This is a genomic window from Spirillospora sp. CA-142024, from assembly GCF_050942325.1.
GTDB lineage: Bacteria > Actinomycetota > Actinomycetes > Streptosporangiales > Streptosporangiaceae > Spirillospora.
The window spans coordinates 8,844,220-8,899,515 of sequence record NZ_CP192077.1 but is presented as its reverse complement, the minus strand read 5'-3'; the positions used below and the strand labels follow the sequence as shown (position 1 = coordinate 8,899,515).

Below are 55,296 nucleotides of genomic sequence, written 5' to 3'. Positions count from 1 at the left end.
GGCCCGCCCCGCACGGGGACGGGCCGTCCTGCACGTCATTTGTCGAGGTTGGCCAGGTAGGACTCGTTGCCCTGGGCGCCCGCGGCCGCGTCCCGCGGGACGATGTCCTCCAGCCGCCTGAAGACCGAGGCGTCCAGCGTGAGGTCGCCCGCGGCGGCGTTGGCGCGGGCGTTGGCCGCCTTGCGGGTCCCCGGGATCGGCAGGGCACCGCGGTCGATCACCCAGGCCAGCACCAGCTGCGCCGTCGTGACGCCCTGCTCGGCGGCGAGCGTGGCCACCCGGTCCGCCAGGGAGACGTTGCGTTCCAGATTGCCGCCCTGGAAGCGGGGGTTGCCGCGCCGCCAGTCGCCTTCCTCAAGGTCGGCTGCGGTGCGGACCGTACCGCCGAGGAGCCCGCGGCCGAGCGGGCTGTAGGCGACGAACGTGACGCCCAGCTCCGCGCACGCCGGGATCAGCTCCTCCTCCGGGGCCCGCTGGAACGGCGAGTACTCGGTCTGCAACGCGGTCACGGGGTGGACGGCATGGGCCCGCCGGAGCGTGCTCGGGGATACCTCCGACAGCCCGTACCCGCCGATCTTCCCGGCCTCGACCAGCTCGCCGAGCACCCCGGCCGTCTCCTCGATCGGGGTCGTGGGGTCGAGCCGGTGCAGGTAGTACAGGTCCACGTGGTCGGCCCGGAGCCGGGACAGGCTGGCGTCCAGGGCGCGCCGGACGTAGTCCGGGCGGCCCATCCCCGGAATGAGGATCCCGTGCGAGTCCTGGTTCCCTCCGAACTTGGTCGCAAGGACGAACTCGTCGCGGCGCTTCTCCAGCATCCGGCCGATCAGGTCCTCACTGGACCCGCGGCCGTAGATGTCGGCGGTGTCGACGAACGTGAAGCCGGCGTCCAATGCGGCCAGGAGAGTGTCGGCGGCCTCGCTTTCCTCGACGCGGCCGTAGACCGGCGCCAGGTTCATCGCGCCGAATCCCACCACCGATACCTGCGGCCCGCCCGTTCCAAGAGTGCGATGACGCACTGAGAGTCACCTCTTGTCGCTTGTCGATGTGCCTCCACATTGCCGGGGCCTCGGCGTGCCGACCAGTGGCCGCCCATGGCTAGGAACCGCAGGGCTAGGCATGGGAGGGCAAACTTGAGCCATGGCGACACGCGAGATGGCGGATTTCCTGCGCTCCCGGCGCGACCGCATCAAGCCCTCGTCCGTGGGCCTGCCCGACAGCGGGCGCCGGCGCGCGCCCGGCCTGCGGCGCGCGGAGGTGGCGCAGCTCGCCGGGATCAGCCCCGACTACTACATGCGGCTGGAACAGGGCCGCGGCATCCGCCCCTCGCCGTCCGTCCTCGACGGACTGGCCAAGGCCCTCGTCCTGGACGACGACGAGCGCGACCACCTGTACCGGCTGGCGCTGTCCATGCCCTCGCCGCCGCACGCTCCGGCTTCCGTCCCGCCCGACGGCCCGGTGCACCCCGGCGTGCGGCGGCTGCTGGACGAGATCGACCCCGTCCCCGCATACGTGATCAACGGACGGCTGGACGTGCTGGCCTGGAACCGGACGGCGGCGGCCCTCATGTGCGACCTGGCCGAGCTGCCCTGGCCGCGCCGCAACATGCTCAGGTACGCGCTCATCGATCCCCGCGCCCGCTCGTTCTACGTGGAGTGGGAGGAGATCGTCCGGCACGGCCTGGCGCAGCTGCGCACCGCCACCGGCCGCGACCCGGGCGATCCCGCGACCGAGGCGCTCATCGGCGAGCTGTCCGGGAGCCCGTGGTTCCGCACCTGGTGGGACAGGCAGGACGTCAAGGGACCGGGGATGGGCAGCAAGGAGTACTGCCACCCGGTGGTCGGCCGGATCACCCTCGACTACATCGGCATGATCCTTCCAGGGACCCCCGACCACCAGTTCGTCACCCTGACGGCCCCCGCGGAGGGCCCCTCCCGCGCGGCCCTCGACAAGCTGGCGGCCCTGGCCCCGCCGGCCGCGGATTGGCACCGGCCCTGACAAGGGTGTTCCGAACTTTCGGGAGCGGGCACGCGTTGGACTGTAAAGGCTAGGCCGAGGAGGAAGAACGTGGCTTCTCTCATCGACCGGATCAAACGGTTCGCCCAGGGCCCGCAGGGGCAGAAGGCGAGGGCGCGGGCGGAACAGATCGCCCGGGACCCGCGCAACCAGGCCAGGATCCGCCGGCTGCTGGCGCGCGTGCGCGGCGGCGGCCGCCGGCACTGATCACCGAACACCCGGACCCGTCCCCGGCCCGGGGGCGGGTCCTCGTCATGTCGCATGCCGGGCGCGCCCTAGTCTGCTCCCCATGACCGGCGAGTATCTGTACTGGGAGAACGTCGCCACGCGGTGGAAGGACAACGACGTCTACGGGCACGTCAACAATGTCGTCCACTACTCGCTGATGGACACCGTCATCAACGGGTGGATGATCCGGACCGCCGGTTTCGACCCCGCGACCTCCGCGGCCATCGGGCTCTGCGTCGAGTCGCACTGCGAGTACAAGGCCGAGGTGTCGTTCCCCGACGCGATCCGGGTCGGGCTCGGTGTGGGGAGGCTGGGCCGCTCCAGCGTCCGCTGGGAGATCGGCATGTTCCGGGCGTCCGACGACGCGCTCATCGCCGAGGGCCACTTCGTCCACGTCTTCGTCGACCGCCGCACCCGGCGCCCGGTCGAGATCACCGACCCCGCCCGCACCGCGATGGCGAGGCTTCTCAGGTGAGGACGTGGGTGGAGAGGAGCCGCTCGAAGTCGGTTTCGAAGGCCTCGTAGCGGGTGCGGAGGTCGGGGCCCGGCCAGTCCGGCGGGAGCAGGGACGAGGGGAGCAGCGGGTCGTTCAGGAGGTGGCGCAGCACGGCGGCGGCGTAGGTGAAGCGCTCGGCGATCGTGGTCGCGTCGGCGAGGGCCGTGCGGAGGGCGCCGGCCTTGGCCGTCCAGGCGTCCAGGTCCCAGAGGGCGGCGGCCAGCGTCTTCGGGGCCTCTTCGGGGCGGCCCACCAGGAAGGTGCACTGGCGGACGACCGGGCCGGGCCGCGGGCGGGTCAGGTTGGCCGGGCGGAGCCAGGTGCCCTCGCGGAGTTCGGCGAGCCGGAGCGTCGACATGGCCTGGCGGAGCGCGGCGCGGTCGGCGGCGGGACGGCGTTCGGCGGTGATGACGGCGATCTCCCAGGTGCCGTCCCAGGGCCGGGTCGGGGGGAGGCGGGCCTCGTCCTGGCGGGCTTGGCGTTCCAGGAGCCGCTCGGTGAGGGCGTACGTGCCGCCGGACTGGACGAGGTCGCCGGCGCCGACCATCCGGGAGAGCGCGACCCGGATCGTCCCCTCCGCGATGCCGAACAGGTCGCCGACGCGGACGAGGTACCGGGCCGGGAGCCGGGGCGGGTGGACGCCGAGCAGCGTGCTCAGGACGACGGACCGGGCGGTGAGCGGGCGAATCTCCAGGCTGTCCATGTCTGCTGCCGAGCCTATCGGCGGCGCAGCCGCCTAGAGGTGGGTCACGGCGAACTTCCAGTGCCCCTCCGCACGGATGTGGAGGAGGGCCGGCCCGGCCACCTCGCCTTCGGCCGTGGACGGGTCGGTGCCCCGCAGCACTTCGCGGCCCTGCTCGAAGTCCGCAGTGAGCTCGGTGACGGTGTAGGCGCCTCGGTCCTTGTGCTCCATGAGGATCCGCGCCGGTCCGCCGACGTAGTGGCAGACGAACGAACCCCGTGACGCGATCTGCTCGTTGACGATGGGCACGGTGTCGCCCGGCTGCAACCACGCCGTCCACGTGCCGTCGCACCAGATGTCGAGCTGGAGGGTCGTGTCCGTGGCCGGGGGAAGCGGCGCCACAAGGCGGGCCGTCCCCTTGCTGCGGAGCGGCGTCGTCGCCCAGCCATCCTGGAAGACGTCGACCTGGCATTTCTTATAGGCACGGATCCGTACGACGAGCACGGACGGCGCGTCCCCTTTGAGCCGCTGCAACCTGACTCTCGCATTGCCTCGCCCCTGGGCGCGGTGCTTGCCGCTCGATCCCGGAGGGATCACCTTGAACGGCGGCGGCTCCTTCTGCGCGCCGTGGGGTGCCGGGTTCGGGCCGCCCGGCCTGGGCTTCTCAGGCCGGACGGGGCGAACCGGTGCCGATCGGCGGGACGGTGCGGGACGGCGGCCCGTCGCGATGGGCGGCATCCCCTCGGCGAGCCGCACCGCATCGGCGGCGCAGACGTCGATCATGCGGGTGGCGCCGCCCTCGGGGGCCCAGGCGACGTGCTCGGTGGACGGGCCGTGGCGGGAGTCGAAGAAGCACGGGGGCCGCAGGGGGCGGCCGGACAGCCGGGCGTCCACGCGGGCGAGGGCGTCGCGTCCCTCGCTGAGGGCGCGGGTGACGTCCGCGGCGTCCTCGCGGTCGCGGTCTCCGACGAAGTCCCGCTTGGCCTTCTCGTAGGCGTCGAGGGCGAGGGCGTAGTCGGCCAGCAGGTCCGGGTCGGAGTGCTCGTCCGGGTCGAAGGGCAGCCGGGCGAGTTCTTCGCCGAAGGCGGTGATGTCCGCCTCGATGGGCGCCAGTTCCTCGTCCCGCCGGCGCCTGAAGAGTCCGAACATGCGCCCCCTCCCCGGTCGGGTCGATCGTATCGGCCGGCGAAGAGATTACGACCTACCTTCAAGTGGTGAGGAACTGTAATGTCGGTGGCGTGAGCTCTTACCTGATCGAGTCGTTCGACCGGCTGCCGTTCGGGGACGCGGAGAAGGCGCGCCGGTACGCGACCGAGCGGTACCGGGGGGCCGCGGGCCGCAACTGGTACGACTGCGACCCCACGCTGCGGTTCCTGATGCGGCGGCATCTGGGGGACGGGTTCGGCTGGGCCGAGCCGCGGCTCAGGGAGCTGGGCGCGCTGATGGGCGGGCCGATCGCCGAGCGGGCCGAGGCGACGGACCGGAACCCGCCGCGCCTGGAGAAGTACGACCGGTGGGGACGGGACGTCAGCGAGGTCGTCATGCCGCCGTCGTTCGAGGCGGCGCGGCGGGACATCGTCGCCACGTCGTTCACGCGGCCCGATTTCGCCGCGGAGGCGAAGCGCAGCGGCGTGGATCCCGCGCCCATGGGCGTCGCCTGGAGCTATCTGCTGGACCAGGCCGACATCGGGATGGCGTGCGCGCTCGGAACCGGCGGCGACATGGTCGTGCGGTTGACGGAGATGTTCGCGCCGGACGACGTCAAGGCGCGGGTCCGGGAGTTGTTCGCGGCCGGGGAGATGTCCGGCGAGGCCGCTCAGATGCTCACGGAGCGGTCGGGCGGATCGGATCTCGGCGCGCTTGAGTCGACCGCGTCCAAGGACGGCGACGCGTGGCGCCTCAACGGGTTCAAATGGTTCGCGTCCAATGCCAACGGTTCGGCGTTCGTCGTGCTGGCCAAGCCGGAGGGGGCCGTGGACGGGGTCCGGGGGATCGCGCCCTTCCTCGTCCTCAAGGAAAGGCGGGACGGGTCGCGCAACGGCGTCCGGATCCGCCGGCTCAAGGACAAGCTCGGCACGCGGTCGGTCGCCTCCGCGGAGATCGAGTTCACGGACGCGGAGGCGTTCCTGCTGGCCCCGGCGTCGAGCGCCGGCGAGGGCGGGGACGGCAAGGGCCTCGCCCGCATGATGGAGCTGACGAACGGCGCCCGCCTCGGCATCTCCATGATGGGTCTCGGCTGCGCGCGGCGGGCCCTCGTCGAGTCGCTCTGCTTCGCGCGGGCCCGGGAGGCGTTCGGGACCTCGCTCATCGAGCAGCCCCTCATGCGGCGGAAGCTCGCCGAGCTGATCGTCGAGACCGAGGCCGTCCAGGCGCTCGTGTTCGACGGATATCTGGGGCGCCCCCGGCTGCGGATCGGGGCGGCGCTCATCAAGCTGAGGGCCGCGCGGCTGGGCGTGACGGCCGCCAGTGACGCCATCGAGATCCACGGCGGGAACGGCTACATCGAGCAGTGGCCGGTCGCGCGGATTCTCCGGGACGCGCAGGTCAACCCGATCTGGGAGGGCGGCGACAACATCCTGTGCCTGGACGTCCGCCGCGCCGTCGAACGGCAGGGCGCGCACGAGCCGTTCCTCGAAAGGCTCGCCCAGGCCGTCGAAGCCGCGCCGGAAGGCGACGACGCCACGGCCGCGCTGGTCGGCGCGCGCATCGAGCATCTCCGCCAGGCCATAGAGAAGTGGCTCGGCCTCGACAGGACCGTCGCCGAGGCGCGGCTGTTCCCGCTCGCCCAGTACATGGCGGACGTGTACGCTGCGGCCCTGCTGCTGGAACAGGCCGGGTGGGAGCGCACCGATTCCGGTGCGGACCGCAAGGCTCTGGTCGCGCGGCTGTACGCTCGGAGCCGGCTCGCCGACGCCGGTCCGCTGCGCGCGATCGACGCTCCGGCGGAGGACCTCGAACGGTTCAAGGACCTCGCGGACGGCGCGTTCATCGGCGACTAGAAGGCCGTGTGGCGCATCCGGCTGTGCCGGTCGTTGACCGAATGAGATTCGGGATCATAGGTTCCTTGAGGGCGGCCCGCCATGATCGAGGAGCAGAGCAATGACGCTGACCGTGGAGGAGGCGGGCCTCGCGCTCGCCGACCCGAAGGCATACGCGGACGAGCGGCGGCTCCATGAGTCGCTCGCGCTGCTCCGCCGCGCGTCCCCGGTGCACCGGGTCGTCCCGCCCGAGTACAACCCGTTCTGGGCGATCACCAGGCACGAGGACGTCCTGGAGATCGAGCGCAACCACCAGGTCTTCCGCAACGCGCCGCGCCCGGTGCTCGGCACCGCCGAGTTCGACGAGCTGAACCGGCAGCGCATCGAGGAGGGCGTCGCGCTGCGCACGCTGATCCACATGGACGACCCCGACCACCGGGTCATCCGGGCGATCGGCGCGGACTGGTTCCGGCCGCGCGCGATGCGGGCGCTGGAGCCGCGCGTCCGCGAGCTGGCGAAACGGTACGTCGACCGGATGGCGGACTTCGGCGGCGAGTGCGACTTCGCGCAGGAGGTCGCCGTCCATTTCCCGCTGTACGTGATCCTGTCGCTGCTCGGCCTCCCCGAAAGCGACTTCGACCGCATGCTGAAGCTCACGCAGGAGCTTTTCGGCGGCGACGACGAGGAGTTCCAGCGCGGGACGACCAACGAGGAGAAACTCCAGGTCCTGCTCGACTTCTTCGCCTATTTCCAGGGGCTGACGGAGGCGCGCCGCAAGAACCCGACCGACGACCTCGCCTCCGCCATCGCCAACGCGCGGATCGACGGCGAGCCGCTGAACGACTTCGACACCGCGTCCTACTACGTCATCGTCGCGACGGCCGGGCACGACACGACCAGCGCGACGATCGCCGGCGGCCTGCACGCGCTGATCGAGCACCCCGACCAGCTCGAAAGGCTGCGCGAGAAGCCGGAGCTGATGCCGCTCGCGGTGGATGAGATGATCCGCTGGGTCACGCCCGTCAAGGAGTTCATGCGCACCGCCGCCGAGGACTACGAACTGCGCGGCGTCACGATCCGCGAGGGCGACGCGGTGCTGCTGTCGTACCCGTCCGCGAACCGGGACGAGGACGTTTTCAACGACCCGTTCAGCTTCGACGTGGGACGCGACCCGAACAAGCACCTGGCGTTCGGATTCGGCGTCCACTACTGCCTGGGCGCCGCGCTGGCCCGCATCGAGGTGCGGGCCTTCTTCGAGGAACTCCTGCCGCGCCTGGACACGATCGAGCTCGCCGGGTCCCCGGAGAGCATCGCCACCACGTTCGTCGGCGGTCTCAAGCGCCTTCCCGTCCGCTACTCCCTGGCCTGAGGAATCCCTGTGCAGACCAAGGCCGCGGTGCTGCGCGCCGCAGACGCCCCGTACACGATCGAGTCGCTCGACCTGGCGGACCCGGGCCCCGGCGAGGTCCTCGTCAAGATCGCCGGTGCCGGGATGTGCCACACCGACCTGCTGGGGCGCGTTCCCGGGGACCTGGTCGCGAAGCCGGTCGTCCTCGGGCACGAGGGCTCCGGCGTGGTCGAGGCGACCGGCCCCGGCGTCACCGGCCTCACCCCCGGCGACCATGTGGTCATGTCCTTCGACTCGTGCGGGTCGTGCGACGACTGCCGCGCCGCGCAGCCCGGCGCGTGCCCGCAGATGACCGCGCTCAACATGCTCGCCATGCCGCTGGACGGCACGCCCCGCGCGACCGGGCCCGGCGGTGAGGCCGTCCACACCCGCTGGTTCGGGCAGTCGTCCTTCGCTGGCCACGCGCTCGGCACCGTCCGCAACGTCGTGCCGGTGAACGGGGACGTCCCGCTGGACGTGCTCGGTCCGCTCGGCTGCGGCGTGCAGACCGGGGCCGCGTCCGTGCTGATCTCGCTCGGCGTCCGGGCCGGCGACGGCATCGCGGTCTTCGGCACGGGCGCGGTCGGGCTGGCCGCGGTGATGGCGGCCCGGGTCGCGGGCGCGACCACGATCGTCGCCGTCGACCTGCACGAGTCGCGGCTCGACCTGGCCCGCGAGCTGGGCGCCACCCACGTCGTCAACGGGGCGGACGATGACATCGCCGGGCAGATCCGGGCCCTCTCCGGCGGCGAGGGAGTGCAGTACTCGCTCGACACCACGGCCGTCCCCGAGGTCGTCTCGACGGCGGTCGCGTCGCTGCGCACCACCGGCGTCTGCGGCCTGGTCGGCGTCGGCGCCGCCGAATACCGGCTCGACGCGAACCTCCTGCTCATGGGACGTACCGTCAAGGGCATCATCGAGGGCGACGCCGTCCCGCACACGTTCATCCCGAAGATGATCGAGCTCTGGGGGCAGGGACGGTTCCCGTTCGACCGGCTGATCACGACCTACCCGCTGGACCAGATCAACCAGGCGGAGGCGGACACGACGTCCGGCAAGGTCGTCAAGCCCGTGCTGATCCCTTAGACGACGCGGTGGAGGAGGCCGTCGCCGCGGGCGAGGCGGCGGCAGTTCTCCGCCGCGACCCTGAAGTACCGGGCCCAGGTCTCGGTGGTCAGCCAGGCGACGTGAGGCATGACGACGACGCTGTCCAGGGCGAGGAGCGGGTTGCCGGCGTCGACCGGCTCCTTCTCGAAGACGTCCAGGCCGGCGCCGCCCAGCCGGCCCGACCGCAGCGCCGCGACCAGCGCCGTCTCGTCGATCACCGCGCCGCGCGCCGTGTTCACCACGATCGCGCCCGGCGGCAGCAGCGCGAGCCGGTCGGCGTTCAGCAGGTGGTGGGTCTCGTCCGTCAGCGGGATGTGCACGGACACGATGTCGCTGGCCCGCAGCAGGGCGTCCAGCCCCCGCCAGGCCGGATCATCGGGTCGGGGCCGCCTCGACGTGTAGAGGACGGTCGCGCCGATCGCCTCCAGCATGCCCCGCAGCAGGGACGCGATCTCGCCGCCGCCGAGGAGCCCGACCGTCCGTCCGGCCAGCTCCCCGCCGACCAGGGACCGGTCGGCGGGCCAGCCGTCGCCGCGCCGCGTCCGCGCGTCGAACGCCACGACCCGGCGCAGCGCCGCCAGCATCAGCAGCAGGGACGTCTCCGCGACGGCCTGCGCGTTGCGTCCCGGCATGTTCGCGACCGCGATCCCGCGTTCCCGGGCGGCGTCGAGGTCGATGGTGTTCACGCCGGTGCCGAGCTTCTGGATCAGCCTCAGCTTCGGCGCCCGGTCCATGTCGGCGGCCGTCAGCGGACGCAGCACATGCCAGATCACCTCGGCGTCCGGCAGCAGCTCGGCGAACCGCGCGTCGTCCTGCTCTGAGCAGCTCACGATGTCGAGCCCGGGCTCCTCGTGATCCATGTCGTAGTGCAGCAGCACCCGCATCCCGACCCCTTCCGTCCGTCGCTGGAACCCCGGCGCAGGTCTCCGGTGTTCCCGGGGATTATCGTGCGGATCATGTGGAACGGGCTTCCGATCGTGCAGGCGCCGATGGCGGGCGGGCCGTCGACCCCGGAGCTGGCCGCGGCCGTGTCGAACGCGGGCGGCCTCGGATTCCTCGCCGCCGGCTACAAGACGCCCGGCGCCATGCGCGCCGACATCGCCGCGACGCGGAGGCTGACATCGCGCCCGTTCGGGATGAACCTCTTCATGCCGTCCCTGGACGAGGTCGATCCGGCCGAGGTGGCGGCCTACCGCGACCGCCTCGCCGCCGAGGCCGCCCGCCTCGGCGTCGTGCCCGGCACGCCGTCCGCCCGCGACGACGCCTACGACGCCAAGGTCGCCGACCTGCTGTCCGACCCGCCCGCCTTCGTGAGCTTCACCTTCGGCTGCCCGTCCCCGGACGTCATCCGGGCGTTCCAGGATCGCGGCGTCATCGTCATCGTCACCGTGACCTCGGTGGACGAGGCCCGGCAGGCGTCCGCCGCCGACGCGCTCTGCCTCCAGGGGGCCGAGGCCGGAGGCCACCGGGGCTCGTTCGCCAACACCTTCGACGATCCGGTGCCGCTGCGGGTGCTGCTGCCGTCCGTCCGCGAGGTCACCGCCCAGCCGCTCATCGCCGCCGGCGGGCTCGCGACCTCCACGGACGTCGCCGACATCCTGTCCCTCGGCGCCGTCGCCGCCCAGATCGGGACGGCGTTCGTCCGCTGCCCGGAGAGTGGGGCGAGCGCCGTCCACAAGGCGGCCCTGGCCGATCCCCGCTTCACCTCGACCGCCATGACCAGGGCTTTCAGCGGACGGCCCGCGCGGGGCCTGGTCAACCGGTTCCTCACCGAGCACTCGGCGCACGCGCCGGCCGCTTACCCGGACGTCCACTACGTCACGTCGCCGCTGCGCAAGGCGTCCGCCGCCCACGGCGACCCGGACGGCGTCAACCTCTGGGCCGGCGAGGCGTTCCGCAAGGCGACCGAGACCCCCGCCGGCGCTCTCACCACCGCCCTCACCCCGAGGTGAACTGGTGCGGCGATGAGTTTTCCCGTCGGTCGTGGTCAATCCTTCGACACCACCTCGATCCGAACGAGAGGGAGCGAATCGGATGGCCGCCGATGTGCAGAGAGATCAGCAGTCCCAGCGGGTTGCGGTCGCCTTGGGCGAGGACGAGGTCGCGGACGCCGTGAAAGCCGAGCGGCGGCGCCTTTCCGACTATCTGGAGAACCTCGATGACGAGGCCTGGACAGTGCAGTCGCTCTGCGATGTCTGGACCGTGCGGGAGGTGGTCGCGCACCTGACGATCAGTACGCGGGCCACGATCGGGTCCGTCATCGGGCCCGCGATCAGGGCGCGCGGCGACTTCGACCGGATGACCGCGCGGATGGCCCGCGACCGGGCGGCGCGGTTCACGCCCGCCGAGCTGATCCGGCAACTGCGTGAGAGCGCCGAATCGACCCGGCGGATGCCCGGCAGCGGCCCCATGGACCCGCTGATGGATCTGCTCGTCCACGGTCAGGACATCGCCCGCCCCCTCAAGCGACGCCACGAGATGCCCGTCGAACTCGCCGTGCCGGCACTTGAGTACGTCGCGGGGAGCCGGTTCCACGGCGGGCCCAAGCGCCTCGCCGGGCTGGAACTCATCGCGACGGACGCCGACTGGTCGTGGGGGCGAGGGCTCCGGGTGCGGGGAAGCGCCGAGGACCTGCTCCTCGCCGCCGCCGGGCGTCCGGTCGCGCTCGCACACCTGACGGGGCCCGGCACCGACCTTCTGGCCGAGAGCCTCAGCGCCCGGTGAGGTCCTGCCCGCCGGGCGGCTCGCGGGAGTGAGCGGCGGCGGGGTCTTCCCGGTCCGGGGCGGCGCGGTTACTCTGCAGATGGCGTCCATGCCGGTCGTTTGCGCCTTGCGCCTGGGAGGGTCCCGTCCACGGGATCCGTTCGGCTCTTGCACCGGCTCCTCTGTCCCCGTTCTGGAGGAGTCGTCCCCGTGAGAATCACGCACAAGCGATGGTCCGCGGCCGTCGCCGCGCCGGCGTCGGCCATGGCGGCGCTGGTCCTGTCCCTGGGCGGGCTGGTCGTGCTGTCAGCGCCATCGTCCGCCCAGCCCACCACCGTCCTGGTCGCCTGCACCTATTCGGCCTGGGCCGAGGGCAGCAGCTACAAGGTCGGCGACAGGGTCACCTACAGCGGCCACGGATACGAGGCGATCGTCGCCCACACCGCATACGCGGGCGCCAACTGGAACCCCGCGTCCACCCCGACACTGTGGCGCGACCTCGGAACCTGCGACGGATCGACGCCGCCGGCCACGCCCCCCACCACGCCGCCCACGACTCCGCCGAGTGCCGACGAGACCTGCGCGGTGAAGTCCAAGCCCGCCGGCAAGGTGCTGCAGGGGTACTGGGAGAACTGGGACGGCGCGTCCAACGGCGTCCACCCGCCGTTCGGCTGGACCCCGATCGGCGACCCGGCGATAGGGCGGCACGGCTACAACGTGATCAACGCGGCGTTCCCCGTCATCCGCTCCGACGGCACCGTCCTGTGGGAGGACGGCATGGACTCGACGGTCAAGGTCGCCACCCCCGCCGAGATGTGCGCGGCGAAGGCCGCCGGCGCCACCATCCTGATGTCCATCGGCGGCGCGACCGCGGGCATCGACCTCGGCTCCGCCGGCGTCGCGGACCGGTTCGTCCAGACGATCGTGCCGATCCTGAAGAAGTACAACTTCGACGGGATCGACATCGACATCGAGACCGGCCTGACGGGCAGCGGGAACATCGGTCAGCTGTCCACGTCGCAGGCCAACCTGATCCGCATCATCGACGGCGTGCTCGCCCAGATGCCGGCCGGCTTCGGGCTCACGATGGCGCCGGAGACCGCGTACGTGACCGGCGGCAGCGTCACCTACGGCTCCATCTGGGGCGCCTACCTGCCGATCATCAAGAAGTACGCGGACAACGGCCGGCTGTGGTGGCTGAACATGCAGTACTACAACGGCAGCATGTACGGCTGCTCCGGCGACTCCTACTCCGCCGGGACGGTCGAGGGCTTCCTCAAGCAGACCGAATGCCTGGACAACGGCCTGACCGTCCAGGGCACGACGATCCGGGTGCCGTACGACAAACAGGCCCCGGGCCTTCCGGCACAGCCGGGCGCCGGCGGCGGATACATGTCCCCGAGCCTCGTCGGCCAGGCGTGGAACCACTTCGACGGCCGGCTGAAGGGCCTGATGACCTGGTCGATCAACTGGGACGGCTCGAAGGGCTGGACGTTCGGCGACAACGTCCGCGGCCTGCAGGGCCGCTGACGCCCGCCCCGGGACGGGCCCGGCCCGTCCCGGGGCTTGACCTTGACGCCGGTGTCAAGGGTTAGCTTCGTAGTCGGCCACGGAGGCGAGGAGGGCAATGCGAATCGGGGAACTGGCCGCGCGGGCCGGTGTCAGCACCCGCACGCTGCGCTACTACGAGCAGCAGGGGCTGCTGCCGGCGCGGCGCGCGGCCAACGGCTACCGGGAGTACGAGGAGTCGGACGTGCGGCTCGTCGCCGAGATCCGCTCGCTGCTGGCGGCCGGGTTCACGCTGGACGACACCCGCCCGTTCGTGGACTGCCTGCGGGCCGGGCACGCCGACGGTGCCGCATGCCCCGAGTCGGTCGCCGTCTACCAGCGCAAGCTCGCCGAGATCGACACCGAGATACGCACCCTGATCCGCCGCCGCGCCGACGTGGCCGGCCAGCTCGCCCGGGCCTGTCCGGGCTGCGCACTGTCTTCGGAGGGCACGAATGATCACGCTGACGACCGAGAACTTCGACGAGCAGGTGCTCCGCGCCGGCAGGCCGGTACTGGTCGAATTCTGGGCAGACTGGTGCCCGCCCTGCAAGATGATCGCGCCGATCCTCGAGCAGATCGAGGCGGAGCACGGCGACCGGCTGACCATCGCCAAGATCAACGGCGATGAGCACCCGGAGATCGTGGCCCGCTACGGCGTCATGGGCTTCCCCACGATGAACCTTTACCGCGACGGCGAGGTCGTCCGGCAGATCGTCGGCGCCAAGCCCAAACGCGCCCTGCTGGCCGACCTGGACGGCCACATCTGACCACCGGCCCACCCCGCGGCGCCTATCCTTGAAGCGGGTGGCGCTGCGGGGAGGGGAGCGTGTCGTGCGGACGCTGTTGAACGTCCTCTGGCTGGTGTTCGCGGGATTCTGGATGGCCCTCGGCTACGTGACCGCCGGGATCGTCTGCTGCATCCTGATCATCACGATCCCGTTCGGCATCGCCTCGTTCCGCATCGCGGTCTTCGCGCTCTGGCCGTTCGGCCGGACGGCCGTCCCGAAGCGGAACGCGGGCGTCGCCTCGATGCTGGGCAACATCATCTGGATCATCGTCGCGGGCTGGTGGCTGGCCCTCGGGCACCTGGTCACCGGCGTCCTGCTGTGCATCTCGATCATGGGCATCCCGTTCGGAATCGCCAGCTTCAAGCTGATCCCGATCTCCCTCATGCCGCTGGGCCACGAGATCGTCTCGTCCGACTCCTCCGCCTTCTGACCGGGCCTTCCGGCCGGGTCAGGAGGTCCAGGGGGTGCCGGTCAGGCGTTCGTAGACGTCGATGTAGCGGGCCCGGGTGGCTTCCACCACATCGTCGGGGATCGCGGGGCCGGGCGGGGTGCGGTCCCAGTCGAGGGTGCTGCTCCAGTCGCGGACGTACTGCTTGTCCAGAGAATGCTGGGGGCCGCCCGGCTGCCATTCGCCGGCCGGCCAGAAGCGGGACGAGTCCGAGGTCAGGACCTCGTCGCCGAGGACGAGCGTGCCATCGGCCGCGCGGCCGAATTCGAGCTTGGTGTCGGCGATGATGATGCCGCGCTCGGCGGCCAGGGCGGCGCCGCGCTCGTAGATCTCCAGGGTGACGTCCTTGAGGCGGGCGGCGGTGTCGTCGCCGATCTCCCGGACGACGTCGTCGTAGGTGATGAACTCGTCGTGGCCCTCGGTGGCCTTGGTCGTCGGGGTGAAGATCGGCTCGGGCAGCCTCGACGCCTCGACCAGGCCGTCCGGGAGCGGGACGCCGGAGACCGTGCCGGACTTCTCGTACTCCTTCAGGCCGAGGCCGGCGAGGTAGCCGCGGGCGATCCACTCGACGGGGAGCATGGTGAGGCGGCGGCAGCGGACGGCACGCCCGGCCCACTCGTCCGGCACGTCGGTCGCGGACACGATGTGGTTCGGGATGATGCCTGCGAGCTGCTCGAACCACCAGAGGGAGAGCCGAGTGAGGATCTTGCCCTTGTCGGGGATCTCGGTGGGCAGGACGACGTCATAGACGCTCACCCGGTCCGAAGCGACGAGGACCAGTTCGTCGCCGTCCGCGTAGACGTCCCTGACCTTGCCCGAGTGGACCAACTCCATGACGCTCCTCTACCTCGCAGTCCTGCCCGGTAGGAGTCTTCCACAGCGGATCTCCGCCACCCGAGGTGGCACCGCGGTCGTCAGTCCTCGACGAGCACGCGCACGCTGTCGAGGGACGCGTCCGACGCGTCCGGTACGACCATCCCGGCGGACACCCCGGAGCGCAGGTAGTCCAGGACCGGCGACGTGATCCGCTCGCCCGGCAGGACGGCCGGGATGCCGGGCGGGTACGGGGTCAGCATCTCCGCGCAGACCCGTCCGGCGGCATCGGGCGCCGCGACCTGCTCCGCCGGGCCGAAGAACGCGTCCCGGGGCAGGACGGCCAGGTCGAGGCGCAGGTCCCCGGGTGCCGGCACCTCGACGGCGGGCGTCCCGCGAAGGGAGCCGATGTGCGCGTGGAGGTCGCGCAGGGCGGCGAGCAGCCGCCCGGCGGTCTCCTTGTCGTCGGCGAAGGTGAGCTGCGCGCTGATCCGCCGGTGGTCGGCGAGATGCAGGTTGACGCGGTGGTGTTCGCGCAGCCAGTCGGCCGCCCGGTATCCGGTCACGCCGAGACCGGCGATGTCGACGACGACGGGCAGCGGATCGAGGGCGTAAGCGAGTCCGGGGCCGGTGAACTCGTCCGCGCCCCGCACGTCGAAGCCCGGGAGGGCGGAGATCTCCGCGCGGACGCCGGCGGCCAGGTCCAGCGCGTCCTGCAGCAGGCCATGCCCGTGTTCGACCATCTGCCGCCGCCACCCGTCCAGGCCCGCGTAGAGCAGGACGGACGGGCTGGTCGTCCCGAGCAGGTCCTCCCGCTGCTTGAGCACGGACGGGTCGACGAGATCGCCCTGCTGATGGAACACCGACCCCTGTTCCAGCCCGGCGCCCATCTTGTGAACGCTCGTCACGCAGACGTCGGCGCCGGCGTCCATGGCCCAGGCGGGCAGGTCGGGGTGGAACGGAAGGTGCGCCCCCCACGCCTCGTCCACGATCAGGGGCTTCCCGCGCTCGTGGCAGGCGGCGGCGACCGCGGCGAGGTCGGCGCACGTCCCGTAGGGCGTGGGACTGGTGACGAGGGCGCCGCGCGCGTCGGGGTGCTCGTCGAACCCGGCCGCGAACGCCGCGGCGGCCGGCGGGTGCGCCAGATGCCGGGACGCGTCCCACTGCGGCTCCACCCAGATCGGCCGGACACCAGAGAGGATCAATCCCGACACGACCGATTTGTGGGCGTCCCGTCCGACCAGGAGCTTCTCACCCGGGCCCGCCACCGACAGCATCGCGCTCTTGACCGACAGGGAACTGCCGCAGGTCGAGAAGAACGTCTGCTCGGCGTGGACGGCGTCCGCCATGAGCTCCTGGGCGCGCTCCAGCACCTTGCCGCGCGACTCGCGGTCGTCGAGGCCGGAGATCGCGAGCACGTCCGAGCGGAACACGGCGTCGCCGAGCACCTCCCGCACCCGCGGGTCGGCGCCGCGGCCCTGCTTGTGACCGGGCGGGGTGAACGGCAGCTGCCCCTCGCGGTGGTAGGCGGCGAGGGCGTCGAGGACGGGGGCCTCCGAGTGATCCATGGCCGTCCCGTTCCCCCGAGGGTCCCGCCATAACGCGAACGGCGCGCCGGCGCGGCTCAGGGGACTTCGGTCTGCGCGAGTAGGGTGAATTCATGCTTCACGGGCGGGACCGGGAACTGGCCGCGATCGACGGGCTCCTCGGGCGGGTCCGCGCCGGGCGCAGCGGAACCCTCGTCCTGCGGGGCGAGGCGGGGATCGGGAAGTCCGCCCTCCTCGACCACGCCACCGAGGCCGCGGGCGACATGCGCGTCCTGCGCGGGACGGGCGTCGAGTACGAGAGCGCGATGCCGTACGCGGGCCTTCATCTGCTCCTCGGCCGGCATCTCGACCGGGTCGGCGGGCTCCCGGACGCGCAGGCCCAGGCGTTGCGCGCCGCCCTCAACATGGGCGGACGGCTCGGCGAGGGCGACCGGTTCCTGGTGGGTCTCGCGGTGCTCACCCTGCTGTCCGACCTGGCCGAAGAGCGCCCTCTGCTGTGCCTGGTGGACGACGCCCACTGGGTGGACGGCCCGTCCGCCGAGGCCCTGCTGTTCGCCGCCCGCCGCCTGGACGCCGAGCCCGTCGCGATCGTCTTCGCGTCCCGCGACGCGGACGCGCCCGAGTTCGCCGCGCCGGGCCTGCCCGAGCTGCGCCTGCGCGGGCTCGACCGGGACGCCGCGGCCGGGCTGCTGGCCGAACGCGCCACGGGCCTCCCCCGGCACCGCCGGGAGGAGGTCCTGAGCGCGGCGATGGGCAACCCTCTCGCGCTGCTCGAACTGCCGGGCCGGGGCGGGCACGGGCCGGCGTACGAGCGGATCCGGCGGTCGTTCGCCGAGCGGATCGCCGCGCTGCCGGAGCCGGCGCGGCGCCTCGTCCTGCTGGTGGCGGCGGACGATCTCGGGGACGCCGGCGTGGTCGTCCGGGCGGCGCGGCGGTTCGGCGCGTCCATCGACGACCTGGAGCCCGCCGAGCGCGAGGGCGTGCTGCGGACCACCGCGGACGGGCGGCTTGAGGTGCGGCATCCGCTGATCCGCACGGCCGCCATCGGGGACGCGCCGCTCAACGTCCGCCTGGCCGCGCATGAGGCGCTGGCGGAGGCGTACCTGGAGCGCGGCGACGAATGCCATCACGCGTGGCATCTGGCCCGGTCGGTGACGGGCCCGGACGAGCATGTCGCGGCCGTCCTGGAGAAGACCGCCGAGACGGAGCGGAACGCGGGCGGCAACGCGTCCGTCGCCGCCATGTACGAGGGCGCCGCCGCGCTCAGCCCCGACCAGGCCGAGCGCGGCCGCCGGCTGGCGGCGGCCGCGCGCGCCTCCGCCGACGCGGGGCTGCCCGGGCGGGCGATCGAGCTGGCCGCCCGCGCGGAGGCCGACCTGCCCGATCCGATCGCGCGGGCGGAGCTGACGCTGATCCGCGCGACCCTCGCGGACGAGCAGGACCGGACGCGGGACGCCCACCGGCTGTTCGCGGAGACGGCGGCGTCGGTCGCCGCGCTCGATCCGCTGACGTCCGGCTACCTGTACTTCCAGGCCGCGTCCGCCGCCGCGAACGCGGCGGACTTCGCCGCGCTGGACGGCATCGTCGCCGAGGGGACGCGCCTCGGCGTGCCGAACGCGTCCCATCTGCGGGCGCTGAGGCGGGTGTTCGCCGGGCAGAACCCGCTGGCGGACGGTGGCGATCTCGCGGAGGGCATCGCGGGGCTGCGCGAGCTGATGGACGGGATGAGCCTCTGCTACGCGCCGCGCGACCGGGTCCGGGTGGGCATGTGGCACCTCATGATCGGGGACGTGCGGGGTGCCGCGGAGGCCGCCGCCGCGCTGGAGCGGCGGTTCCGCGACCAGGGCGCGATCGGGCTGCTCGCGTCCGCCCTGATGCTCCGGTCCCGGACGGACCTGCTCCTCGGCCGGCACCGGGAGGCGCTCACCGGCGCGACGGAGGGGGCGCGGATCGCCGCCGACACCGGGCAGCACCGCATCCGCGTCTACCTCGACACCGTGCTGGCGCAGCTCGCCGCGATCGAGGGCGACGAGGAACGCTGCACGGAGCTGACGGAGGAGGCGCTGGCGCGGGCCGTCCCGCCGAGCAACGTGCACGCCGCGGCGGCCCGCAGCCTGCTCGACCTCGGGCTCGGCCGATATGAGGCCGCCCTCGAACGCCTCGCGGACGTCGTCGCCGGACCGAACCGGCAGGGCGCCATCGCCGCTTTGCCGGACCTCGTCGAGGCGGCCCTCCGGGCCGGGGCTCCGGAGCGTGCGCGGGAGGCGGCCGACTGGTTCGGCGGGTGGGCCGCGCAGGTCGGTCAACCGTGGGTCCAGGCGATCGCCCTCCGCTGCGCCGCCCTCCTCGCCCCTGGCGACGCGCCGTTCTCGCGTGCTCTGGAGTTGCACCGGGAGGGCGGCAGCGCTTTCGAGCAGGCGCGCACCGAGCTGCTCTACGGGGAGTGGCTCCGCAGGTCACGGCGCCGGAACGACGCACGGGCCCGGCTGCGTCCGGCACTGGAGACGTTCGAGCGGCTCGGCGCCGTGCCCTGGGCGGAGCGTGTCCGGACGGAACTGCGCGCCGCCGGGGAAAGCCTCGCGGACGGGCAGGAGCGGGACGACCTGGCCGCCCGCCTCACCCCGCAGGAGCTCCAGGTGGTCCGGCTGGCGGCGGGAGGGCTGAGCAACCGGGAGATCGGCGCGCAGCTCTTCCTCAGCCCCCGGACGGTCGGCTACCACCTCTACAACGCCTACCCGAAGCTCGGTGTCGCCGCCCGCGCCGAACTCGCCCGCCTCGACCTCTCCTAGCCTCTGGCGCGCACGAACTCGATGAGGCCGGGGACGTCCTCGCCCTCCAGGACGATCCCGAAATCCTCGGCCAGCGTCTCGGGCAGTTCCTCGGGAGCCAGCGTGCGGCTTTCGGTGGCGCCGTCCGGTCGGGTGACGGTCAGCGTCGTCCCGTCCAGAACATGGAGGACGTCGGGCGAGAACTTCTGCGTGAACGGGCGGGCGGTGAACGGCGAGCGCGCGTTGGTCGAGACGTAGTAGTTGAACACGTCGAAGTCGATGCGGAACGTCTCGTTCAAGGGGAACGTGTGCCGCTGCACCCATCCGTCCGGGCCGCGCTGGTGCATCTCCCAGCCCGCCGTGTTGGGCTCCCAGGTCGTCACAGTGCGTCCGCGCTGAATCCGGAAGCCCCAGCCGTCCTGGACGACCTCCTCGCCGTCGGTGAACCGCAGGGGTTCCAGCGGACCGGCGCCGAACCCAACGTCGCACAGCCACGCCGGGTCGTCCCGTGACGCGTCCGGCGGGCGGACGTGCAGGAGCGCATGCGACGACGGGCGCAGCTTCGGCGACCCGAGCGTCACCCGGGCCGCCAGCGCGGTGACCTCGTAGCCCAGCTTCTCCAGCACCGCCGCGAACAGCCGGTTGTGCTCGAAGCAGTAGCCGCCGCGAGGGCGTCCGACCAGTTTCGCCTGGACGGCGTCCAGCGACAGGTCGACCGGCCGCCCGAGCATGATCTCCAGGTTCTCGAACGGGATGGACGTGACGTGCGCGCGGTGCAGGGCGCGCAGGGTCGCGACCGTCGGGGCAAGGCCGCCGTCGTGGCCGACTCGCTTCAGATAGGCGGGCAGGTCGAGCAGCTCGCTCTGCCACCCGTACCCGAGGTCCTCGCTCATGTTCTCCCTCTCGCCGGTGCTGGGCGTAACACCTGACCCGGCACGGATCCTTCCCGCGTCCCCAGGTCCGGTCGCCCTTGGAGCGTGAACAGGACACGGGGCGCGGTCCGTACATGAAGGGTGACGGGTGACCTTCCGGACGTGAGGGGAGCCGGGACGGGGAGGCGGTGCTGTGGTCGAGGCGCGGGACCGCGTGGTGATCGGCGAGATCACGTTGCCCGGCGTGCGGCGGTCGGTCGGGTGCGCGCGAAGCTTCGTCCGGAACGTGGCGGCGGGCCATCCCGGACTGGACGACATGGTCATGGTGGTCAGCGAGACGGTCGCGAACGCGATCACGCACACGGCGTCCGGGCTGGAGGGCGGGCGTGTGACGGTCGTCCTCGCGGCCGGGGGCGGGGTGTACCGGCTGGAGGTCGCCGATGACGGCGCGGCGGGCGGGCGGCCGCACGTGCAGGACGAGACCGGGGCGGAGACGGGCCGCGGGATGCGGATCGTGGAGGCGCTCGCTTCGCGGTGGGGGTTCCGGTCGGACGGCCCCCGGACGGTGGTGTGGGCGGAGTTCCCGGCCCCGGCCGCCGCGCGGCGGGGCCGGGACCGGGAGGCGCCGGTCAGCGGCCCCGGTTGAGCTGCCGGGTCGGCATCTGCCGGGCGTTGCGGCGGTTGTTCGCGAAATTCGCCGCCTTGAAGTCGGCGTTGTTCCGCTTTCCCTTCTTCTTGGGTTTGGGGAAGGGGTCGTTGTTGATGGCACGCATGAAGAGAACACCTCCGGGCACGTCTGAATTCGGCCATGGAAGGGCCGTGGGAAAGGCGGGTGGGCGCACGGCGACAGCACAGGTCACATGAGTGCGCATGCGATGAGGGTGTGCCTTGGAAAAGAATGGGAGCGGGCCCGTGGACGATGCCGGGGGCGGCTCAACCGGAGAATGATCACAGCTCCATGCGTAGGAGACAACCATAGGCCCGGTGGCGTGTCAACCATTAATTTCGCTCCGGTGTGAACCCGGAGGGGGGTGAGCGGCGATACAACACCGGGAGGCCTCATGAAGCTGCTCGCTTGGGTCGCCGTCGCCGCGGCGGCGGTGTTGGTGACGGGGAGCCTGTCGGCGTACGGGTACTACTGGAAGCTGCAGAACGCCGTCCAGCAGGAGGACGTCGACAAGCTGATCGGCGGGAACCGGCCGAAGAAGCTGAACGGCGCCACCAACATCGTGGTGCTCGGGTCCGATACGCGGGAGGGCGCCAACGCGCGGTACGGGAAGGGCCTGCGGAACAAGCCGCCCGCGTCCGACACGATGGTGCTGCTGCACCTGTCGCCCGGCGGCGGGCAGGCGGTCGCCGTCAGCTTCCCGCGCGACCTGATGGTGCCCATCCCGGCGTGCACGCGCAGGGACGGGACGAAGTCCCCTGCCAGCGGCGTCGCCATGCTCAACGAGGCGATCGCCCGGGCGGGGCCGGCGTGCACGGTCAACACGATCGAGCAGGTCACGAAAATCCGCGTCGACCATTTCGTGCAGGTCGACTTCGTGGGCTTCAAACGGATCGCGTCCGCGGTCGGCGGCGTGCCGGTCTGCGTGACGGACGACGTCCAGGACAAGGACTCGGGCCTGAACCTCACCAAAGGCCGGCACAGGCTGAAGGGCGAGGACGCATTGGCGTACGTCCGCAGCCGGAAGGGTTTCGGGAACGGGAGCGACACCGAGCGCATCAAGCGGCAGCAGCATTTCTTCGGCGCGCTCGCCAAGGAGGGGATGAGCAAAGGCGTCCTCACCGATCCCGGGAAGCTGAACGAGCTGCTCCAGGCGACGGCCGAGTCGCTGACCACAGACAAGGGGCTGACGGTCGCGGAGATGCTGAAGATCGCGCAGGGCATGCGCGATCTGGACGCCGGCAAGCTGCGTTTCGTCACCGTGCCGTCCGGGCCGTATCCGCTGGACAAGAACCGGGTGGCGTTGACGCGTCCGGCGTCCGACCAGTTCTTCAAGGCCATCCGTGAGGACGTGGTGGTGCCCGCCCCGGCGAAGGCGCAGGGCGCGCGTCCGGGGAAGGTGCGGGTGTTCAACGCCTCCGACGCCGAGGGACGTGGCGCGCAGGTCGCGGCGCAGCTCAAGGACGCCGGGTGGCAGATCATCGGGGTCGGCAACCTCGGCTCCCGCACCCGGGCCACCTACGTCCGGTACGGGACGGGCGCGGAACCGCAGGCGCGGGCGCTCGCCGGGCTGCTGCCGGGCGCGAGGGTCGCGCCCCGGGCGAAGACGGCGCCCGGCGTCGTCGATCTCGTCATCGGGGCGGGGTTCACGCGTGTCCGGACGTCCGGCGGCATCCCGGTCCAGCAGGGGGAGAGCCGGGCGAGCGACGAGGTGTGCGAGCAGGTGGCGTGATCTGTGGGGTGCCGGTCGTTGACGCCATGACCGGGCCGCCGACAGCCTGGAGGCATGCGCGTCGCGTTCGTGATCTATGACGGGTTCCAGATCCTGGACCTGACCGGGCCGCACGAGGTGTTCCAGCACACCGGGCGGTACGAGTGCCTGGTCGTCGGGCCTCAGGCCGGACCGGTGACCGCGTCGGGCGGGCTGTCGGTGCACGCCCGGTTCGGCCCGGACCTCGCGCCCGCGGGCATCGACACGCTGGTCGTGGCCGGCGGGATCGGAGTCCGCGAGGCGCGCGGCGACGCGGCGCTCGTCGGCTGGGTCGCGGAGGTCGCGCGGACGGCGCGGCGGGTCGCGTCGGTGTGCAGCGGCGCGCTCCTGCTCGCCGAGGCCGGGGTTCTGGCCGGCCGCCGTGTGACGACGCACTGGCGCAGGGCGGAGCAGCTCCGGACCGAGTATCCCGGGCTGGTGGTCGACTGCGACCCGATCTTCATCCGGGACGGGCACGTCTGGACGTCCGCCGGCGTGACGGCCGGGATGGACCTGGCCCTCGCCCTCGTGGAGAACGACCACGGCCGGGAGGTCGCGCACGAGGCGGCGCGGGAGCTGGTGATGTTCCTGCGGCGCCCGGGCAGCCAGTCGCAGTTCAGCGTCCCGCTGTGGTCGGCGCAGCCCGCGACGGACCCGATCCGGGCGGCGGTGTCGTCTGTCCAGGCCGATCCGGGCGCCCGGCACACCATCGCCGACCTGGCGAAACGCTCCGGCCTCAGCGAGCGCCACCTGCAGCGCAGGTTCACCGCCGAACTGGGCGTCCCGCCCGCCGCGTACGTGGAGCGCGTCCGGGTCGAGGCGGCGCGGCGGGCGCTGGCGGAGGGGGACGAGCCCGTCGAGACGCTCGCGCGGCGGCTCGGCTTCGGGACGGGCGAGACGTTGCGCAGGGCGTTCCACCGGCAGGTCGGTGTCGCGCCGTCCGACTACAGGGACCGTTTCAGGGGAACGAGGGAGTACGCATGACCACGTACGGACTGCTGGTCTTCGAGGAGGCCGAGGAACTGGACTTCGTGGGCCCATGGGAGGTGTTCACGGCGTCGGCGATGGTGCGCGCCCAAGGCGACAAGGCCGTGCTGGTCGCCGAGCGGACCGAACCGGTCCGCTGCAACAAGGGCATGAGGGTCGTGCCCGACCACACCCTGGACGACCATCCGGAGTTGGACGTCCTCCTGGTTCCGGGTGGACGCGGCGCGAGGGTGACCCAGCCGCAGAACCCGGCCGTCACGGGCTGGATAGCGAAGGTCGCCGAGCAAGCCGACTGGGTGACGAGCGTCTGCACGGGCTCGATCCTGCTGCACGCGGCAGGCCCGGCCAAGGGACGCAGGGTCGCCACCCACTGGGGATCAGAGGACACGCTGAAGGCCCGTGGTGACGTGACCGTCGTCCGCGACGCGCGCTACGTCGTGGACGGCAACCTCGTCACGAGCCAGGGCGTCTCCGCCGGCATCGACATGGCCCTCTGGCTGATCGGACGCATCCACGGCCGCGACCACGCACGGACCGTGCGCCGCTACATCCAGTACGAGCCCGCCCCTCCGTACATGGCGGACGAACCCATCTGATCGGAACGAACATTCCGCCAAAGCGGTGATGATCTTCGCTTATCGGCATAATCACGCGAATGGCGATATCGCTTCCGGTGCGGTTCCGCAGCGACGGCGTGCGTGTGGCGGTGGAGACCGATCCACTGCACGCCCCGCTGCGCGACTTCCTCATCAACGACCTGGGCGAGGACGTCTCGGCCATCGCGCGCGCCCAGGGCCGGCTGAACGGGGACGCGGCACGGCCCTGGCAGGAGCTCTACCGCTACCACCGCCTCGACTTCGACGGGACGATCGTGCACGTCCGGGACGTCGCCGGATGGGCGTCCTGCGACCTCGACCCGGCCGTCCTCCGGCAGTGCCTGGACGAGTACCTCCAGCAGGTCGGCGCCCTGCAGAGCCGCCGCAGCCTCGAACGCGACCTCGGCCAGGCGCGCAACGGCGAGCCCGTGGCCACATCGCTCGCCCTCGGTTCCGTCTCCCCGCGGAAGCAGGGATGGGCCCTGATCCAGTCACCTCGGGCCGTGCTCGAGGACTTGGCCGGGCTCACTCCGCACCCGGACGGATGCCTGCCGCACGGCGTCCTGGGGACCGGTTCCGGCCCGTGCTGGGCCGACCTCGCCGTCCTGGACGAATCGGGAACACGCCTACGCGGCGGCACCAAGACGTTCATGCCCAGGGGCATCGACCCAGAGCGCCTCATGGGCGAACTGGGCAACGCCTTGACCCAAGCCCGCTTCATCAGCGCCGTCCCAGGAGCGTGGTCAGGAGTCGTCGCCGGCGTACCTGTGCACGGCTACGTCGACCCGGACGCCGTCCTACGGCTCCCTTGTGAGCCCATCGAGATCGGTGGGGTCGCGAGGCATGTCAAGGTCTTCTTCCCGGAACTGGCGGATTCCGGCGTCGACCTTGAGTCCGCGGCGTCCAGCGCGAGCACCTTCACCGAGTCGGTGTACGGGCCGCGTCACGTCCTCACGGCGTTCCTGCTTCACGACCTGCAGAGCCACCGTCACCACATGGAAATCGTCCGCGCCGCGCATCCCGGCTGGGAGCACACGGGCAACGCCTGCCATATGCGCGTCGACGCCCAGAGCGTCCGTCTGGAGCACCTGTGGCTGCCCGGGCACGCCTGCGAAGTCCCGACGCGCGAGTTCGCAGGCGTCCTCTACGAATACGAACGCCTGACGACCGCAGCCTAGAAAACCGGGAAGGAGTGTCCTGTGGCCGTTTCGGGACGACTTGTGGACCGCCTCCTCGGCCTTCCCGAATCGCCGTCGCCGCTCGCCGAGGTCATCCGCGACCTGCGGGTGCCGATGCCGGACGGAGTCGTGCTCGTCGCCGACCTGTACCGTCCGCGCGGAGCGGGGCCGCTGCCGGTCGTGCTGATGCGCACCCCGTACGGCAAGGCGCAGGCACTCGTGCGGCTGTTCGCGGGCGTCCTCACGCGGCGCGGGTTCCAGGTCGTCGTGCAGAACGTGCGCGGCGTCCTCGGATCGGGCGGGCGGTTCCACGCCTTCCACGACGAGAAGGACGACGGCCTGGCGACGCTCAAGTGGCTCCGTGCGCAGCCCTGGTGCGACGGCAGGGTCGCGATGGTCGGCGCGAGCTACCTCGGGTTCACCGAGTGGGCGGTCGCGCCCTACGCGGATCCTCCCCTGGAGGCGATGGGCCTCGGCATCACCGCCTCCGAATTCGCGAGCTCGTTCTACCCGGGTGGTGCGCTGGCCCTGCACAACACGCTCGTCTGGTCGTCGTTGATGGGAACGCAGGACGAGAGGAGGCGGCCGTTCCACAACAGGCGCGTTCGCCAGGCGATGCGCCACCTGCCCGTGGGCGAAGCCGATCTCGCCGCCATCGGACGCCCCGAGACGTTCCTCCGTGAGGTCGCGGCCCACGCCGAGCCTGGCGACGACTTCTGGAAGGGCACCGACCACAGTGCCGCCGTCCCCGAAACCACCACTCCCACCACGATGGTGACGGGCTGGTGGGACCTCTTCTTGCGCGGCCAGCTAAGGGACTTCGCCGCCCTTCACGCGGCGGGACGCCAGGTCCGCATCACCATCGGCCCATGGGGGCACGACGCGAGAGCCCTCCGCGCGACGCTCAACGACCAGGTGTCCTGGCTGGACGCTCACTTGAACGGCGACAAGGCCCAGCTCCGTCAGGCGCCCGTAAGGCTGCACCTGCAGAAGGCCAACACCTGGCTGGACTTCGCCCAGTGGCCCCCGCCTGAAACCAAGCCCACGCCGCTCTACTTTTCCGGCGGCCTCACTTGGGACCGGCCAGACGCAGCCCCCGCCACGTTCACCTACGACCCGTACGACCCCACACCGAACATAGGCGGCCCGCTCCTGTCACCCGGCAAGGGGAGGCAACGCGACAACTCACGGCTCGAACGCCGTGACGACGTGGTCGTCCTCAGCGGCGTGCCGTTGACCGAAGACCTCGACCTGATCGGCCCCGTCTCGGCGACGGTTCACGTCCGGACGAGCACCGGCCAGGGGGACCTCTTCGTCCGTCTCTGCGACGTCGACCGCGCCGGCGTCTCCCGCAACGTCACCGACGGCATCCTGCGCATCACCTCGGAAGGGATCGTGCGCGCCGAGATCGAGATGCATCCGACCGCGTACCGCTTCCTGCGCGGCCACCGGCTCCGCGTCATGCTCGCGGGCGGCGCGTTCCCCCGTTTCGCCCGCAACCCCGGAACCGGCGACCCCGCGGGCAGGGCCGTCGCGTTCCGCCGCACCCGGTTCGAGATCCTCCGCGACCGGGACCACCCGTCCGCCGTCCACCTGCCCATCTGGGCCGGTTAGCCGTCCTGCCCCGTGAGGTCGAGGTGCGGCCGTTGAGCGCGGAGAGTGTTCCGTTCGTCGCACACGGTAGTCCGTTCGCCGACGCGCCCGGGCAAAGCCTCGATGGGCCCGGGAGGTGCTCGCTACGTTCTTCACATCCGCCGAACGGCCGGTGCGAGCCGCTTCGGGGGGAGCGGCCGGTCCTGTGCACGCGCCGGGGCCGACACGGCGGAACGGGGGGAGAGGGGTCACTTCGGGGGGAGTGGCCCCTCCGTCCGTTTTCCGGGCTTTTGTTAGTTCACTACAAGGCCGTCGGCGCGAAGGTAGCGCCATGCCAGAAGTAAAGACGGCCAAGGCGTCCCACAATTCTGGCACCCGCGAATTCCCACCCCCTCGCGGTTTCGGCTAGTGAAGGGTACGCCCCCCATGAACAGGCATCTGACGCATGCGTTCAGAGTGCTCCCGGCCGCCGCCGTTCTCGCCGCCGGCGCCGTTCTCGCCCCCGCCGCGAACGCCGCCGCCCCCGCCGGTCCCGCCGCCGTCCGCCTCGCCGCCGATCCCTATGAGCGCGGGCCCGCGCCGACCGAGGCGAGCATCACGGCGGAAAAGGGCCCGTTCGCCATCGAGAAGATCGACGTTCCGGCGGGCAGCGGCACCGGCTTCAACAAGGGCACCATCTACGCGCCGACCGACATGAGCCAGGGGACCTTCGGCGCCATCGCCGTCTCGCCCGGCTTCGTCTCCCCGCAGGCGCTGATCGACTGGTACGGCCCCCGCCTCGCGTCCCAGGGCTTCGTCGTCATGACCCTGGAGACCAACAGCCTGCTGGACGTGCCCGCCGCCCGCGGGGAGCAGCTCCTCGCCGCCCTCGACTACATGACCGGCAAGAGCACGGTGAAGAACCGCATCGACACCTCCCGCCTCGCCGTCATGGGCCACTCCATGGGCGGCGGCGGGACGCTGGAGGCCGAGAACAGGCGCACGTCGCTGAAGGCCGCCGTGCCGCTCGCACCCTGGGACACCAACTACGACTGGAAGAACGTCCGGACCCCGACCATGATCATGGGCGCGGACAACGACGCCATCGCACCGGCGGACTCGATGGCGCACTCGTACTACCAGAACCTCACGTCCGTCCCGGAGAAGGCGTACCTGGAGCTGAAGAACGCCGGGCACATGACCTTCAACTCGCCGAACACGACCATCGCGAAGTACGCCATCGCGTGGATGAAGCGGTTCGTCGACAACGACGCCCGCTACGAGAAGTTCCTCTGCCCCGCACCGAAGCCGGACAACAACATCGCGCAGTACGAGGGAACCTGCCCGACCGGCTGATCTGTGACGGTGACGGCCGTCCGCCCGGTCGTCACCGCCGCCTCGTGGTCCGGGCGCCGGGGGACAGCCGCCGGTCGCCCGGATCGAGGCGGACGAGGTGGTGCAGGAGCAGCAGCAGCTCGATCCGCCGCTCGGGGTCGAGCATGACGCCGCCGAGGGTCTCCTCCAGGCGCCGGATCCGGTACCGGACGGTCTGCTCGTGGACCATGAGCCGCTCCGCCGCCGCCACCGCGTTGTCGCGGCACTCCATGTACGTCAGCAGCGTCCGCGACAGCGCGTCCCGCCGGTGCGGCGGCAGCCGCATCAGCGGCGCCAGCCGGGTGCTCAGCGCGACGTCGATCAGCTCCTCGCTCTGCGCCGCGACCAGGCTCGGCAGATGGTCGAGGCAGCGCAGCGGCTCCTTGCCCGGCAGGACGCCTCGCTCCACCAGCGCGAGCCCCTGCCGCGCCCAGCGCAGCGACAGCGCGGCACGGGACGGCGGGACGGACGGGCCGATCGCCGCCCCGCGCGTCCCCTTGATCGCGGCGAGCAGCCGGTCCCGGCCGGGGCCGTCCGGGTCGGGGCAGATCAGGTAGGGGCCCGGGGCGTGCCAGTCGACGAGGAACACGGGCGGCAGCACCGGGACGGCCTGGTCGGGGCCCGGCCGGAGCGCGACGGCGGCCAGCGTCCGCGGCACCGGCCAGCCGGCCGACTTCGCCAGCTCCCCGACCGCCTCCGCGCTGGCGGGCGGGTCCATGATCAGCAGATCGCGCAGCCGCCAGCGGAACCGTTCCCGTTCCCCGGCGAGTTCGCCCTGGGCGTTCGCGTACCCCTGGCCCGCGGCGCTGGCGATGCGCTCCAGGAACACGAACAGCGACTCGGTGAACGACCCGAGGGTGTCCAGCGACCAGCCGAGCCGCCGGGCGTCCTTGATGAACCGGCGGCAGGCGACCTGCCCGCTCACCCGGATCGCGGTCTGCAGCCCGTCCAGGCTGCGCCCCTGCCGCGCCTCGTACGCGCCGATCCCCTCGAAGATGCCGGTGACCGTCGCCCACTCCACGTCCGGGCGGCCGATCGCCTCCATGAACTGCCGGACGGTCTCCTCGACCGCCCACCGCATCCGGCGGCCGTACCGGCTCTCCGGCGGGCGCGCGTACTCCGGGACGAGCCCCTGGATCTCCTTGACCATCTCGACCGCCGCCGCCTCCAGGTGGGGCAGCATCGGGCCGGCGACCTCCTCCGGGAGCCCGGACAGCGGGAAGTCCCTTCCAGCGGACGGGGTGGTCCGGCTCATCACGCCCTCCTGAAGCCCGGCTGGCCTGTCACTGTGCGGGGACGATCCCCGGCCGCCGTTCTCCAGACTCCGTTCCGGGCACGCGCGGCGATAGGCACGCGCGGAAAGTTTCGATGCTTCCGGATTGTCACCCCGCTGACAGCCGTGAACCGGCCGTGCGGCGTGTCGCGACGGTCCGGACGCGCTTCCGGGACCGCGCCGGCGGCGGGCACCGGCACATGAAAGGAGATCTCCCCGCAGCGGGCCTCGCGGGGCGCTACCGGAATTCTTCGTAAAGAATTCCCGAGCCTGTTCAAATGTTCCGGGACGGCGCGTCAACCGGGTGGAGATCGCGGTGTCCGGCGGACGTTCCCGACCTGGCGGCAAATGGTCGTTCCGGCGCCCGGGCCGGAAAACTTGACCCGGCGGAAGTCGACTTCGGGGCCCGGCTGCGAAATGGTCTCCCCCATGGATTCACGAATTCGAGCCGCCGGGGCGTCCGGGCCCACCGGGTGGCTGCTGGCCTTTCTCGGCGCCCGCGAGCAGGCGCTGCGCACGCACACCGGGGTCGCCGCCGGCCCCACCGAATGGCTGCTGGTCTTCCTGGAGGTCGAGCGCACCGAGCTCGCGGCCCGGCAGCGTCCCGCCCCCCTGCTGGCGCGGCGCGGCAGGACCGAGGAGTCCCCGTTCGGCCGGCTGACCGCCCGCAGCGCGTAAAGGAAGTCATGACCATCGAGATGCTCCTCGCCGCCCTGATCGGCGGCGCGATCGGCCTCGCCGAACTCGTCGCGCGCTACCGCGACAAGCCCGTCTCCGCCCTGCTGTCCCCGGGCGGCCTGCTGTTCGTCTTCGTCAACGCCAGCGCCTCCATCGTCGCGCTGATCGCGGTGACCGCCACCGGCTGGACGTTCGGGCTGCCCCCGGCCACACCCCCGGCGAGCCTCATGGTCGTCCGGGTGATCGCCGCCGGGCTCGGCTCCGCGGCGCTGCTGCGGATGTCGTTCGGCCCCGCGCACAGCAGGGCCGCCGGCACCGGCCCCGTCGCCCTCCTCAACGGCGTCCTGCGGATCGCCGACGGCGAGCTGGAGCGCAAGCGCGCCCTCAGCCGGCTGTCGCACAACGACCTGTCGGGGCTGTCGTTCGAACGCGACCACGCGGCCCTCGCCGAGCTGTGCTGCCACCTCATGCGCGAGTTCGACCTGTCCGAGGCGCAGCGCCTCGGCGGCCTCGCGGCCGAGCTGAGCAGCCGGGACGACCTCACCGACGCCGACAAGCTGGACTGCTGGGGGCTTGAGCTGACGCGGCTCGTCGGCGAGCGCGCCCTGCGCCAGGCGGCGCGGCGGCTACGGGACCGTCCCCGCGACGACCCCCGCCCCGCCGAGCGCGGCGACCGCCCGGCCGCGCCGCAGTCCGAGCACGACCACCCGCTGGAGACCATGCCGGTGCGCCCGTCCGCCGCCAAGACCTCCCGCCTCGCCGCGAGCACGAACGGCAGAACGGAACGCAAATCGTTCAGCGATGCCTGACACCCCGTGAAATACCGGTGCGTCCCCCATATCCGGGCGCACCGGTATTTGCGCTGGGAAGGCCGCTATTTAGGCCGGGCGAACAATGGCGGGGCAACGTCGGCCTCGTCCCGCTGCTCCAGGGCCGCCGCGATCCGGTGCAGCGCCTCCGCCATCGAGACGAGCGCCTGCACCTGGGCTGCCGCCATGAGATTTCCCGGCGAGGGATCGGCGGCCTGCGCCTCCGCGGCCGCGTCGCTGGCCTGCTGGCTCCACCAATGCACACCGCGATTCTATTCGCGAACCGAATGCGGCACATTCCGCCGCGCCGCCCGTTGCCGGCACCGGAGAAATGAAAGGCCCCGCCGTGAACACAGAACCGCGCGCCGCACCGCCCGTTCCCGCGCCCTGGACCGGGAAACCGGTCCGGCGGCTGACCGCCGCCGAACTCGCCGAGGCACTGGAGTACCTGGAACGCCACCGCCCCGAGGACGACGTCCTCGGCCGCGCCCTCGCCGGCGAGTTCGCCCGCCGCACCGCCGCCACCGAGTTCGCCACCCGAACCACCGTCACACCGCCGGCGGCACCGGGTTTCGGCGGGAGCCGTCGTCCCGGTACCTGAGTACACGACCCGGGCCGCGTGAGTTCGGCGGGGCGGGTATACGTCGGTGCATGGACGTGCGACTGCGGAGGGTGTACGAGCCGGCCTCGTCTGACGACGGGAAGCGGATCCTGGTCGACCGCGTGTGGCCACGGGGCCTGTCCAAGGACAAGGCGCGCCTGGACGAGTGGGAGAAGGACGTCGCCCCGTCGACCGAGCTGCGCAAGTGGTACGGGCACGACGCCGACAGGTTCGAGGAGTTCACCCGCCGCTACGGCGCCGAGCTTGCCGAGCCCGAGCGCGCGTCCGCGTTCGGCCGCCTGCGGGAACTCGCCGGCCAGGGCACCGTCACCCTTCTCACCGCGACCAGGGACGTCGACCACAGCCAGGCCGCCGTCCTCGCCGCCCGCCTCCGCGACTCCGGCTGACCGCCGCGCCCGCCCCCCGGCCGCACCGGTCGAGCGCGGCCGGGGTTTCTACGCGTCCTGTACAGGCCGCTTGAATTCGCCCCACCACTGGATGGAACGATCCTTTCCGCTGGCCCCGTCATTGGACGTTCCATTGTCGCTGTTCAATGCCGCGGAAGAGTTCGTTTCGTTGTTTTCGCCCGATCCGGAAAAATTGAAAAGCGGCGATTGACCGGCTGACCGGCGAAGTTTACGCTCCCTTTGCGCAGGTCCAGCGAGGAGGAATCGCATGCGTAAAGGGATTGCCGTTTCCGCTGCCGCTGCAATTGCCGGGATCGCGGTGACCGCCGTGCCCGCGTCCGCCGCCCCGCTCCGGGCGCACGGCCCGGACGGCGTGACGATCGAGATCGCGACCGTCAACGGATCGGGCTGCCCGGCCGGGACGGCCGCCGTCGCCGTGTCGGACGACAAGGAGGCGTTCACCGTCACCTACAGCGACTACATGGCCCAGGCCGGCGGTTCCTCCGGGCCGACCGACTTCCGGAAGAACTGCCAGATCAGCATGAAGGTGCACGTCCCGCAGGGGTTCACGTACGCGATCGCGTCCACCGACTACCGCGGCTTCGCCTACCTGGAGCCGGGCGCCGGCGGCACCGAGAAGGCGAGCTACTACTTCCAGGGAATGCCGCAGACCGCCGCCGTCTCGCACAACCTGAAGGGCGCCTACGCCGACAACTGGCAGTTCACCGACACCAATGACGTCGCGCAACTCGTCTACAAGCCGTGCGGTGAGGAGCGCAATTTCAACGTCAACACCGAACTGCGCGTGCTCAAGGGAACCTCGGACCCCGCGAAGACCAGCTTCATGTCCATGGACTCCACCGACGGCAGCATCAAGACCACGTATCACTTCGCCTGGAAGCAGTGCCCTCCGCGGTAATGCCGGCCCCACAGTAAAGGAGAATGAGCGATGCGCACAGGACTGACCGTTTCGGCGGCCTGCCTGGCCGCCCTGGCGCTGCCGCTGTCCGCCGCCCCCGCGTCCGCCGCCCCCGCGGACCCGCCGCCGCCCGACCGGATCGTCATCGACGTCCTCACCGTGAACGGGTCGGGCTGCCACGCCGGGACGGCCGCGGTGGCGACGGCGAGCGACAACACCTCGTTCACCGTGACCTACAGCGACTACCTGGCCCAGGCGGGCGGGACCTCCGACCCCACGGACTTCCGGAAGAACTGCCAGATCAACCTGGGCGTGCACGTTCCGCAGGGGTTCACGTACGCCATCGCCGGTGCTGACTACCGGGGCTTCGCTCACCTGACGGAGGGGGCGACCGGCATGGAGAAGGCGAACTACTACCACCAGGGCATGGCGCAGACGACGCCCGTCAGCCACACGCTCCGCGGCGGCTACTCCGACAATTGGCAGTTCTCCGACCGGACGGACGTCTCCGAGCTCGTCTTCAAGCCGTGCGGCGAGGAGCGCAATTTCAACGTCAACACCGAGCTCCGCGTCTACAAGGGCACCTCGGACCCGGCGCAGACGAGCTTCATGACCTTCGACTCCGCAGACGGAAGCGTCAAGACGACGTACCACTTCGCATGGAAGAAGTGCCCCGCCTGACCCGAGCCCGCCCACACGCCACCGGGCCGCGTCCCGCCCAGGGGGGCCGCGGCCCGGCCTCACGTACCGTGACCACGCAAATTTGAACGTGTTCAATACTCTGCGCTAGGGTGGCCGCCACAAGCCGGGGGTGGGGCCGATGAAGATTGTGATTCCCGGGGGTACCGGGCAGGTCGGCACGGTTCTGAACCGCGCCCTCACCGCCGCGGGCCATGAGGTCGTGGTGGTGACCAGGAGGCCGGCGGGCGAGCGCGAGATCGCCTGGGACGGCCGGACCCCGGGCCCCTGGGCGGCGGCGATCGACGGCAGCGACGTCGTGATCAACCTGGCCGGGCGGAGCGTCAGCTGCCGCTACACGCCCGCGAACCTCCAGGCGATGATGGACTCCCGCGTGCACTCGGCCGAGGCGGTGGGCGCGGCGATCGCGGCCGCCGCTCGCCCGCCCCGGGTCTGGCTGCAGATGAGCACCGCCACCATCTACGCCCATCGCCACGACGCGCCCAACGATGAGGCGACCGGCGTGCTCGGCGGCGCGGAGCCCGGCGTCCCGGGCTACTGGGCCTACAGCGTCAAGATCGCGAAGAACTGGGAGCGCGCGCAGCGGGAGGCTCGCACGCCGTCCACCCGCAAGGTCGCCCTGCGCGCCGCCATGGTGATGAGCCCCGACCGCGGCGGCGTCTTCGACGTCCTGTCCTGGCTGGCGCGGCTCGGTCTCGGCGGCCCGGTCGCGGGCGGCGCGCAGTACGTGTCGTGGATCCACGACCGCGACTTCGTCCGCGCGGTCGAGTTCCTCGTGGCCCGGGACGACATCGCCGGGCCGGTGAACCTCGCCGCCCCGAACCCCCTGCCGCAGCGCCCGTTCATGCGCGCGCTGCGCGCCGCGTGGGGCACCCCGGTGGGCGTGCCCGCGACCGCCTGGATGGCGGAACTCGGCGCGCTCGCCATCCGCTCCGACACCGAACTCCTGCTGAAGAGCCGCCGCGTCGTCCCCGGCCGCCTCCTGGACGCGGGCTTCTCCTTCCACCACCCGCACTGGCCGGAGGCCGCCGGCGACCTCGTGCGCCGCGCCCGCCGGCGCCGCCGGTGAGCCGAGGGGACGTGAGCGCGCTCACGGTGTACGGCAGGGTTTCCTGGGGTCCTGCTCGGGCAGGTCCCTGACCGTTGTGTTACGTGTCCTTCGATGACCGGGGGGTTTCGAAGATGACCGCGGGGTGGTACGGGCCCGGAGGGCAGGACCCGTTCGAGGAGATGCTCGCCCGCTTCTTCGGCGCGCGGGCGCACCGGCGCCCGATGGAACGGATCAGCATCGCGCGGCTGATGAGCGAGCCCGCGCGCGAGCTGGTGCGGGACGCGGCCGCGCAGGCGGCGCAGTGGGGCAGCGTGGACCTGGACACCGATCACCTGCTGTGGGCGGCGACCCGCCAGCAGGGGACGCGGCACTGGATGGCACGGGCCGGCGCCGACCCCGACAAGATCAAGGAAGAGATCGAGGACCATGCGCGGCGGGGCGAGCCGCGGGACGTCCCGCCCGAGCTGACGCCGTCCGCCAAGCGCGCGCTGCTCGACTCGCACCAGGTGTCGCGGGCGCTCGGCTCGTCCTACATCGGGCCCGAGCACCTGCTGTTCGCGCTGGCGCTCGACCGCGGGTCCAGCGCGGGACGCATCCTGGACCACGAGCACGTGACGCCGGACTCGCTCCAGCAGGCGGCGGCCGGCGGCGGCCAGCCGCCGAGCGGCCCCGGCGGCGGCCAGCCGACCGGCACGCCCACGCTGGACGAGTTCGGCCGCGACCTGACCGCCCTCGCCCGGGAGGGCCGCATCGATCCCGTGATCGGACGCGAGGACGAGATCGAGGAGACGGTCGAGGTCCTGTCGCGCCGGACCAAGAACAACCCCGTGCTGATCGGCGACCCCGGGGTCGGCAAGACCGCGATCGCCGAGGGACTGGCGCAGCGGATCGTGGACGACAATGTCCCGGAGACCCTGCGCCGCAAGCGGATCGTCCAGCTCGACCTGGGCGGCGTCGTCGCCGGGACCCGGTACCGGGGCGACTTCGAGGAGCGGCTGAAGAAGGTCGTCGACGAGATCCGCGAGCACGCCGACGAACTCGTCGTGTTCATCGACGAGATCCACACCATCGTGGGGGCGGGCGGCGCGGAGGGCGCGATGTCCGCGGGCAACATGCTGAAGCCGCCCCTGGCGCGCGGCGAGCTCCATGTGGTCGGCGCGACCACCATCGACGAGTACCGCCGCAACATCGAGAAGGACGCCGCGCTGGAACGCCGCTTCCAGCCGATCCTGGTGCCGGAGCCGAGCGTCGACGACAGCATCGAGATCCTGCACGGCCTCCGCGACCGGTACGAGGCGCACCACCAGGTGCGGTTCACCGACGAGGCCCTCGTCGCCGCCGTCGACCTGTCCAGCCGCTACCTGACCGACCGGTTCCTGCCGGACAAGGCGATCGACCTCATCGACCAGGCCGGCGCCCGCGTCCGGCTGCGGTCCGGGACGCGCGACGGCGGCCGCCGCGAGCTGGAGGACCGCCTCGACCGGCGGCGCCGCGAGAAGGACCAGGCCGTCGCGGACGAGGACTACGAGAAGGCGTCCGAACTGCGCGACGAGATCGTCCGGCTGGAGAAGGACCTCGCCGAGACACGCGAGAACGGAGGGCCGACCACGGTCCCCGAGGTGACCACCGAGGACATCGCCGAGGTCGTCTCCCGGATCTCCGGCGTCCCGGTCACCCAGCTCACCCAGGCCGAACGGGAACGGCTGGCCAACCTCGAAGAGCACCTGCACCAGCGCGTGGTCGGGCAGGAGGACGCGGTGGCGGCGGTGGCCCGGGCCGTCCGGCGGTCCCGCGCCGGGATGGGCGACCCCGACCGCCCGATCGGCGGGTTCCTGTTCCTCGGCCCGACCGGCGTCGGCAAGACCGAGCTCGCGAAGGCGCTGGCCGAGGCGCTGTTCGGCAGCCGCGACCGGCTGGTCCGGTTCGACATGAGCGAGTTCCAGGAGCGGCACACCGTCAGCCGCCTGATGGGCGCGCCGCCCGGGTACGTCGGCTACGAGGAGGCCGGGCAGCTCACCGACGCCGTCCGCCGCCAGCCGTACTCGGTGATCCTGCTGGACGAGATCGAGAAGGCGCACCAGGACGTGTTCAACGTCCTGCTCCAGCTGCTCGACGACGGGCGGCTCACCGACGCGCAGGGACGCACCGTCGACTTCCGCAACACCGTCGTGATCATGACGAGCAACCTCGGCTCCGAGCTGATCACCGGCACCACCGAGATCGGGTTCGGCACGTCCGGCGGCGCCGGCTCCGCGCTCAGCGACCGGATCATGCGGCGGCTGCGCGAGTCCTTCCGGCCCGAGTTCCTCAACCGGATCGACGAGATCATCGTCTTCCGGCGGCTGGAGGCCGGCCAGCTCCGCCAGATCACCGACCTCCTCCTGGACGAGACGCGCCGCCGCCTCCGCGCGCAGGACGTCACGGTCACCTTCAGCACCGAGGCCGTGGACCTGCTCGCCGAGCGCGGCCACCAGCCCGAGTTCGGCGCCCGGCCGCTGCGCCGCACGATCCAGCGCGAGGTGGACGACCGGCTCTCCGACCTGCTGCTCTCCGGGGACCTGCCGCGCGGCGGGCACGTCGAGGTCTCGGCGGGGAACGGCGGCCTCCAGTTCGACGTCACCGCAAAGTAAGGGCTACAGTTCTTCTGTAGCCCTTACAGGAGGATGTGTGCACATACCGATCGCCGACTACGCGACAGGGGTCGAGGTCGCGAACGAACTGGTCAGCACGGCGCCTGACGTGCGGGGCCGCGAGGCGCTCGCCGACCCGAGCGCGCTGGCGGGCCTCCTCCCGCCGCTCGGCTTCCGGACGCCGGACGCCGACGACCTCGACAAGGTCCGCCTCCTCCGCCGCGAGGTGCGCGCCGTCATGGAGACCGGGACCGAGGAGGGGGCGGTGGCGAGCGCCGAGCTGCTGGCGGGACACGCCGGGCTCGCGCCCGTCCTGCGCCGGGACCCGTCCGGTCGATGGCAGTGGTACGTCCCGACGGTCCGGGACGCGTCCCTCGTCGGCGAGCTGGCCGCCGTCATCGGCGTCGCCCTGCTCGGCCTCGTCCGGGCGCTCGGGCACGAACGCTTCCGTCCCTGCGCCGCCCCCGGCTGCGGCGGTGTGTTCGCCGACGCCAGCCGTGCCGGACGCCGCCGGTACTGCATGCCCGGCCTGTGCGGCAACCGCCTCAACGTCGCCAACCACCGCGCGCGCCGCCGGGCGGTCACCAAATGAAGCGGCGGAGCCGCACCGGGGGGTGTGGGGGGTCGTCCCCCCTCGGGAAGACAACGACGCTCAACGGTGCCCTCCAACTGCCGGACGGGACCCCCATCCGGGGCCGCGGCCTCCGCAACCCCTTGCCGGAGGGGCCCGAGCCCGACTTCGGCCTCTACCTGGGATCCGCCCGTCTCCGCCGCCGGCACGAACCGGATCTGCGCTGGCCGTCCGCGTGGGTCGTCTGGCCCGACTTCCTGCTGCCCCGGGACCGGGACGAGGCCGTCCGGCAGATCCGCGCCCTGCACGAGCGCGCCCGCTCGGGCGCCTCCGCCGAGGTCGCCTGCGGGGGCGGCGTCGGACGCACCGGCACCGTCATCGCGTGCCTCGCCGTCCTGTCCGGCCTGGACCCGTCCGACGCCGTCGCCTGGACGCGCGAGCACCACCATCCGCGGGCCGTGGAGACCCCCTGGCAGCGCCGCTGGGTGACCGCCTTCCCGGCCTGACCTCGGCCGGGGCGCGCATCACCCGCCGAGGATCAGCTTCGCGCCGTGCTCGCCGATCATCATGCTCGGCGCGTTGGTGTTCCCGCCGATGATGCTCGGCATGATCGAGGCGTCCGCGACCCGGAGCCCCTCGATGCCGCGGACCCGCAGCTCCGGGTCGACCACGGCCCGTTCGTCCGTCCCCATCCGGCAGGACCCGACGGGGTGGTAGACGGTCGTCGCGCGGTTCGGCAGCTCCTTGGCCATCGCGGCGCGGTCCGGGTACTCCGGTCCCGGTGACAGCTCCTCCTTCACCTGCCCGGCGATGATCTTGCTGGCCATCACCTCGCGGACCAGTTCGACGCCGTCCAGCAGCAGCCGCGCGTCGTCCGGGTCGGTGAGGTAGCCGGGGTCGATGACGGGCGGCGCGGACGGGTCGGCGGAGCCCAGCCGGACCGTGCCGCGGCTCTTCGGATAGATCAGCGTCGGCATGATCGTGAGCGCGGGCCGCTTGTCGACGGCGTGCCGCACCGGCGCGTCCTGGTTCGGGAACGGGTACGACCACGGCAGCGCGTGCAGCTGGATGTCGGGCACGGCGCCGGTCTGGCCGCTGCGGACGAACCCGACCGCCTCGAACACGGTGCGGGCCACCCACGTCCCGCCCCTGATCCATTCCTTGGCGACGCCCTTGGCGAAGTAGGGCGCCGTGCCCTTGTTGCGGGCCGTGTCCATGACGAAGGTCATCGGCAGGAACATGTGGTCGTGCAGGTTGTCCCCGACGGGCAGGTCGGCGCGCACCTCGATGCCGTGCTCCCGCAGATGCGCGGCCGGGCCCACACCGGACAGCATCAGCAGGTGCGGCGAACCGAACGCCCCGGCCGCCAGGACGACCTCCTTGGAGGCCCGGATCGTCCCCTTCCCCTGCTTGGTGACGACCTCGACGCCCGTGGCCCGGCCCTTGTCGATCACCACGCGCCCCACGGTCACGTTCGTCAGGACCGACAGGTTCGCCAGGCCGTGGTCGTCCAGGTAGCCGACGGACGAGCTGTAACGCAGTCCGTCGGCGACGCTCTGCTGGAAGATCCCGACGCCCTCCTGCTCGGCGCCGTTGTAGTCGTCGTTGCGCTTCACGCCGACGGTCTCGGCCACCGCCTCGATGAACGCCTCCGACGCCGGCGTCAGGTCCTTCTGCCGCGTCACCTTGATCGGACCGCCGGCGCCCCGCAGGTCGGTGGCGCCGTCCTCCCAGTTCTCCAGCCGCTTGTAGCTGTCGAGGACGTCGTCGAAGGCCCATCCCGCGCAGCCCTCGGCGGCCCAGTCGTCGTAGTTCTTGCGGTGCCCCCGCACGAACAGCATCCCGTTGATCGACCCGGACCCGCCGAGGACACGCCCCCTGACCTGCGGGATCTTCCGGTCGAGCGCGTTCTTCTGCGGGGCGCTGTAGAACCCCCAGTCCAGCCGCTTCTTCAGCTGCGGGACGTTGTGGAAGACGGCGATCAGCCCGGGCTTGCGCACCAGCCGCGTCCGGTCCGGCCCGCCCGCCTCGACCAGCACGACGCTCGCTCCCGACTCGGCCAGTCGCTTCGCCAGCACGCACCCGGCGCTCCCGGCGCCCACCACGACGTAATCAGCGGTCCGGTCCATGTGTTCCTCCCAGCGGCCGTTGGGTGCGCCGATCGTAGAAGCCCTCGCCACCCCGCCGACCCCCAAGTCCCAATGACCGGAACCAAGACGCCCCCTGGGTCTTGCGCGGTGTCGGCGGGGGAGTTAGCGTCGAGTGAATCCGATAGGAAAGTTTCCTATCTGATGGAGTTCCGATGCCCCGCTCCCGCTCCCCGCCATCGGTTCCGTGCGGCGTGCTCCCCGCCGCGACGGAAAACGACCACCCCAGCACGCAAGGACCCCCCGCATGAAGAAAGCAAGGCGCAGGCTCGCCGCGATCACGGCGGGCCTCGGAATCGCTCCCCTCGTCGCCGTGGTCCTGCCGGCGACCTCGGCCTGGGCCCACGGTTACGTGTCGGCCCCGATGAGCCGGCAGGCCCAGTGCGCGCAGAAGATCGTCCAATGCGGCTCCATCCAGTGGGAGCCGCAGAGCGTCGAAGGGCCGAAGGGTCTGCAGAGCTGCAGCGGCGGAAACGCGCGGTTCGCCGAGCTCGACGACGACGGCAAGGGCTGGCGGGCCACCACCGTCGGCAGAACCGTGACCTTCACCTGGACGTTCACCGCCAGGCATCGAACCAAGGACTACGAGTACTACGTCGGCGGCCGCCGCGTCGCGGTGGTCGACGGACACGACCAGCAGCCGCCGGAAAGCGTCTCGCACACCGTCGACCTCGGTGGCGTGTCCGGCCGGCAGAAGGTCCTCGCCGTCTGGAACATCGCCGACACGGCCAACGCTTTCTACGCCTGCATCGACCTGCAGGTGCAGTGATGGCGGGCCGCAGAGTCAGAAGGATCCCCGCGCTCCTCGGCGCCCTGGCGCTCGCGGCAGGGATGCTGTCGGCCGTCCTGCCGACGGCGCGGGCCTCCGCCGCCGCTTTCGTGGTGAGCGAGTCGCAGTTCGGCCAGATGTTCCCCAACCGGAACTCGTTCTACAGCTACAGCGGGCTGACCACCGCCATGGCGTCCTTCCCGGCGTTCGCCAACACTGGCAGCGACACCGTGAAGAAGCAGGAGGCGGCGGCCTTCCTGGCCAATGTCAGCCATGAGACCGGCGGGCTCGTGTACATCGTCGAGCAGAACACCGGGAACTACCCGCACTACTGCGACGCGAGCCAGCCCTACGGGTGCCCTGCCGGGCAGGCCGCCTACTACGGGCGCGGTCCGATCCAGCTGAGCTGGAACTTCAACTACAAGGCGGCGGGCGACGCTCTCGGCCTCGACCTGCTGAACAACCCGTGGCTCGTGGAACGGGACGCGTCGGTGGCATGGAAGACCGGGCTCTGGTACTGGATGACCCAGAACGGCCCGGGGACCATGACCGGGCACAGCGCGATGGTCAACGGCCGCGGGTTCGGCGAGACGATCCGCAGCATCAACGGCAGCCTGGAATGCGACGGCAGGAACCCCGCCCAGGTGCAGAGCCGGGTGAACGCCTACCAGCGGTTCACCCAGATCCTCGGCGTTCCCGCAGGCGGCAACCTGACCTGCTGACGCCGCCCGATCACCCCGCGACGACCCGCGCCGGCCACCCCGCGCGCGGGTCGTCCGCCGTCATTCCGGCTCCGGCGGGGCTGCGGCTGGTGCGGTGAAAGAGTTGTTGACGGGGTTGGCGTGGGTCCGTACTTTCGCTGGAAAGCGCTTTCTGAGCGCGCCGGAGCCGGGCCGCCGCCACGGGTTCGCTCGGCTGAGCTCCCCCGTGAAGGCGGTGACGATGCTTCCGAAGCAGGACTGGGAGCGCTCCCAATCAGGTCCGCCGACCGAGACCGCACGCACCGAGTTCCATCGCTTCTTCCTGCGGCACCACCGCGACCTCGCCCGGCTGGCCTTCCTGATGCTGGGCGATCCGGACGGTGCCGACGACCTGGCGGCGGACGCCATGACGGCCGCCTGGCAGCGCTGGGACCGGGTGCGCGCCGCCGACCAGCCCCTCGCCTATGTGCGCCGGATGGTCGTCAACATGTCGCGGAGCCGGATCCGCACGCTGGTGCGCGAGCGCGACAAGGCCGCCCGGCTCGGCGCCATGGCGGACGACCGGATCCCCGCCCCGGACGTCCCGGCGGTCGTCGACATGCGCGCCGCGCTCCAGCGGCTGCCGAACCGGAAGCGGGCCTGCGTCGTCCTGCGGCTCGCCTTCGACATGTCCGAGAAGGAGACGGCGCACTTCCTCGGCGTCGCGGTGGGCACCGTGAAGAGCCAGACCTCCAAGGGCGCCGCCGAACTGGCGAAGGCGCTCGACGACCGGCACGGCTGACCCGCCGTCGACGGGACCGTCAAGACCGGCGGCAACCTTCCGGGGCCGGGCGGCGACTAGTGGGAAAAGCCTTTCCCTGGACGGTGCCGGCCCCCGCCCCGGCCGATCCCCACGGAGTCGCCTGTGAGATCGACACCCCGCCGGGCCGCACGCGGGGCCCGGCTCCTGCCGGCCCTGGCCGTCGCCGCCGCGATCGCCCTGACCCTGCCCGGCGTCACGGTGCTCGCCGGGCGGCAGGTCGCGGTGGCGCACCGGGCCGCCGCCGCGCGGCAGGCCGAAGACCTCGCCCGCGGCCTGATCAGCGTCCGGTCGGGCGGCGGCGACTACGTCGGCTGGCGGCTGCTCGGCACCGACCCGCCGGCCACCACGTTCGCCCTTTACCGGGGGACGACCCGCGTCGCCACGGTCACCGGCTCGACCAACTACTGGGACAACGGCGCCCGGCCGACGCGTCGTACACCGTGCGGCCGATCGTGAACGGCGGTGAAGGAACGTCGTCCGAGCCCTCGCTGCGGTTCGGCGACGGATACCTTGACGTGCCCATCCAGCCGCCCGGGTCGACTACAGCGCCAACGACGCGAGCGTGGCCGACCTCGACGGTGACGCACGCCTGGAGTTCGTCCTCAAGTGGGACCCGTCCGACTCCAAGGACAACTCGCAGAGCGGGTATACAAGCGACGTCTACGTTGACGCCTACCAGCTGGACGGTACCCGGCTGTGGCGCATCGACCTCGGCCGCAACATACGCGTCGGTCAGCACTACACCCAGTTCCAGGTGTACGACTACGACGGCGACGGCCGCGCCGAGGTCGCCATGAAGACCGCGGACGCCACCGTGGACGGAACCGGCAAGGTCATCGGCAACGCGGCCGCCGACCACCACAACTCCAGCGGATACGTCCTCAGCGGCCCCGAGTACCTCACCATGTTCGACGGCCGGACGGGCGCCGCGCTGCCTACCGTCGACTACGTGCCCCCGCGCGGCAACGTCTCGTCCTGGGGCGACTCGTACGGCAACCGCGACGCCGGCGCCGAGTTCTGGTCGGCCGCCGTCTCCGAGCTGCGCAGCGTCACCGGCAACAACGCGGGCCGCAAGCGGTCCTCCGTGAACTTCCTGGCCTGGTGGGACGCCGACCCGGTGCGCGAGCTGCTGGACGGAACCCACATCGACAAGTACGGCACGTCCGGCGACACGCGGCTCCTGACCGCCTCGGGCGTGCACTCGAACAACGGCACCAAGTCCGTCCCGTCGCTGTCCGGCGACCTGTTCGGCGACTGGCGCGAGGAGGTCGTCTGGCCGACCAGCGGCAACACCGCGCTCCGCATCTACACGACCAGGGAGGTCACCGACCGCAAGCTCTACACGCTGCTGCACGACGTCCAGTACCGGACCGCTCTGGCCTGGCAGAACACCGCCTACAACCAGCCGCCGCACCCGAGCTTCTTCCTCGGGAACGGCATGTCCGCCCCACCCCAGCCGCAGATCTACGTGCGGTGACGAGGAGGAACCCCCGCATGTCCACCAAACCCCTGCTCATCGGAACGCTCGCCGTCGCCCTCGCCGCGGCCGGAACCGGCGCCGCGATCCAGGCCCGTCCCGCCGCCGCGGCCGAGACCGCCCCCGTCGGGTACGCGAGCATGAACGGCGGAACCACGGGCGGCGCCGCCGGGACCACCGTGACCGCGACGAGCGCGTCCCAGCTCAACACCTACGCGACGTCGAGCACCCCGTACGTCATCCGGATCACCGGCACGATCCCGGTGTCAGGCATGCAGAAGGTGGCGTCGAACAAGACGATCATCGGTGTCGGGACGTCCGGCCGGATCACCGGCGGCGGGCTCAACGTCTCCCAGGTCAGGAACGTCGTCATCCGGAACCTGACGTTCACCGGCGCGAGCGACGACGCGATCAACGTCCAGTACTCGACGAACGTGTGGATCGACCACAACGACCTGTCCAACGGCCACGACGGCCTGACCGACATCAAGCGCGGGTCCGACTTCGTCACGGTGTCGTGGAACCGCTACCACGACCATGACAAGACCGCCCTGCTCGGCCACAGCGACGACAACGCGGGCGAGGACCTCGGGCATCTGCGCGTCACCTACGTGCACAACTGGTTCGACGGCACGAACCAGCGCCACCCGCGCGTCCGGTTCGCCAACCCGGTGCATGTGCTGAACAACTACTACAGCAACATCGGCAGTTACGGCGTCGCGTCCACAGAGAACGCGGGCGTCTACGTCGAGCGCAACTACTTCGAGAACGTCGAGCGGCCCACCTCGCTGCAGGAGGGGTCGTCCGACGAGGGCAACATCAAGGTCCTGAACAACTACCTCGTCAACTCCGGGACGCCGGTCACCCGCAACCCCGGATCCGTCGCGGCGATCCCGTACTCCTACACCCCCGAGGCCAACGGCACCGTGAAGGCGACCGTCACCGCGGGCGCCGGGGTCGGCCACGTCTGACCAGGCGCGGCCCGGTCACTCGTAAGGGTTGCCGGGCCTGCCGATCCGCTGGAGGGACCGGCCGCGCAGGGCCTGGACGACCGTCGCCCCGCGGCCGGTCGCGGGCGGCTCCCAGACGCCCACGACCTGGACCCAGGAGTCGGTGGGCGGACGCGGCAGACCCCGCACGATCACCGGGAACGGGACGGCGTCGCCCGCGCAGCAGGCGACCTTGAGCCTGGTGACCCGCCAGCCGCGATCGCCCTTCCCGGCCGGGGTGACGAAGCCCGTCAGCCGCACCGGGACGCCCTCGAAAGCGGCAGGATCACCGGTCTGCGCCTCGTAGGCGCGGCCGATGAACTCGCCCATGCTCATCGGGACGGGCGCCCCGGTCCGCGGCAGCGGCGCGAAGCCCTCGGCCGGGGCGGGCGGCGGCGCCGTGCGGCCGGTGTCGCGGGACGCGGTGAACGAGCCGAGCGCGGGCGGCGCGATCACGAAGATCGCGAGTACGGGCAGGCAGAGCAGCCATGCCACCCGCGGTCCGTGGGAGTGCTCGTCGTCGCCGGCGTCCCGCCACTCCCGGCGGAGGCCGGCGGTGCCCAGCACCAGCAGCGCCACGGCCGCGGCCACCAGCGGATACCGGAAGCCGGGCCGCACGTAGTTGACGTACTCGCCGCTGCCCAGCGTCGTCCACAAGATTGCGGCGCCGACAAGGACGAGCAGCAGGTTCTGCGCGGCCTTGCTCATGAGAGGAGCCCTCCCACCAGCGCGCTGACGCCCACCGCCATGCAGAACGTCATCGGGACGAACCGGACCGCGAACCGGCGGCCGAAGAAGCCCGCCTGCAGGGCGATCAGCTTCAGGTCCACCATCGGCCCCACCACCAGGAACGTGAGCCGCGCGGTGGTGGAGAACTGCGACAGGCTGGCCGCCACGAACGCGTCGGCCTCCGAGCAGATGGACATCAGCACGGTCAGCAGCGCGAGCAGGAGCACCGACGCCCAAGGGTTTCCTGCCACTGCCGACACCCAGCCGGAGGGCACCACCGCGTTGATGGTCGCCGCCCCGACGGCGCCCACCACGAGGAAACCTCCGGCGTGCATGATGTCGTGCCGCATGGCCTGCCGGAACGCCTCCAGCCGGCCGGCCGTCCCGTGCGCGTGCGGCCGGGACGGAACCCTGATCCAGTCGCCCTTGCCCAGCAGCAGCCACGCCCACCCGGCCAGCACCGCGACCAGCAGGGACGCGGCGAACCGTCCCGCGACCATCTCCGGCCGCCCCGGGAACGCGACCGCGGTGGCGACCAGCACGACCGGGTTGATCGCGGGGGCGGCGAGCAGGAACGTGAGCGCGGCGGCGGGCACCACCCCGCGCGCCATCAGCCCGCCCGCGACCGGCACCGACGCGCACTCGCACCCCGGCAGGACCGCCCCCATCGCGCCCGCGACCGGCACCGCCGCGGCCGGCCGGCGCGGCAGCACCCGCCGCCACACCGACGCCGGGACGAACGCGGTGATCGCGGCCGACAGCGCGACCCCGAAGACCAGGAACGGCAGCGCCTGCACGCACACCGCCACGAAGACCGTGGCCCACGCGTCCAGCGCCCGCGCGTCGATGCTCGGTGCCACCCAGATCCGGCCCAGCACCAGCCCCGCCGCGAGCACGCCGAACAGCAGCACGGCACGGGTGCCCGGCGCCGATCGTCCGCGGCGTCCCCAGTCGGCGGGAGGCAGCAGCTCGTCCTCGGCCAACCCCAGGCCGGCACGATCACTCATGCCCGCCATCGTTCCAGGTGCCGGCGCTCGCGGATCACCTGTCGCCGGATCGGCCCCGGGCGGCTTCGACGTGGGCGGTCGTCAGGTATGCGCGAGGAGGACGGCGGGGCTCTCCACGCAGTCGGCCACGTAGCGCAGGAAACCGCCCGCGGTGCCCCCGTCGCAGACCCGGTGGTCGAAGGTCAGGGACAGCTGGGCGACCTTGCGCGGCACGACCGCGCCGCCGTGCACCCAGGGACGGTCGATGACGCGGCCGACGCCGAGGAGCGCCGCCTCCGGATGGTTGATGATCGGAGTGGATCCGTCCACGCCGAAGACCCCGTAGTTGTTGAGGGTGAACGTCCCCCCGGTGAGCGCCTCGGGCGGCAGCCTGCCCGAGCGGGCGAGGCCGGTGAGCCGGGCCAGTTCCGCAGCGAGGCGCGCGGTCGTCATCAGGTGCGCGTCCCGGACCACCGGCACGACGAGGCCCCGGTCGGTCTGCGCGGCGAAACCGAGGTTGACGTGCCCGTACCGGACGATCTCGGCGCGCCCGGCGTCCACCGAGGAGTTCAGCTCGGGGAACCGCCGCAGTCCCTCGACGCAGATGCGGGCCAGTAGGGCGAGCAGCCCGACGCCGAGATCGGGGAGCGCCCGCCGGAGCGCGTCCCTCGCTTCGAGCAGGCCGGTGGCGTCGACGTCCACCCAGGTCGTGGCGTCGGGGATCTCGCTGCGGCTGCGGCTCATCTTGTCGGCCACCGCCCGCCGCAGCCCGCGCAGCGGAATGCGCTCGGTGGCCGGTTCGGGGGTGGCCGGGGTCGGCGTCCCGGCGCGCGGGTCGTGACCGGCGGCGGCCTGCTCGACGTCGCGGCGGAGGATCACGCCGTGGGGTCCCGTGGGGGTGACGGCGGCGAGGTCCACCCCGTGCTCGCGGGCGATCCTGCGGACGAGCGGGGAGATCACGCGGGGCGCGCGGCGTGGTGCGGGCACGAGAGCCGGAGCGGGGGCACTCCCGCCGCGGCGCCGCCGGCGCGACCCGGACGCGGGGCCGGTGCCGTAGCCGATCAGGACGTTGCCGGAGCCGGCCTGTTCCTCCTCGCGGTAGCGGGCCGCGGCGGGCTCCGCGTCCGCCGAGCCCTCGCCCGGGGCCTCCGCCGGGCCGACGGCGATGAGGGGTTCGCCCACCCCGAGGACGGCACCCGTCTCCGCGTGCAGTTCCAGCACGGTCCCGGCGTAGGGGACCGGAACCTCCACGGCCGCCTTCGCGGTCTCGACCTCCACCACGACCTGGTCGACCGCCACGACGTCGCCGACGGCGACCTTCCATTCGACGATCTCGGCCTCGGTCAGGCCCTCGCCGAGGTCGGGCAGGCGGAACACCTGCCGCACTTCGGTCGCCGTCAAGACGCCCTGCCTTTCTGGGGGCGGCCCCCAGACCCCCGGGCCCGGAGGCCCGACGATCCTCGCTTCGCTGCGGTCATCGGGCCTCCCTGGCCAAGTGCAGGACGTCGGGCTCGTCGTCGAACTGGAGCCGGTCGACGGCGTCGAGGATCCGGTCCACGTCCGGCAGGTGCGAGTGCTCCAGCTTCGGCGGCGGGTAGGGGATGTCGAACCCGGTCACGCGCAGCACGGGAGCGGCCAGCGAATGGAAGCAGCGTTCCTGGACGCGCGCCGCGATCTCCGCACCCACGCCCGCGAACCCCTGGGCCTCCTGGACCACCACGCAGCGGCCCGTCTTGCGCACCGAGGAGACGACGGTGGCGTCGTCGAACGGGACGATCGTCCGGAGATCGAGCACTTCAAGGGAGATGCCGTCCTGGTCCGCGGCCTCGGCCGCCTGGAGCGCCACCGGGACGCTGGGCCCGTAGGCGACCAGCGTCGCGTCCGATCCCCTGCGCCGTACCGCGGCCCGCCCGAACCGGGCGGCTCGCCGGTCGCCGGGCGTGACCTCGTCCTTGGCCCAGTACAGCCGCTTCGGTTCCATGAACACGACCGGATCGGGGTCCTCGACGGCCTCGCGGAGCAGGTGGTACGCGTCGTCCGGGGTCGCGGGCGTGACGACCTTCAGGCCGGGGGTGTGGGCGTAGTACGCCTCGCTGGAGTCGCAGTGGTGCTCGACGCCGCCGATGCCGCCCGCGTACGGGATGCGGATCACCATCGGCAGCGCCACCCGGCCGCGGGTGCGGTTGCGCATCTTGGCCACGTGCGAGGCGATCTGCTCGAACGCCGGGTAGGCGAAGGCGTCGAACTGCATCTCCACCACCGGGCGGAAACCGCCCATGGCCATGCCGACGGCGAGGCCCACGATCCCCGCTTCGGCGAGCGGGGTGTCGAAGCACCGGTCCTCGCCGAACTCCCCGGTCAGCCCATCGGTGACGCGGAAGACCCCGCCCAGCGGGCCCACGTCCTCGCCGAAGACCAGGACCCGCTCGTCGTCGCGCAGCGCGTCGCGCAGGGCGGTGTTCAGGGCCTGCGCCATCGTCAACGCGGTCATGTCAGTCCTCCGCGGCGGTCAGCTCGGACGCGAGCAGCGCCCGCTGCTCGCGCAGCTGGGCGGTGGGTTCGGCGTAGACGTGATCGAACAGCTCGAACGGGTTCGTCTCCCCGTCGGCGTTCATCCGGTCGCGGAGCCGGGAGGCGAACTCCTCGCCGGCCTCCCGCGCCGAGGCGATGCCCTCGTCGGCGAGGAGCCCCCGGCCGCGCAGGTAGGTCTCCAGGCGGGCGAGGGGATCGGCCGACTCCCACTCCTCGACCTCGCCGGCCTGCCGGTACCGGGTGGCGTCGTCGGCGTTGGTGTGCGCGTCCATGCGGTACGTGTGCGCCTCGACCAGGAACGGCCCGTGTCCGGCCCGCGCGTGCTCCACGGCGGCGGTCAGGACGGACAGCACCGCGACGAGGTCGTTGCCGTCCACCTGCTCGGAGCGGACGCCGTAGCCGATCCCCTTGTACGCGAGGGCCGGCGCGGCGGTCTGCTTGGCCAGCGGCACGGAGATCGCGTACTTGTTGTTCTGCACGAAGAACACGACGGGGGTCTTCAGGACCGCCGCGTAGTTGAGCGCCTCGTGGAAGTCGCCCTCGCTGGTGCCGCCGTCGCCGATGAAGGCCATCACGACGGCGTCCTCGCCCTTGCGGCGCAGGGCGTCGGCCATGCCGACCGCATGGATGGTCTGGGTGGCCAGCGGCGTGCACTGCGGCGCGACGCGGCTCGCCGCGGGGTCGTACCCGCAGTGCCAGCCGCCCTGCAGCAGGGTGAGCACCTCGACGGGGTCGAGGCCGCGCGACACCAGCGCCACCGAGTCCCGGTAGGTGGGGAACAGCCAGTCGTCGTCGCGGAGCGCGAGCACGCCCGCGATCTGGCACGCCTCCTGCCCGCGGCTGGACGGGTACACGGCGAGCCGGCCCTGTTTGGTGAGCGCGGTCGCCTGGCGGTCGAAGCGGCGTCCGAGGACCATGCGCCGGTACGCCTCGACCAGCCGCTCGTCCGGGGGCGCGGAGTAGCCGCCGGGCGGTTCGACGGCCGTGCCGTCGGCGGCGACGAAGCGCACGGGCACCGCCGCGGGCAGAAGATCGTCGACCGCCGGGTGAGATGTCCGCACGGACATGGCGCCGCTCGCTTTCTCTGGACGCATGACAAGCCCAGCGTCCGCTCAGGTGACCATACGTTCAAGATGTCGGGCACAATGAGCGACGAATGGCTTCCTGGTGGATGCGAAGGGGATCGAATGTCTTCCGAGGAGGGTCCGGAGCCCGGGCCGCCGGGACGTTCTGCCGCCCGGCTGGACGACGTGGACCGCGCGATCATCGCCGAGCTGCGCCGCGACGGCCGGATGTCGGTGCGCACCCTCGCCGAGCGCGTGCACGTCTCCCGCGCCAACGCCTACGCCCGGCTCACCCGGCTGACCGGCGACGGAGTGATCACCGGTTTCACGGCCGAGGTGTCACCGCAGAAGGCGGGCCTCGGCACCAGCGCCTACATCTCGGTCACCATCGAGCAGAACACCTGGCGGGCGGTGTCGGCCAGGCTCCGGGACATCCCCTACGTCGAGCACTTCGCGATGGTGGGCGGCGACTACGACATCCTCGTCCTGGTCAGGGCACCGGACAACACGGCGCTCAGGCACGTGGTGCTGGAGTGCGTCCAGGACATCCCCGGAGTCCGCGGCACCCGCACGTGGCTGGTGTTCGAGGAGTCCAGGGGACGCGGCGCCGAGCCCGCCGGCTGAGCCGGCTCACCCCGGCCGCTCACACGGTCTGCCCTGACCTCGGTCCCCGCGACCTGTTGCGCGGACGGGCCGTCTCGTGCGACGGTATTACTTACCGATCGATCAGTAAATGAGCCGGACGTCCGGAGGGACGATGACGACGACCCCCGCCGAGCCCGCGCCGGAGGAACGGCTGCAGGCCGCGTTCGACGCGACCATCGCGCGGCACGACCGCATCGAGCCCCGGGACTGGATGCCGGACGCCTACCGCAGGACGCTCGTCCGCCAGATCGCCCAGCACGCGCACTCGGAGATCATCGGCATGCAGCCCGAGGGCGCCTGGATCGGCCGCGCCCCGTCGCTGCGCCGCAAGGCGATCCTGCTGGCCAAGGTGCAGGACGAGGCCGGGCACGGCCTGTACCTGTACTCGGCGTGCGAGACCCTCGGGATCTCCCGCGCCGAGCTGACCGAGCTGCTGCTGACCGGGAGGCAGAAGTACTCCTCGATCTTCAACTACCCGACCCCGTCCTACGCCGATGTCGGAACGATCGGCTGGCTCGTCGACGGCGCCGCGATCTGCAACCAGGTCCCGCTGTGCCGCACCTCCTACGGCCCCTACGGCCGCGCCATGATCCGCATCTGCAAGGAGGAGTCCTTCCACCAGCGGCAGGGCTACGAGCTGCTGATGACGATGATGCGCGGCACCGATGACCAGCGCGCCATGGTCCAGGAGTCGGTCGACCGGTTCTGGTGGCCGTCCCTGATGATGTTCGGCCCGCCGGACGTGCGGTCCCCGAACAGCGAGCGGTCGATGGCCTGGGGGGTCAAGCGCAACTCCAACGACGAGCTGCGCCAGAAGTTCGTCGACATGACCGTCCCGCAGGCCGAGGCGCTCGGTGTGACGCTGCCGGACCCGGACCTCCGCTGGAACGAGGAACGCGGCCACTACGACTTCGGCGAGCCCGACTGGGACGAGCTCGCCGCCGTCATCCGCGGGGACGGGCCGTGCAACGCCCAGCGGCTCGCCCATCGCCGCGCCGCGCACGAGGACGGCGCCTGGGTGCGCGAGGCGGCCACCGCGTTCGCGGACCGGTCGGCGACGGCGGGTGCCCGATGAGCGCCGACGACCGGCGGGAGTGGCCGCTCTACGAGGTGTTCGTCCGCGGCAAGCGCGGGCTCAACCACGTCCACGTCGGATCGCTGCACGCCCCGGACGACGCGATGGCACTGCGGCACGCGCGCGACGTCTACACCCGGCGCAACGAGGGCGTGAGCATCTGGGTCGTCCGGTCCGACGCGATCACGGCGTCCAGCCCGGACGAGAAGGACCCCCTGTTCGCGCCGAACGGCGACAAGGTCTACCGGCACCCGACGTTCTACGAGATCCCCGAGAACGTCCCGCACATGTGAGGGACACCATGAGCCACGACCCCGTGAGCGATGGGCAGGGCAGCGTCTTCGACGGCCTGATCGGCGGAGACTCGTCCCAGTGGGCGTTCGGCACCGACTTCGAGGACCCGCTGGCCGGCGTCGACACGACGGTGCCGGACGGCGTCGACCACGCCGAACTCGCCGCGTACTGCCTCATGCTCGGCGACGACGCCCTGATCATGTCGCAGCGGTTGTCGGAGTGGTGCAGCCGCGCCCCCGACCTCGAAGAGGACATCGCGCTGTCGAACATGGCGCTCGACCTCCTCGGGCAGGCGCGGCTCCTCCTCGCGCGGGCGGCCGCCGCGGATCCCGGCGCCGTACCGGCCCTGCCCGAGGGCTCGCCCGTCCCCGCCGAGGACGCCCTCGCCTTCTTCCGCGACGCCGGGCGGTTCCGCAACGTGCGCCTCGCCGAAGTGCCCAACGGCGACTTCGCGCACGTCGTCGTCCGGCTGCTGCTGTTCTCGGTGGCCAGGCTCGCGCTGCTCGAACGGCTCCGTTCCAGTGCCGACACGGTGCTGGCGGCGGTCGCGGCGAAGGGTGTCAAGGAGGTCGCCTACCACCGCGACTGGGCGGGCCGCTGGTTCCTCACCCTGGCGCAGGGGACCGCGGAGTCCAGGCGCAGGCTCGTCACGGCCCTCGACGCCCTGTGGCCGCTGCTGACCGAGCTCGTCTCCGCGCACCCGCTCGAACGCTCCCTCGCGCTGGCCGGGGTCGGCGTCGACCCCGCGTCGCTCCGCGACGAGGTGGACGCCGTCCTCGACCAGGTCCTCGCCGTGAGCAGCGTCGACCGTCCTGGTGATGCCGAGCAGGCCAAATCGGGTGGTCGGGACGGCCTGCACACCGAAGCCCTTACCGCGCTGCTCGCCGAGATGCAGGTGGTCGCGCGGGCCCACCCGAGCGGGCGCTGGTGACCGCCCGGGAGGGCGCGGTCCGGCTCGCGAGGCAGGCCGCCGGGCAGGTGCGCGACCCCGAGATGCCGATGCTCACCCTCGCGGACCTCGGCGTCCTGCGCGGCGTCGATGTCGACCCGCGGCCGGACGGCGACGTCGTCATCGCCTCCATCACCCCCACCTACACGGGCTGCCCGGCCATGGCGACCATGCGCGACGACCTCGTCCACAGGTTGAACGACGCCGGGTTCCAGCACGTGGAGGTGCGCGTCGTGCTCGACCCGCCCTGGTCGAGCGACTGGATCTCCGATCGCGGCCGGGCCGCCCTGCGGGAGGCCGGGCTGTCGCCCCCCGGCCGGGCAGCCGACCGTCCGGTTGGGCTGGTGCTCGGCCCGGTCCGGCTCGCCCCGCGCTGCCCGCGCTGCGGCTCGGCGTCCACCCGGCTGACCTCGGAGTTCGGCGCCACCGCCTGCAAGGCCCTCTACACCTGCACCGGCTGCCTCGAACCGTTCGAGCACGTCAAGGAGATCTGAGGATGACCATGCTCGCGCCCGCCCCGTCCCGGGCGGCGGCCTTCCACCCGCTGACCGTGTCGGCGGTGGACCGCCTGTGCGAGGACGCCGCGGCGATCACGTTCGCCGTCCCCGGCGAGCTGCGCGACGCGTACGCGTTCCGGGCGGGGCAGTCGCTCACCCTCCGCCGTGTCATCGACGGGCAGGAGCACCGCCGGACCTACTCGATCTGCGCCCCGGCCGGAGCCGCACCCCGTATCGGCGTCCGCGAGATCCCCGGTGGCCTGTTCTCGTCCTGGCTCGTGCACGAGGTGGAGCCGGGGACCCGGATCGAGGTGCAGACCCCGACCGGCTCCTGGCGGGCCGACCCCGCCCTGGGGGAGCGGCACCTGTGCGTCGCCGCCGGGTCGGGCATCACGCCGATGCTGTCGGTCGCCTCGACGGTGCTGACCCACCCCGGCGCCCAGGTGTCGCTCCTGTACGGCAACCGGACCAGCCGCACCGTGATGTTCACCGAGGAGCTCGGCGACCTGAAGAACCGGTACGGTCCCCGGCTGCAGACCGTCCACGTGCTCTCCCGCGAGCCCCGCGAGGTCGAGTTGTTCTCCGGACGCCTCGACGGCGGCCGTCTGCGCCGCCTCCTCACCGAACTGGTGCCGGTCGAGACCTTCGACCATGTCTGGCTGTGCGGGCCACTCGACATGGTCGAGGACGCACGGGCGGTCCTCGACGACCTCGGCGTTCCCGCCCGCAACGTCCATGTCGAGCTCTTCTATGTGGACGCGCCCCCACCTCAGCCGCGACGGGACGACGACCGAATGGCACCCGGGGCGACGACCGAACTGACCACGGTCCTTGACGGTGTGCGCACCACCTCGACCGTCTCCCGCGAGACCACGCTCCTCGACTCGGCCCAGGCCACCCGCTCCGACCTGCCGTTCGCCTGCAAGGGCGGCGTCTGCGGGACGTGCCGCGCCGCCGTCCGCGAGGGCGAGACCGACATGCGCCGCAACTATGCCCTGGAGCAGTCGGAGCTGGACGCCGGTTTCGTCCTCACGTGCCAGACCTTCCCGGTCGGCGAGAACGTGACCGTCGACTACGACGCCTAGCCCCGTTCGTGGCGGGACAGGCCGTCGAAGGCGATGGCGGTGATCGCGTCGGCGACGGTCGCCGGGTCGTACGCCCCCTCCGGCCGGTACCACTCGACCAGCGAGTTCACCATGCCGAACAGCAGCCGGCTCACCAGCGCGGGCGGAACGTCGTCGCGCAGCGCGCCCTCCGCGACGGCGTCCGAGACGAGCGCGGCGAGGCGGTCGTCGAGCCAGCGCCGCCGTTCCAGTGCCGCCACCTCGACCTCGCTGTTGCCCCGCACCCGCAGAAGGAGCGTGACGGACGGCTGGTGCGCGGCGAGGACTTCGACGCTGCGCCGCACCACCTCGCGGAGGCGCCCGTACGCGGTGGCTCCGGCACCGTCACGGGACGCCTCGGTCACGACCGCGGTGAGCTCGTCGAGAGCATCGT

At 72.0% G+C, this 55,296-nt stretch carries 56 protein-coding genes and 2 pseudogenes (1 of these 58 only partly in view); 41 read left to right on the top strand and 17 right to left on the bottom strand.

Annotation, left to right across the window (positions count from 1 at the left end):
* Positions 1-35: 35 nt before the first annotated feature.
* Positions 36-971: an aldo/keto reductase gene (locus tag ACQPZP_RS42220; protein ID WP_433479767.1), complete on the bottom strand. Its 936-nt coding sequence runs from the start codon at positions 969-971 to the stop codon at positions 36-38.
* 166 nt (positions 972-1,137) lie between these two features.
* Between ACQPZP_RS42220 and ACQPZP_RS42215 the strand changes: the two genes are divergently transcribed.
* From ACQPZP_RS42215 to ACQPZP_RS42205, 3 genes are all read left to right on the top strand, one after another.
* Positions 1,138-1,995, top strand: coding sequence for a helix-turn-helix transcriptional regulator (locus ACQPZP_RS42215; protein WP_433475212.1), 858 nt, complete (start codon positions 1,138-1,140; stop codon positions 1,993-1,995).
* Positions 1,996-2,064: 69 nt separating this feature from the next.
* Entirely contained in the window at positions 2,065-2,220 is a 156-nt protein-coding gene (locus ACQPZP_RS42210; RefSeq protein WP_433475211.1) for a hypothetical protein, read from the top strand.
* Positions 2,221-2,302: 82 nt separating this feature from the next.
* Positions 2,303-2,716 (top strand): acyl-CoA thioesterase, encoded by a 414-nt coding sequence (locus tag ACQPZP_RS42205; protein WP_433475210.1) that lies wholly within the window; start codon positions 2,303-2,305, stop codon positions 2,714-2,716.
* On the opposite strand, the gene ACQPZP_RS42200 is transcribed toward ACQPZP_RS42205, so the two are convergent.
* Together ACQPZP_RS42200 and ACQPZP_RS42195 are read right to left on the bottom strand one after the other, a co-directional pair.
* The gene (locus ACQPZP_RS42200; protein ID WP_433475209.1) at positions 2,709-3,440 is read right to left on the bottom strand and encodes a PaaX family transcriptional regulator C-terminal domain-containing protein; all 732 of its coding nucleotides are present in this window, start codon (positions 3,438-3,440) and stop codon (positions 2,709-2,711) included. The two genes, ACQPZP_RS42205 and ACQPZP_RS42200, sit on opposite strands and share 8 nt — an antisense overlap.
* A gap of 33 nt (positions 3,441-3,473) precedes the next feature.
* Positions 3,474-4,568 carry a hypothetical protein gene (locus ACQPZP_RS42195; protein ID WP_433475208.1) on the bottom strand — a complete coding sequence of 365 codons (1,095 nt, stop codon included), beginning with the start codon at positions 4,566-4,568 and terminating at the stop codon, positions 3,474-3,476.
* 89 nt (positions 4,569-4,657) lie between these two features.
* On the opposite strand from ACQPZP_RS42195, the gene ACQPZP_RS42190 reads away from it, so the two are divergent.
* The 3 genes from ACQPZP_RS42190 to ACQPZP_RS42180 all read left to right on the top strand — a co-directional run bounded on the left by ACQPZP_RS42190 (position 4,658) and on the right by ACQPZP_RS42180 (position 8,870).
* A complete protein-coding gene (locus tag ACQPZP_RS42190; RefSeq protein ID WP_433475207.1) occupies positions 4,658-6,418 on the top strand; it encodes an acyl-CoA dehydrogenase family protein in 1,761 nt (586 codons plus the stop codon).
* Between the two features lie 100 nt (positions 6,419-6,518).
* Positions 6,519-7,766, top strand: coding sequence for a cytochrome P450 (locus ACQPZP_RS42185; protein WP_433475206.1), 1,248 nt, complete (start codon positions 6,519-6,521; stop codon positions 7,764-7,766).
* Positions 7,767-7,775: 9 nt separating this feature from the next.
* A complete protein-coding gene (locus ACQPZP_RS42180; protein ID WP_433475205.1) occupies positions 7,776-8,870 on the top strand; it encodes an NAD(P)-dependent alcohol dehydrogenase in 1,095 nt (364 codons plus the stop codon).
* On the opposite strand, the gene ACQPZP_RS42175 is transcribed toward ACQPZP_RS42180, so the two are convergent.
* Positions 8,867-9,775 (bottom strand): 2-hydroxyacid dehydrogenase, encoded by a 909-nt coding sequence (locus ACQPZP_RS42175; protein ID WP_433475204.1) that lies wholly within the window; start codon positions 9,773-9,775, stop codon positions 8,867-8,869. The two genes, ACQPZP_RS42180 and ACQPZP_RS42175, sit on opposite strands and share 4 nt — an antisense overlap.
* Before the next feature lie 72 nt (positions 9,776-9,847).
* On the opposite strand from ACQPZP_RS42175, the gene ACQPZP_RS42170 reads away from it, so the two are divergent.
* The 6 genes and pseudogenes from ACQPZP_RS42170 to ACQPZP_RS42145 all read left to right on the top strand — a co-directional run bounded on the left by ACQPZP_RS42170 (position 9,848) and on the right by ACQPZP_RS42145 (position 14,363).
* Positions 9,848-10,843, top strand: coding sequence for a nitronate monooxygenase (locus ACQPZP_RS42170; protein WP_433475203.1), 996 nt, complete (start codon positions 9,848-9,850; stop codon positions 10,841-10,843).
* Positions 10,844-10,925: 82 nt separating this feature from the next.
* Complete coding sequence (locus ACQPZP_RS42165; RefSeq protein WP_433475202.1) at positions 10,926-11,615, top strand: maleylpyruvate isomerase family mycothiol-dependent enzyme; 690 nt, start codon at positions 10,926-10,928, stop codon at positions 11,613-11,615.
* A 189-nt stretch (positions 11,616-11,804) separates the two neighbouring features.
* On the top strand, positions 11,805-13,124 hold the full coding sequence (locus tag ACQPZP_RS42160; RefSeq protein ID WP_433475201.1) for a carbohydrate-binding protein: 1,320 nt from the start codon (positions 11,805-11,807) through the stop codon (positions 13,122-13,124).
* Between the two features lie 97 nt (positions 13,125-13,221).
* Positions 13,222-13,527: pseudogene (locus tag ACQPZP_RS42155) on the top strand (MerR family transcriptional regulator); the annotation flags it as partial.
* 70 nt (positions 13,528-13,597) lie between these two features.
* Positions 13,598-13,912 (top strand): thioredoxin, encoded by a 315-nt coding sequence (trxA, locus tag ACQPZP_RS42150; RefSeq protein WP_433475200.1) that lies wholly within the window; start codon positions 13,598-13,600, stop codon positions 13,910-13,912.
* 64 nt (positions 13,913-13,976) lie between these two features.
* Complete coding sequence (locus tag ACQPZP_RS42145) at positions 13,977-14,363, top strand: YccF domain-containing protein (protein WP_433475199.1); 387 nt, start codon at positions 13,977-13,979, stop codon at positions 14,361-14,363.
* A gap of 18 nt (positions 14,364-14,381) precedes the next feature.
* Here ACQPZP_RS42145 and ACQPZP_RS42140 read toward each other — a convergent pair whose 3' ends face one another.
* Positions 14,382-15,215 (bottom strand): phosphoribosylaminoimidazolesuccinocarboxamide synthase, encoded by an 834-nt coding sequence (locus ACQPZP_RS42140; RefSeq protein WP_433475198.1) that lies wholly within the window; start codon positions 15,213-15,215, stop codon positions 14,382-14,384.
* Between the two features lie 80 nt (positions 15,216-15,295).
* Entirely contained in the window at positions 15,296-16,762 is a 1,467-nt protein-coding gene (locus ACQPZP_RS42135; protein ID WP_433475197.1) for an aminotransferase class I/II-fold pyridoxal phosphate-dependent enzyme, read from the bottom strand.
* Between the two features lie 92 nt (positions 16,763-16,854).
* Between ACQPZP_RS42135 and ACQPZP_RS42130 the strand changes: the two genes are divergently transcribed.
* Positions 16,855-19,530 (top strand): AAA family ATPase, encoded by a 2,676-nt coding sequence (locus ACQPZP_RS42130; RefSeq protein WP_433475196.1) that lies wholly within the window; start codon positions 16,855-16,857, stop codon positions 19,528-19,530.
* Here ACQPZP_RS42130 and ACQPZP_RS42125 read toward each other — a convergent pair.
* Entirely contained in the window at positions 19,527-20,402 is an 876-nt protein-coding gene (locus ACQPZP_RS42125; RefSeq protein ID WP_433475195.1) for an arylamine N-acetyltransferase family protein, read from the bottom strand. The two genes, ACQPZP_RS42130 and ACQPZP_RS42125, sit on opposite strands and share 4 nt — an antisense overlap.
* A 172-nt stretch (positions 20,403-20,574) precedes the next feature.
* Between ACQPZP_RS42125 and ACQPZP_RS42120 the strand changes: the two genes are divergently transcribed.
* The gene (locus tag ACQPZP_RS42120) at positions 20,575-21,027 is read left to right on the top strand and encodes an ATP-binding protein (RefSeq protein ID WP_433475194.1); all 453 of its coding nucleotides are present in this window, start codon (positions 20,575-20,577) and stop codon (positions 21,025-21,027) included.
* Here the strand turns inward: ACQPZP_RS42120 and ACQPZP_RS42115 are convergent.
* Positions 21,011-21,154 (bottom strand): hypothetical protein, encoded by a 144-nt coding sequence (locus tag ACQPZP_RS42115; protein ID WP_433475193.1) that lies wholly within the window; start codon positions 21,152-21,154, stop codon positions 21,011-21,013. The two genes, ACQPZP_RS42120 and ACQPZP_RS42115, sit on opposite strands and share 17 nt — an antisense overlap.
* 288 nt (positions 21,155-21,442) lie before the next feature.
* Between ACQPZP_RS42115 and ACQPZP_RS42110 the strand changes: the two genes are divergently transcribed.
* From ACQPZP_RS42110 to ACQPZP_RS42085, 6 genes are all read left to right on the top strand, one after another.
* A complete protein-coding gene (locus ACQPZP_RS42110; RefSeq protein WP_433475192.1) occupies positions 21,443-22,780 on the top strand; it encodes an LCP family protein in 1,338 nt (445 codons plus the stop codon).
* A 54-nt stretch (positions 22,781-22,834) separates the two neighbouring features.
* A complete protein-coding gene (locus ACQPZP_RS42105; RefSeq protein ID WP_433475191.1) occupies positions 22,835-23,782 on the top strand; it encodes a GlxA family transcriptional regulator in 948 nt (315 codons plus the stop codon).
* Positions 23,779-24,381 (top strand): DJ-1/PfpI family protein, encoded by a 603-nt coding sequence (locus ACQPZP_RS42100; protein ID WP_433475190.1) that lies wholly within the window; start codon positions 23,779-23,781, stop codon positions 24,379-24,381. Before ACQPZP_RS42105 ends, ACQPZP_RS42100 begins: the two co-directional genes overlap by 4 nt.
* Before the next feature lie 59 nt (positions 24,382-24,440).
* Complete coding sequence (locus tag ACQPZP_RS42095) at positions 24,441-25,559, top strand: hypothetical protein (protein ID WP_433475189.1); 1,119 nt, start codon at positions 24,441-24,443, stop codon at positions 25,557-25,559.
* A 21-nt stretch (positions 25,560-25,580) separates the two neighbouring features.
* Positions 25,581-27,173, top strand: a complete 1,593-nt coding sequence (locus ACQPZP_RS42090; RefSeq protein ID WP_433475188.1) for a CocE/NonD family hydrolase — start codon at positions 25,581-25,583, stop codon at positions 27,171-27,173.
* 405 nt (positions 27,174-27,578) lie between these two features.
* Complete coding sequence (locus ACQPZP_RS42085) at positions 27,579-28,487, top strand: alpha/beta hydrolase family protein (RefSeq protein WP_433475187.1); 909 nt, start codon at positions 27,579-27,581, stop codon at positions 28,485-28,487.
* Positions 28,488-28,518: 31 nt separating this feature from the next.
* Here ACQPZP_RS42085 and ACQPZP_RS42080 read toward each other — a convergent pair whose 3' ends face one another.
* A complete protein-coding gene (locus ACQPZP_RS42080) occupies positions 28,519-29,760 on the bottom strand; it encodes a helix-turn-helix domain-containing protein (protein WP_433475186.1) in 1,242 nt (413 codons plus the stop codon).
* Positions 29,761-30,207: 447 nt separating this feature from the next.
* On the opposite strand from ACQPZP_RS42080, the gene ACQPZP_RS42075 reads away from it, so the two are divergent.
* The gene (locus tag ACQPZP_RS42075; RefSeq protein WP_433465091.1) at positions 30,208-30,456 is read left to right on the top strand and encodes a hypothetical protein; all 249 of its coding nucleotides are present in this window, start codon (positions 30,208-30,210) and stop codon (positions 30,454-30,456) included.
* 8 nt (positions 30,457-30,464) lie between these two features.
* Positions 30,465-31,265 (top strand): hypothetical protein, encoded by an 801-nt coding sequence (locus tag ACQPZP_RS42070; RefSeq protein ID WP_433475185.1) that lies wholly within the window; start codon positions 30,465-30,467, stop codon positions 31,263-31,265.
* 65 nt (positions 31,266-31,330) lie between these two features.
* On the opposite strand, the gene ACQPZP_RS42065 is transcribed toward ACQPZP_RS42070, so the two are convergent.
* On the bottom strand, positions 31,331-31,528 hold the full coding sequence (locus ACQPZP_RS42065; RefSeq protein ID WP_433475184.1) for a hypothetical protein: 198 nt from the start codon (positions 31,526-31,528) through the stop codon (positions 31,331-31,333).
* Between the two features lie 83 nt (positions 31,529-31,611).
* Here ACQPZP_RS42065 and ACQPZP_RS42060 point away from each other — a divergent pair, with 83 nt between their 5' ends.
* The 8 genes from ACQPZP_RS42060 (at position 31,612) to ACQPZP_RS42025 (ending at position 38,649) form a co-directional block, all read left to right on the top strand.
* Positions 31,612-31,866 (top strand): hypothetical protein, encoded by a 255-nt coding sequence (locus tag ACQPZP_RS42060; protein ID WP_433475183.1) that lies wholly within the window; start codon positions 31,612-31,614, stop codon positions 31,864-31,866.
* 50 nt (positions 31,867-31,916) lie between these two features.
* Positions 31,917-32,273, top strand: coding sequence for a DUF488 domain-containing protein (locus ACQPZP_RS42055; protein ID WP_433475182.1), 357 nt, complete (start codon positions 31,917-31,919; stop codon positions 32,271-32,273).
* Between the two features lie 268 nt (positions 32,274-32,541).
* The gene (locus tag ACQPZP_RS42050) at positions 32,542-33,192 is read left to right on the top strand and encodes a DUF4360 domain-containing protein (protein WP_433475181.1); all 651 of its coding nucleotides are present in this window, start codon (positions 32,542-32,544) and stop codon (positions 33,190-33,192) included.
* 30 nt (positions 33,193-33,222) lie between these two features.
* Positions 33,223-33,873 carry a DUF4360 domain-containing protein gene (locus tag ACQPZP_RS42045; protein WP_433475180.1) on the top strand — a complete coding sequence of 217 codons (651 nt, stop codon included), beginning with the start codon at positions 33,223-33,225 and terminating at the stop codon, positions 33,871-33,873.
* 139 nt (positions 33,874-34,012) lie between these two features.
* Positions 34,013-34,960, top strand: coding sequence for a TIGR01777 family oxidoreductase (locus tag ACQPZP_RS42040; RefSeq protein WP_433475179.1), 948 nt, complete (start codon positions 34,013-34,015; stop codon positions 34,958-34,960).
* A gap of 113 nt (positions 34,961-35,073) precedes the next feature.
* Entirely contained in the window at positions 35,074-37,572 is a 2,499-nt protein-coding gene (locus ACQPZP_RS42035; RefSeq protein WP_433475178.1) for an ATP-dependent Clp protease ATP-binding subunit, read from the top strand.
* A 37-nt stretch (positions 37,573-37,609) separates the two neighbouring features.
* Positions 37,610-38,164, top strand: a complete 555-nt coding sequence (locus ACQPZP_RS42030; RefSeq protein ID WP_433475177.1) for a CGNR zinc finger domain-containing protein — start codon at positions 37,610-37,612, stop codon at positions 38,162-38,164.
* Positions 38,165-38,286: 122 nt separating this feature from the next.
* Entirely contained in the window at positions 38,287-38,649 is a 363-nt protein-coding gene (locus tag ACQPZP_RS42025; protein WP_433475176.1) for a phosphatase domain-containing protein, read from the top strand.
* A gap of 18 nt (positions 38,650-38,667) precedes the next feature.
* On the opposite strand, the gene ACQPZP_RS42020 is transcribed toward ACQPZP_RS42025, so the two are convergent.
* Complete coding sequence (locus ACQPZP_RS42020) at positions 38,668-40,272, bottom strand: GMC family oxidoreductase (protein ID WP_433475175.1); 1,605 nt, start codon at positions 40,270-40,272, stop codon at positions 38,668-38,670.
* 265 nt (positions 40,273-40,537) lie between these two features.
* On the opposite strand from ACQPZP_RS42020, the gene ACQPZP_RS42015 reads away from it, so the two are divergent.
* From ACQPZP_RS42015 to ACQPZP_RS41995, 5 genes and pseudogenes are all read left to right on the top strand, one after another.
* Positions 40,538-41,059 (top strand): lytic polysaccharide monooxygenase auxiliary activity family 9 protein, encoded by a 522-nt coding sequence (locus tag ACQPZP_RS42015; RefSeq protein WP_433475174.1) that lies wholly within the window; start codon positions 40,538-40,540, stop codon positions 41,057-41,059.
* Positions 41,059-41,781 (top strand): chitinase, encoded by a 723-nt coding sequence (locus ACQPZP_RS42010; protein WP_433475173.1) that lies wholly within the window; start codon positions 41,059-41,061, stop codon positions 41,779-41,781. Before ACQPZP_RS42015 ends, ACQPZP_RS42010 begins: the two co-directional genes overlap by 1 nt.
* 220 nt (positions 41,782-42,001) lie before the next feature.
* Entirely contained in the window at positions 42,002-42,541 is a 540-nt protein-coding gene (locus ACQPZP_RS42005) for a SigE family RNA polymerase sigma factor (RefSeq protein WP_433475172.1), read from the top strand.
* A gap of 267 nt (positions 42,542-42,808) precedes the next feature.
* Positions 42,809-44,039, top strand: a pseudogene (locus ACQPZP_RS42000) (rhamnogalacturonan lyase); the annotation flags it as partial.
* A gap of 17 nt (positions 44,040-44,056) precedes the next feature.
* Positions 44,057-45,010: a pectate lyase family protein gene (locus ACQPZP_RS41995; protein ID WP_433475171.1), complete on the top strand. Its 954-nt coding sequence runs from the start codon at positions 44,057-44,059 to the stop codon at positions 45,008-45,010.
* A 15-nt stretch (positions 45,011-45,025) separates the two neighbouring features.
* Here the strand turns inward: ACQPZP_RS41995 and ACQPZP_RS41990 are convergent, their stop codons facing one another.
* The 5 genes from ACQPZP_RS41990 to pdhA form a co-directional block, all read right to left on the bottom strand.
* Positions 45,026-45,736, bottom strand: a complete 711-nt coding sequence (locus tag ACQPZP_RS41990; protein WP_433475170.1) for a TIGR03943 family putative permease subunit — start codon at positions 45,734-45,736, stop codon at positions 45,026-45,028.
* Entirely contained in the window at positions 45,733-46,773 is a 1,041-nt protein-coding gene (locus ACQPZP_RS41985) for a permease (protein WP_433475169.1), read from the bottom strand. The genes ACQPZP_RS41990 and ACQPZP_RS41985 overlap by 4 nt, the downstream gene beginning before the upstream one ends.
* 72 nt (positions 46,774-46,845) lie before the next feature.
* Entirely contained in the window at positions 46,846-48,144 is a 1,299-nt protein-coding gene (locus ACQPZP_RS41980; protein ID WP_433475168.1) for a dihydrolipoamide acetyltransferase family protein, read from the bottom strand.
* 73 nt (positions 48,145-48,217) lie between these two features.
* A complete protein-coding gene (locus ACQPZP_RS41975) occupies positions 48,218-49,234 on the bottom strand; it encodes an alpha-ketoacid dehydrogenase subunit beta (protein ID WP_433475167.1) in 1,017 nt (338 codons plus the stop codon).
* Position 49,235: 1 nt separating this feature from the next.
* On the bottom strand, positions 49,236-50,342 hold the full coding sequence (pdhA, locus tag ACQPZP_RS41970; RefSeq protein WP_433475166.1) for a pyruvate dehydrogenase (acetyl-transferring) E1 component subunit alpha: 1,107 nt from the start codon (positions 50,340-50,342) through the stop codon (positions 49,236-49,238).
* A 120-nt stretch (positions 50,343-50,462) separates the two neighbouring features.
* Here pdhA and ACQPZP_RS41965 point away from each other — a divergent pair, with 120 nt between their 5' ends.
* The 6 genes from ACQPZP_RS41965 to paaE all read left to right on the top strand — a co-directional run bounded on the left by ACQPZP_RS41965 (position 50,463) and on the right by paaE (position 54,884).
* Positions 50,463-50,963: an Lrp/AsnC family transcriptional regulator gene (locus tag ACQPZP_RS41965; RefSeq protein ID WP_433475165.1), complete on the top strand. Its 501-nt coding sequence runs from the start codon at positions 50,463-50,465 to the stop codon at positions 50,961-50,963.
* A gap of 133 nt (positions 50,964-51,096) precedes the next feature.
* A complete protein-coding gene (paaA, locus tag ACQPZP_RS41960; RefSeq protein ID WP_433475164.1) occupies positions 51,097-52,059 on the top strand; it encodes a 1,2-phenylacetyl-CoA epoxidase subunit PaaA in 963 nt (320 codons plus the stop codon).
* Positions 52,056-52,352: a 1,2-phenylacetyl-CoA epoxidase subunit PaaB gene (paaB, locus tag ACQPZP_RS41955; RefSeq protein WP_433465066.1), complete on the top strand. Its 297-nt coding sequence runs from the start codon at positions 52,056-52,058 to the stop codon at positions 52,350-52,352. The genes paaA and paaB overlap by 4 nt, the downstream gene beginning before the upstream one ends.
* A gap of 8 nt (positions 52,353-52,360) precedes the next feature.
* Positions 52,361-53,284: a 1,2-phenylacetyl-CoA epoxidase subunit PaaC gene (gene paaC / locus ACQPZP_RS41950; protein ID WP_433475163.1), complete on the top strand. Its 924-nt coding sequence runs from the start codon at positions 52,361-52,363 to the stop codon at positions 53,282-53,284.
* Positions 53,278-53,796, top strand: coding sequence for a 1,2-phenylacetyl-CoA epoxidase subunit PaaD (gene paaD, locus ACQPZP_RS41945; RefSeq protein ID WP_433479766.1), 519 nt, complete (start codon positions 53,278-53,280; stop codon positions 53,794-53,796). Before paaC ends, paaD begins: the two co-directional genes overlap by 7 nt.
* A gap of 2 nt (positions 53,797-53,798) precedes the next feature.
* Positions 53,799-54,884, top strand: a complete 1,086-nt coding sequence (gene paaE, locus ACQPZP_RS41940) for a 1,2-phenylacetyl-CoA epoxidase subunit PaaE (RefSeq protein WP_433475162.1) — start codon at positions 53,799-53,801, stop codon at positions 54,882-54,884.
* On the opposite strand, the gene ACQPZP_RS41935 is transcribed toward paaE, so the two are convergent.
* Positions 54,881-55,296, bottom strand: the 3' portion of a protein-coding gene (locus ACQPZP_RS41935) for a TetR/AcrR family transcriptional regulator (protein WP_433475161.1). The gene runs 217 nt beyond the window's last position; the window shows 416 of its 633 coding nt (coding positions 218-633); the start codon falls outside the window, past its right edge; the stop codon is at positions 54,881-54,883. The two genes, paaE and ACQPZP_RS41935, sit on opposite strands and share 4 nt — an antisense overlap.

Excerpts from the sequence above, each read along its gene's own strand:
- ACQPZP_RS42215 (WP_433475212.1), top strand. The coding sequence starts at position 1,138 with ATGGCGACACGCGAGATGGCGGATTTCCTGCGCTCCCGGCGCGACCGC.
- ACQPZP_RS42205 (WP_433475210.1), top strand. The coding sequence starts at position 2,303 with ATGACCGGCGAGTATCTGTACTGGGAGAACGTCGCCACGCGGTGGAAG.
- ACQPZP_RS42200 (WP_433475209.1), bottom strand. The coding sequence starts at position 3,440 with ATGGACAGCCTGGAGATTCGCCCGCTCACCGCCCGGTCCGTCGTCCTG.
- ACQPZP_RS42195 (WP_433475208.1), bottom strand. The coding sequence starts at position 4,568 with ATGTTCGGACTCTTCAGGCGCCGGCGGGACGAGGAACTGGCGCCCATC.
- ACQPZP_RS42185 (WP_433475206.1), top strand. The coding sequence starts at position 6,519 with ATGACGCTGACCGTGGAGGAGGCGGGCCTCGCGCTCGCCGACCCGAAG.
- ACQPZP_RS42175 (WP_433475204.1), bottom strand. The coding sequence starts at position 9,775 with ATGCGGGTGCTGCTGCACTACGACATGGATCACGAGGAGCCCGGGCTC.
- ACQPZP_RS42170 (WP_433475203.1), top strand. The coding sequence starts at position 9,848 with ATGTGGAACGGGCTTCCGATCGTGCAGGCGCCGATGGCGGGCGGGCCG.
- ACQPZP_RS42165 (WP_433475202.1), top strand. The coding sequence starts at position 10,926 with ATGGCCGCCGATGTGCAGAGAGATCAGCAGTCCCAGCGGGTTGCGGTC.
- trxA (WP_433475200.1), top strand. The coding sequence starts at position 13,598 with ATGATCACGCTGACGACCGAGAACTTCGACGAGCAGGTGCTCCGCGCC.
- ACQPZP_RS42140 (WP_433475198.1), bottom strand. The coding sequence starts at position 15,215 with ATGGAGTTGGTCCACTCGGGCAAGGTCAGGGACGTCTACGCGGACGGC.
- ACQPZP_RS42135 (WP_433475197.1), bottom strand. The coding sequence starts at position 16,762 with ATGGATCACTCGGAGGCCCCCGTCCTCGACGCCCTCGCCGCCTACCAC.
- ACQPZP_RS42130 (WP_433475196.1), top strand. The coding sequence starts at position 16,855 with ATGCTTCACGGGCGGGACCGGGAACTGGCCGCGATCGACGGGCTCCTC.
- ACQPZP_RS42125 (WP_433475195.1), bottom strand. The coding sequence starts at position 20,402 with ATGAGCGAGGACCTCGGGTACGGGTGGCAGAGCGAGCTGCTCGACCTG.
- ACQPZP_RS42115 (WP_433475193.1), bottom strand. The coding sequence starts at position 21,154 with ATGCGTGCCATCAACAACGACCCCTTCCCCAAACCCAAGAAGAAGGGA.
- ACQPZP_RS42110 (WP_433475192.1), top strand. The coding sequence starts at position 21,443 with ATGAAGCTGCTCGCTTGGGTCGCCGTCGCCGCGGCGGCGGTGTTGGTG.
- ACQPZP_RS42105 (WP_433475191.1), top strand. The coding sequence starts at position 22,835 with ATGCGCGTCGCGTTCGTGATCTATGACGGGTTCCAGATCCTGGACCTG.
- ACQPZP_RS42100 (WP_433475190.1), top strand. The coding sequence starts at position 23,779 with ATGACCACGTACGGACTGCTGGTCTTCGAGGAGGCCGAGGAACTGGAC.
- ACQPZP_RS42095 (WP_433475189.1), top strand. The coding sequence starts at position 24,441 with ATGGCGATATCGCTTCCGGTGCGGTTCCGCAGCGACGGCGTGCGTGTG.
- ACQPZP_RS42085 (WP_433475187.1), top strand. The coding sequence starts at position 27,579 with ATGAACAGGCATCTGACGCATGCGTTCAGAGTGCTCCCGGCCGCCGCC.
- ACQPZP_RS42080 (WP_433475186.1), bottom strand. The coding sequence starts at position 29,760 with ATGAGCCGGACCACCCCGTCCGCTGGAAGGGACTTCCCGCTGTCCGGG.
- ACQPZP_RS42075 (WP_433465091.1), top strand. The coding sequence starts at position 30,208 with ATGGATTCACGAATTCGAGCCGCCGGGGCGTCCGGGCCCACCGGGTGG.
- ACQPZP_RS42070 (WP_433475185.1), top strand. The coding sequence starts at position 30,465 with ATGACCATCGAGATGCTCCTCGCCGCCCTGATCGGCGGCGCGATCGGC.
- ACQPZP_RS42055 (WP_433475182.1), top strand. The coding sequence starts at position 31,917 with ATGGACGTGCGACTGCGGAGGGTGTACGAGCCGGCCTCGTCTGACGAC.
- ACQPZP_RS42050 (WP_433475181.1), top strand. The coding sequence starts at position 32,542 with ATGCGTAAAGGGATTGCCGTTTCCGCTGCCGCTGCAATTGCCGGGATC.
- ACQPZP_RS42045 (WP_433475180.1), top strand. The coding sequence starts at position 33,223 with ATGCGCACAGGACTGACCGTTTCGGCGGCCTGCCTGGCCGCCCTGGCG.
- ACQPZP_RS42040 (WP_433475179.1), top strand. The coding sequence starts at position 34,013 with ATGAAGATTGTGATTCCCGGGGGTACCGGGCAGGTCGGCACGGTTCTG.
- ACQPZP_RS42035 (WP_433475178.1), top strand. The coding sequence starts at position 35,074 with ATGACCGCGGGGTGGTACGGGCCCGGAGGGCAGGACCCGTTCGAGGAG.
- ACQPZP_RS42020 (WP_433475175.1), bottom strand. The coding sequence starts at position 40,272 with ATGGACCGGACCGCTGATTACGTCGTGGTGGGCGCCGGGAGCGCCGGG.
- ACQPZP_RS42015 (WP_433475174.1), top strand. The coding sequence starts at position 40,538 with ATGAAGAAAGCAAGGCGCAGGCTCGCCGCGATCACGGCGGGCCTCGGA.
- ACQPZP_RS42010 (WP_433475173.1), top strand. The coding sequence starts at position 41,059 with ATGGCGGGCCGCAGAGTCAGAAGGATCCCCGCGCTCCTCGGCGCCCTG.
- ACQPZP_RS42005 (WP_433475172.1), top strand. The coding sequence starts at position 42,002 with ATGCTTCCGAAGCAGGACTGGGAGCGCTCCCAATCAGGTCCGCCGACC.
- ACQPZP_RS41995 (WP_433475171.1), top strand. The coding sequence starts at position 44,057 with ATGTCCACCAAACCCCTGCTCATCGGAACGCTCGCCGTCGCCCTCGCC.
- ACQPZP_RS41990 (WP_433475170.1), bottom strand. The coding sequence starts at position 45,736 with ATGAGCAAGGCCGCGCAGAACCTGCTGCTCGTCCTTGTCGGCGCCGCA.
- ACQPZP_RS41985 (WP_433475169.1), bottom strand. The coding sequence starts at position 46,773 with ATGGCGGGCATGAGTGATCGTGCCGGCCTGGGGTTGGCCGAGGACGAG.
- ACQPZP_RS41975 (WP_433475167.1), bottom strand. The coding sequence starts at position 49,234 with ATGACCGCGTTGACGATGGCGCAGGCCCTGAACACCGCCCTGCGCGAC.
- pdhA (WP_433475166.1), bottom strand. The coding sequence starts at position 50,342 with ATGTCCGTGCGGACATCTCACCCGGCGGTCGACGATCTTCTGCCCGCG.
- ACQPZP_RS41965 (WP_433475165.1), top strand. The coding sequence starts at position 50,463 with ATGTCTTCCGAGGAGGGTCCGGAGCCCGGGCCGCCGGGACGTTCTGCC.
- paaA (WP_433475164.1), top strand. The coding sequence starts at position 51,097 with ATGACGACGACCCCCGCCGAGCCCGCGCCGGAGGAACGGCTGCAGGCC.
- paaB (WP_433465066.1), top strand. The coding sequence starts at position 52,056 with ATGAGCGCCGACGACCGGCGGGAGTGGCCGCTCTACGAGGTGTTCGTC.
- paaC (WP_433475163.1), top strand. The coding sequence starts at position 52,361 with ATGAGCCACGACCCCGTGAGCGATGGGCAGGGCAGCGTCTTCGACGGC.
- paaE (WP_433475162.1), top strand. The coding sequence starts at position 53,799 with ATGACCATGCTCGCGCCCGCCCCGTCCCGGGCGGCGGCCTTCCACCCG.